Here is a 46,987-nt window from a genome sequence, read left to right on the forward strand (position 1 = left end):
CCCGCCGACGAGGCCGAGGTCGCCTTCCTCGTCCAGGACGCCCACCAGGGCCGCGGGGTCGCCTCCGCCCTGCTGGAGCACATCGCCGCCGTCGCGCGCGAGCGCGGCATCCGCCGGTTCGCGGCCGAGGTGCTGCCCGCCAACTCCAAGATGATCAAGGTGTTCACGGACGCCGGCTACACCCAGCAGCGCAGCTTCGAGGACGGTGTCGTCCGCCTGGAGTTCGACCTGGAGCCCACGGACCGCTCCGTCGCCGTCCAGCGGGCGCGCGAGCAGCGCGCGGAGGCCCGTTCGGTACGACGGCTGCTGGCACCCGGCTCCGTGGCGGTGATCGGCGTCGGCCGCGCGCCCGGCGGGGTCGGCCGCAGCGTCCTCGGCAACCTCCGGGACGCCGGCTTCACCGGCCGCCTGCACGCCGTGAACCAGGCCTTCCCGGACGACCTCAAGGAGGTCGACGGGGTGTCCGCGCACCGCTCCGTACGGGACATCGAAGGACCGGTCGACCTCGCCGTGGTCGCCGTACCCGCCGAGCACGTCCCCGGCGTCGTCACCGACTGCGGCGAACACGGCGTCCAGGGCCTGGTGGTGCTGGCCTCCGGATACGCGGAGAGCGGCCAGGACGGCCGCGCGCGCCAGCGCGAACTCGTCCGGCACGCGCGCACGTACGGCATGCGGATCATCGGCCCCAACGCCTTCGGGATCATCAACACCGCGGACGACGTCCGGCTGAACGCCTCCCTCGCGCCCGAGATGCCCCGCCCCGGCCGGATCGGCCTGTTCGCCCAGTCCGGCGCCATCGGCATCGCCCTGCTCTCCCGGCTGCACCGGCGCGGCGGAGGCGTCACCGGGACCACGGGCGTCTCCACCTTCGTCTCCTCCGGCAACCGCGCGGACGTCTCCGGCAACGACGTCATCCAGTACTGGTACGACGACCCCGACACCGACGTCGTCCTCATGTACCTGGAGTCCATCGGCAACCCGCGCAAGTTCACCCGCCTCGCGCGGCGGACCGCGGCGGCGAAGCCGCTGGTCGTGGTCCAGGGGGCCGGGTCCGCCCCGCAGGGGCACGCGGTACGGGCGACCCGGCTGCCGCACGCCACGGTGTCCGCGCTGCTGAGGCAGGCCGGGGTGATCCGCGTCGACACGATCACGGAGCTGGTCGACGCGGGGCTGCTGCTCGCGCGCCAGCCGCTGCCGGCCGGGCCCCGGGTGGCGATCGTCGGGAACTCGGAGTCGCTGGGGCTGCTCACGTACGACCGCTGCCTGGCCGAGGGGCTGCGCCCCGCGCGGCCGCTCGATCTGACGACCGGGGCGACGGCGGCGGACTTCCACCGGGCGCTCGCCGGAGCGCTGGCGGACGACTCGTGCGACGCGGTCGTGGTGACCGCCATCCCCACGATCGGGGAGGGGACGGTCGGGGACGCGGAGCTGGCGGAGGCGCTGCGCTCGGCGGCCGAGGGGGTTCCGGGCAAGCCGGTCCTCGTGGTGCACGTGGAGCTCGGCGGGCTCGCGGAGGCGTTGTCGGCCGCGGGCCGCACCGCGCCGCAGGCGCCGCAGGCATCACAGGCATCGCAGGCCTCGGCTCCGCCGGAAAGGGGGGATCTCCAGCGCCCCGCGGAACGCCCGCCCACCGCGGAAGCGGCGGCCGACAGGACACCGGCGCCTCCCACCCCCCACCCCTGCTCCCGCCTCATCCCCGCCTACCCCGCCGCCGAACGCGCCGTACGCGCCCTCGCCGAGGCCGTGAAGTACGCGCAGTGGCGGCGGGAGGCCGCCGAGCCCGGAAAGGTGCCCGAGTACGAGGACATCGACGAGAAGGGGACCGCCGAGCTGATCGGGGCGCTGCTGGAGCGGGGCGAAGGGCTCACCCTCGGCGTCGAGGAGACCTGCGCGCTGCTCGGCGGGTACGGCATCGACGTGCACCGCGCCCTGCCCGCCCCCACCCCCGAGGCCGCCGCCGGGGCCGCCCGCGACCTGGGCTACCCCGTCGCGCTCAAGGCCACCGCCCCGCACCTGCGCCACCGCGCGGACCTCGGCGGGGTGCGGCTGGATCTCGCGGACGAGGAGCAACTGCGCCGGGCGTACACCGAGTTGACCGAGCTGTTCGGGCCGCCGGAGGAGCTGCGCCCGGTGGTGCAGCGGATGGCGCCCCGGGGCGTCGACACCGTCGTACGGGCCGTGATCGACCCGGCCGCCGGGGCCGTACTGTCGTTCGGGCTCGCGGGGGCCGCGTCCCAGCTGCTGGGGGACATGGCGCACCGGCTGGTTCCGGTCACCGACCGGGACGCGACCTCACTGGTGCGGTCGATCCGGACCGCCCCCCTGCTGTTCGGCTGGCGCGGCTCGACCCCGGTCGACACGCCCGCCCTGGAGGAGCTGCTGCTCAGGGTGTCCCGGCTGGTCGACGACCACCCCGAGGTGGTCGCGGTCACCCTGGAACCGGTCGTGGTCGCCCGGCACGGCCTCAGCGTCCTCGGCGCCACCGTCCGCCTCGCACCCCCGCCCGCCCGCGACGATCTCGGCCCGCGCACCCTGCCCGCGTACTGAGCGGAGCGAACGCCCGCCTCCGCCGACGGCGTTCGAAGCGGGCCTCCCGACTGGCCCGGGCCCCCTTGCCCACGGATTAAGATGGACGCCATGGCCAAGACCAGTACGACGACCCAGGGGCTGCGCGTCGCGATCGAGCGCAGCGGCTACTACCCGGCCCTCGTGGCCGAGGCGGTGGAGGCCGCCGTGGGCGGCGAGCCGATCCGGTCGTACCTGGTCCACCAGGAGACGACGTTCGACCAGAACGAGGTCCGGCGGCATGTGACCGTGCTCGTCCTCACCGGCAACCGCTTCATCGTCAGCCACACCGACGAGCAGGCCGCCGACAGCACCTCCCCGACCCCGTACGCCACCACCTCGACGGAGTCGGTCAAGCTCGGCCGGATCTCGTCGGTCGTGGTCAGCCGGGTCGTGGCCAACCCGGAGCAGTACACGCCGGGCACCCTGCCCCGCGAGATCGTGCTGACCATCGGCTGGGGCGCGGTCTCCCGCATCGACCTGGAGCCGGCCGCCTGCGGCGACCCCAACTGCGAGGCCGACCACGGGTACACGGGCAACTCCACCGCCGACGACCTCAGCCTGCGCGTCAGCGAGGCGGGGGACGGCCCGGAGACGGTGCGCCAGGCGCTCGCCTTCGCCCAGGCCATCTCCGAGGCGACCGCGGACGTCACGCGCTGATGGCGTACGCCGCCTGGGACCACCCGGAACCGCTCGCCCTGGACTCCGCGCCGCTGCCCGAGTACGGCAGCGGCTCCCTCGCCGACCTGCTGCCCACCCTGGCCGCCGGCATGGCCGTCCCCGGAATGACCGCGTCGATCACGGAGCTGTCCGCGGCCGACCGCAACTGCGTCTTCCTGATCGACGGACTGGGCTGGGAGCAGATCAAGGCCCACCCGGGCGAGGCGCCCCTGCTGACCTCGCTGCTCGGCAGCTCGCGCGGCGGGACGGGACGGCCGATCACCGCCGGTTACCCCGCGACCACCGCGACCTCCCTGGCCTCCGTCGGCACCGGCCTGCCGCCGGGCGCGCACGGCCTGCCCGGCTACACCGTCCGCAACCCGGCCACCCGTGAGCTGATGAACCAGCTCCGCTGGCAGCCCTGGACCGACCCGGCCGCCTGGCAGCCGTACCCCACCGTCTTCCAGCTCGCCCAGGACGCCGGGGTGCACGCCGCCCAGGTCTCCTCCCCGCACTTTCAGCACACCCCGCTCACCAAGGTCGCGCTCAGCGGCGGAACGTTTCACGGGCGGCTGACCGGCGAGGAGCGGATGGACCTCGCGGCGGAGCAGCTGGCCGCCGCCGACCGCGCCCTGGTGTACACGTACTACGCCGAACTGGACGGCGCCGGGCACCGCTACGGCGTCGACTCCGACACCTGGCGCGGTCAGCTCATGCACGTCGACCGGCTCGTCCAGCGGCTCGCCGAGCAGCTCCCGCCGCGCAGCGCGCTGTACGTCACCGCCGACCACGGCATGGTCGACATCCCGTTCGACGAGCAGCACCGCATCGACTTCGACGAGGACTGGGAGCTGCGGGCCGGGGTCGCCCTGCTCGGCGGCGAGGGCCGGGCCCGGCACGTCTACGCGGTGCCGGGCGCCGAGGACGACGTGCTGACCTGCTGGCGCGAGGTGCTCGGGGAGCAGTTCTGGGTGGCCTCGCGGGACGAGGCGATCGCGGCCGGCTGGTTCGGCCCGCCGGACCGGTTCGACCGGCGGGTCCGCGAACGGATCGGCGACGTGGTCGCGGCCGCGCACGACGACGTTCTTATCATCGCCTCCGAGCGGGAGCCCAAGGAGTCGGCCATGGTCGGCAACCACGGTTCGATGACCCCCGCCGAGCAGCTCGTCCCGCTGCTCGAAGTACGCTCCTGACACCCTCGTCCCCCACCGCCCCACCGCAACCGAAAGGTGCTCAACTCCCCATGCCCGAGCTGGTGTTCTTCTCCGGAACGATGGACTGCGGGAAGTCGACCCTGGCTCTGCAGATCGAGCACAACCGGTCGGCCCGCGGCCTGGTCGGCATGATCTTCAGCCGTGACGATCGCGCGGGCCACGGCAAGCTGTCCTCCCGGCTGGGCCTGGTCACGGACGCCGTCGAGGTCGAGGACGGCCAGGACCTGTACGCCTACCTGGTCGACCACCTCTCCCAGGGCGGCCGCGCGGACTACGTCATCGCCGACGAGGCGCAGTTCCTCGCGCCCGAGCAGATCGACCAGCTCGCGCGCGTGGTCGACGATCTGGGCCTGGACGTCTACGCGTTCGGCATCACCACCGACTTCCGCTCCAAGCTGTTCCCCGGCTCCCAGCGGCTGGTGGAGCTGGCCGACCGGGTCGAGGTGCTCCAGGTGGAGGCCCTGTGCTGGTGCGGCGCCCGCGCCACCCACAACGCCCGCACGGTCGACGGCGAGATGGTCGTCGAGGGCGCCCAGGTGGTCGTCGGAGACGTCAACGGCTCGGCCGGGAAGGTCGGTTACGAGGTGCTGTGCCGACGCCACCACCGCAAGCGGATGACGAGCGCGACGGCCCGGGCGGCGGCCCTCTCGCCCGACGTCCTGCCGGTCCCGTAGGGCCACCCGAACCACCCCGCTGTTTCCTGGATTTAACCCAAGAGCCCTTGGCGATCCCGTCTCTACGCGCGTAACTTGAGCCGACTCCCCCCACACGACCGGTCCAAGCGCCGTCGGTCGGCGGCGTGTTGAAGCATCCGACGTCCGAGGAGACCGCCAGCGTGTCCAGACCCGCAGGGAGCAGATCCCGCATGCGCCGCGCCGCCTACCCGCTGATTTCCGTGAGCGCGGCGAGCGCCTTCGCGATCACCGCCCTCCCCGTCGCGTACGCCGCTCCGTCCGCCACGGCGGTGATCGCCGAGGTGTACGGCGGAGGCGGCAACTCCGGCGCGACCCTGACCCGGGACTTCGTCGAGCTCGGCAACGCCGGGTCCGCCGCGTACGACCTGGCCGGCTACAGCGTGCAGTACCTGCCCGGTTCACCGTCCTCGTCCTCGCAGTGGCAGGTGACCCAGCTGACCGGCTCGGTCGCCCCCGGCGGCCGCTTCCTGGTCGCCGAGGCGCAGGGCACCGGCGGCACCACGGCCCTGCCGACCGCGGACGCGACCGGCTCGATCGCGATGAGCGCGACCACCGGCACCATCGCCCTCGTCTCCGGCACCACCGCGCTCACCTGCAAGACGGCCGCCGACTGCGCGGCCGACAGCCGGATTGTCGACCTGGTCGGCTACGGCACCGCCGTCGTCCGCGAGGGCAGCGGCCCGGCCACCGGCGCCTCCAACACCGCCTCCGTGGCGCGGGCCGCCACCCTGGCCGACACCGACGACAACGCGGCGGACCTCGCCTCGGGCACCCCCTCGCCCGTCAACTCGGCCGGTCAGACGCCGGGTTCGGGCGACGGCGACGGCGGAGGCGACGACGACCCGACCCAGCCGGGCACCGTCCGCGTCCACGACATCCAGGGCACCACCCGGCTCTCCCCGCTCGCCGGGCAGACCGTCGCCAAGGTGCCGGGCATCGTCACGGGTGTCCGTACCTCCGGCTCGAAGGGCTTCTGGATCCAGGACCCGACGCCCGACGCCGACCCGCGCACCAGCGAGGGCGTCTTCGTGTACACCGGCTCGGCCGTCCCCGCCGTGGCCGTCGGCGACTCGGTGCTGGTCAGCGGCAAGGTCAGCGAGTACTACCCGAGCAGCACCAGCCAGTCGGTCACCGAGATCGGCAGCCCGACCACCACCGTGCTCTCCAGCGGCAACGCGCTGCCCGCGGCCGTCACCCTGGACGCGGCCTCCGTACCGGCCGCGTACATCCCCACCGCCGACGGCGCGAGCATCGAGTCGCTCGCCCTCCAGCCGACCGTCTACGCCCAGGACTTCTACGAGTCCCTGGAGGGCATGCGGACCACGTTCTCCGACGCCCGCGTGGTCGGCGCCTCCGACGCGTACGGCGAGCTGTGGGTGACGGTCAAGCCCGACGAGAACCCGACCCCGCGCGGCGGCACCCTCTACTCCTCGTACGACCAGCCCAACACCGGCCGTATCGAGGTGATGTCCCTCGACACCACCACCGCCTTCCCGGCGGCGAACGTCGGCGACGAGCTGTCCGGCGCCACCACCGGCCCGCTCGACTACTCCACGTACGGCGGCTACAACGTCCAGGCCACCCAGCTGGGCAGCCTGGTCGACAACGGCCTCAAGCGCGAGGTGACCCGCCGCCAGAAGGGCGACGAGCTGGCGGTCGCCACGTACAACGTGGAGAACCTGGACGCGCTGGACGACCAGGAGAAGTTCGACCGGCTCGCCGAGGGCGTCGCGGTCAACCTCAACTCGCCCGACGTCGTGGCCCTGGAGGAGATCCAGGACGACAACGGCGCCACGGACGACGGCACCGTCACCGCCGAGGCGACCCTGAAGCGGTTCACCGACGCCATCCGCGCGGCCGGCGGCCCCCGCTACTCCTGGCGCTACATCTCGCCGGAGAACGACCAGGACGGCGGCGAGCCCGGCGGCAACATCCGCCAGGTCTTCCTCTTCAACCCCAAGCGGGTCTCCTTCACCGACCGCGCCGGCGGCGACGCCACCACGGGCACCAGCGTGGTCAAGACCCGCAAGGGCGCGCAGCTGACGTACTCCCCGGGCCGCATCGACCCGACCAGCGACGCCTGGGACAGCAGCCGCAAGCCGCTGGTGGGCGAGTTCGTCTTCCACGGCGAGACCGTGTTCGTCGTCGCCAACCACTTCACGTCCAAGGGCGGCGACCAGCCCCTGCACGGCCGCTACCAGCCGCCGGCCCGCAGCTCGGAGACCCAGCGCGCGGCCCAGGCCGCCGAGGTCAACACGTTCGTCAAGTCCCTGCTCGCGGCCGACAAGAACGCCAAGGCCGTGGTGCTCGGCGACCTGAACGACTACGAGTTCTCCCGGACGGTGACCACCCTCACCGACGGCGGCGTCCTCAAGCCGCTGATCACCACCCTGCCGGCCGATCAGCGCTACACCTATGTGTACGACGGCAACTCGCAGACCCTGGACCACATCCTGACCAGCCCGGCGGTGACCCACTTCGACTACGACGTGGTGCACATCAACGCCGAGTTCGCGGACCAGGCCAGCGACCACGACCCGCAGATCGTGCGGATCGACGTCAACAAGTGCGGCAAGCACTGACCGGTGCGAGTGAGGCGTGGGGCGGCGCGGTCCGTGCCGTCCCACGCCGGACCGGCCGTCGGTGAACCGGCCGGAGGCGCGGGCTCAGCGCGGGCTCTGGATCACCGAGAAGACCGCGCCCTCCGGGTCGGCCACCGTGGCCACCCTCCCGTGCGCGCTGTCCCGGGCCGGTTTCAGCACCCGGCCGCCCAGCGCGGTCACCCCGCGCAGGGTGGCGTCCACCTCGGCCACCTCGAAGTACGTCAGCCAGTGCGGCCCCCGGTCCCGGGGCAGCGAGAGGCCGACGCCGTGGATGCCGGCCACCGGCCGGCCCTCGACGTGCAGGGTGACGTAGTCGAAGCCGGCGGAGACCACCGGCTCCTCCTCGTAACCGAACACCGTCTCGTAGAACTTGGCGACGCTTCCGGTCTCGAAGGTGAGCAGTTCGTTCCAGGCGGGTGTGCCGGGGACGCCGGTGACGGCCGTGCCGAGGTGGGCCGTGGCCTGCCAGATGCCGAACACCGCGCCGGAGGGGTCGGAGCCGATGGCCATCCGCCCGGCCTCGGCCGCGTCCAGCGGGCCGACGCCCAGGGTGCCGCCGCACAGCCGTACCGTCTCGGCCGTCAGGTCCACGTCGTCGGAGGCGAAGTACGGCGTCCAGGCGATCGGCAGACGCAGGTCCGGCGGCAGCTGCCCGATCCCCGCGACCTCCCGGCCGTCGAGCAGGGCCCGCACGTAGGGGCCGAGCTGCTGGGGCCCGGGCTGGAACTCCCAGCCGAACAGCGCTCCGTAGAACTCCTCGGTCGTGGTCAAGCCGTGCACCATCAGACTCACCCAGCAGGGGGTGCCGGGCGCGCGCCGGGCGTGTGTGCCGCCGTTCGCGCCCGCCGATCCCCGTACCTCGGTCATCGTCACTCTCTCCTCGGCCCCTCGCGGTGGCCGTGTCGCTTCCGCTCCCCGGACCGGTCCTGCCGCGGCCCCGGGCACGCCCTGTGCCGGTTCCCGCACCCTCCGTGGCGTCGGGTGTCCACGCCCGTGCGGGCGGTTTCGCCGCGAGGATGCCTGGTCTGCCGCTTCTCGCCCGTTTCCGGTCGATTGCCGTCGGGTGTCCATCAGCTGTACAGCATGTGCCCGATCCCGTACGCCCGGTGATCGAGGCTGTCCGGCCGAGCAGAGTAGTCGTACCTGGACGTTGCGGCCACCCCTGGCGTAAGGATGGGGCCATGGAAGCCATCATCACCGCAACCGAACTCGCCGACGACCTGACCGGGCCGAACCCGCCCGTACTGCTCGACGTCCGCTGGCAGCTGACCCCGCCCGGCACACCGGCCTTCGACGGCCGGGCCGCGTACGCGGCCGGGCATCTGCCGGGCGCCGTCTTCGTGGAGCTGGACGGGGAACTGGCCTCGGCGCCCGGCGAGCGCGGCCGGCATCCGCTGCCCGACCTGGCCGTCTTCGGTGCGGCGATGCGCCGCGCGGGCGTGTCGGCGGACCGGCCGGTCGTCGTCTACGACGGCGGGCAGGGCTGGGCGGCGGCCCGCGCCTGGTGGCTGCTGCGCTGGACGGGTCACCCGGATGTGCGGGTGCTCGACGGCGGGTTGCCGTCCTGGGAGGGCGCTCTTTCGACTGACCTGATCGAGCCGGTCCGGGGCGACTTCGAACCGGCGCCGGGCGCCGTGCCGTTGCTCGACGTGGACGGGGCGGCCGGGCTGGCTCGTTCGGGTGTGCTGTTCGACGCCCGCGCGGGGGAGCGGTACCGGGGTGACGTGGAGCCGATCGACCGGGTCGGCGGCCACATCCCGGGTGCCGTGTCGGCGCCGACCACCGAGAACGTCGGCCCCGACGGGCGCCTCCTGCCCGCCGCCGAACTCCAGGGCCGCTTCAAGGGCCTGGGCGCCTCGGAGGGGGCCGAGGTGGGCGTCTACTGCGGTTCGGGCGTCTCCGGTGCCCACGAGGTGCTGGCGCTGGCCGTCGCGGGCATCCCGGCGGCGCTGTACGTCGGTTCGTGGTCGGAGTGGTCGTCCGATCCGTCCCGCCCGGTCGCGGTCGGTCCCGACCCGCAGTAGCGCACGACGAGGGCGGGAGGCGCGCTCGCGTGCCTCCCGCCCTCGTACGGTCGTACGACCTGTTCCTACTCCTGCTTCTTGCGCCGCGTGCCGAAGACGATCTCGTCCCAGCTCGGCACGGCGGCCCGGCGGCCGGGGCGGACACCGTCGGCCTCGGCCTGGCGGTCGGTGGCGCCGATCAGGCGGTCGCGGTGGCTGCCGACCGAACGGGGCATCAGGACGTCCGCGTAGGCGGAGCCGGCCGAGGCCGCCGGGGCGGGGGGCTCCTCCTCCGCCGGTTCCGTGACGGGCTCCTCCGGCTGGGGTTCCGCCGGGCGCTCCGGGACCACCATGTCGCCCCGGAAGCTCGGCACCGCCTCCAACAGGCTGGTCAGCGAGTCGCGTTCGCCGGTCGTCTCCTCGACCGGTTCGGACGACTGCGCGGGCAGACTCGGCCGCTCGCGGTCCCGGTCGCCGGTGCGATCCAGCGGCCGGTCGCGCGGCAGCCGCGCGATCCGCGGCACGAACGGAAAGCTGGGCTCCGGTACGGCGAGGTCGTCGGACTCGCCGATCAGCGAGCGCGCCTCGTCGTCGACCGCCTGGACGAGCCGCCGGGGCGGGTCGTAGGTCCAGCTCGCCGAGTGCGGTTCGCTCGCGACCCGGTAGACCAGCAGGACCTCCCAGGTGCCGTCGTCACGGCGCCAGGAGTCCCACTGGACGGTGTCCTTCTCGGCGCCGCGCAGCACCAGTCGCTCCTGCACGGCCTCGCCGAGCAGCGGACCGGAGTTCTCGCCGGGCCTGCGGACGGGTGTCTTGCGGGCTCGTTCGGCCATGAAGGCGCGCTCGGCCAGTACCGGACCCTCGAAGCGCCGCACCCGGTCGACGGGGATCCCGGCGAGCTGCGCGACCTCTTCCGCGCTGGCGCCCGCCCGTATCCGCGCCTGGATGTCTCGGGGCCGGAGATGGCTCTCGACCTCGATCTCGATCTGCCCGAGCCGGGGCCGGTCGCCGCGCACGGCGGCACGGAGCCGTTCGTCGATCGGAAGGGTGTACTCCGTTGAGTCGGCAGCCTTGAGCACCAGCCGTGTGCCGTCATTGGAGACGGCCACGACACGCAGTTCGGGCATGGGGACCTCCCGGGTGGTGCCTGCCGACGTCACGTGCGTCGCTGCTTCCGCTAGTCGAGTGTGGCCTGCCCGGGTGCAGCCTGCCACAACCTTGCCGAGTTGCCCGGCGTGTCGGGCACGGGCCCGGGAACGCCGTTATGGCACGGTTACCTATTCGCAACGCTAAGTGACCAACTCCGTCACCCTGTGCAACTAGCCCCCTCCCGGCGGTCCTGCAAGGCTCCGGACGCCCAGGCGGGAGACCGGACCCAGGGCTCGAAACAGTACTCCATTCGGGCCACGTGCGTGGATTGGCGCGCCGCCCAACTTCTGGCAACAACCGCTCTTCGGCCGCCGGTTGCCCGCTTCTCGGGATCTTGAACGTGGCGTACTTCACGCAATCCACCGAAACGGAACTAATGGCTTTCGTCCGTACGTCCCCTCCCGGAACCGGTACGGGGGAGGGGGCGAAGGGAAGTTCGAAGGGGGGCCGGCGGACGCCGGGAGCAAGCGCCCCCGGCGCCGGGCGAGTTCACTGACCCAGGACCCGCCGCAGGTAGTCGTTCTGGAACAGCCGGTCCGGGTCGAGCCGGTCCCGCAGTGCGGTGAACTCGCCGAAGCGCGGATAGACCTCGGCGAAGTACTCCGCGTCCCGGGTGTGCACCTTGCCCCAGTGCGGGCGCCCCTCGTGGGCGGTGAAGATGCGCTCGGCGGCGGTGAAGTACGCCTGGTACGGAGTGCCGCGGAACATGTGCACGGCGACATAGGCGCTGTCCCGGGCGGAGGCGGTGGACAGCGCGATGTCGTCGGCCGGGGCGGTGCGGACCTCGACCGGGAAGTTCACCCTGAGACCTGAACGGTCGACCATCGCCTTCAGTTCCCGCAGCGTGTCCACCAGCGCCTCGCGCGGAACCGCGTACTCCATCTCCACGAAGCGCACCCGGCGCGGGGATGTGAAGACCTTGTACGGGATGTCCGTGTAACTCCGCGCGGACAGCGCCGTGCTGGAGATCCGGGCGATCGTCGGTACGACGGCGGGCGCCGCGCGGCCGAGCAACTGGGCCGCGTGGAAGACTCCGTTGGAGAGGAACTCGTCCTCGAACCAGCCGGCCAGCTGACTCACCGGCTGCGCCGGCCCCGCGCTGCGGTTGTTGCGCTTGGTGTTGGTGTTGCCGGTGTGCGGGAACCAGTAGAACTCGAAGTGCTCGTTCTCGGCGCGGAGCTGGTCGAACTCGGCGAGCACCCGGTCCAGCGGCATCGGCTCCTCGCGCGCGGCGAGCAGGAAGAGCGGCTCCACCGCGAAGGTGATCGCGGTGACGATGCCCAGGGCGCCGAGGCCGACCCGGGCCGCCGCGAACACCTCGGGGTTGTCCTTCTCCGAACAGGTGAGCACCGAGCCGTCGGCGGTGACCAGTTCGAGCGCCTTGATCTGGGCGGCGAGCGAGGCGGACTCACGGCCGGTGCCGTGGGTGCCGGTGCTGGTGGCACCGGAGACCGTCTGCTCCATGATGTCGCCCATGTTGGTCAGCGACAGGCCCTCGCGGGCCAGGGCCATGTTGAGTCTCTTGAGCGGGGTGCCCGACTCGACCGTGACGGTCATGGCCTGGTGGTCGATGCCGCGGATGCCGGTCAACAGTTGAGGGCGGATCGAGACACCGTCGGTGGCGGCGATCGAGGTGAAGGAGTGGCCGCTGCCGACCGCCTTCACCTTCAGGCCGTCCTCGGCCGCCTGCCGTACGGCCGCGGCGAGCTCGTCCACGGAGGCGGGCGTGACCTCCCGCGCGGGGCGGACGGTGACATTCCCTCCCCAGTTACGCCACGTGCCGCTCTTCCCGCTCGCTGTGCTGCCCAACGATGCCTCCCCGACCCGTGGCCGGCCTGCTGAGCCGGCGGTACCCGAGGAAACCGACCGCGACCGCGACGGCCCCGGACACGGCCGGGACCCCGTACCCGGCACGGGCCCCGGCAGCGTCGATCACCCAGCCGGCGACCGAGGAGCCGAGCGCCACCCCGACCGCGAGGCCGGTACTCACCCAGGTCATGCCCTCGGTGAGTTTCGCGCGAGGTACGTGCTCTTCGATGAGGGACATCGTCGTGATCATCGTCGGCGCGATGGACAGACCCGCAACGAACAGCGCCACGGCCAGAAGCGGCAAGTTTCCGACCAGTAGGAGGGGGATCATACTCACGGCCATCGCGCATATGCCCAGCAGCCACCGGCGTTCCGGCTTCCCCGCGAACCGCAACAGGCCGAAGACCACCCCGGCGAGGCAGGAGCCCGCCGCGTAGAGCGCCAGGACCACGCTGGCGGCACCCTTGTGACCGCGTTCGTCGGCGAAGGCGACGGTCACCACGTCGACCGCCCCGAAGATCGCTCCGGTGGCCACGAAGGTCGCCACCAGTACCTGGAGGCCGGGGGCGCGCAGCGCCGAACCGCGGCCGTGGTGCTCGCGCGGGTGCGGCTTCGGCTCGGTGGCCCGCTGGGCGGTCAGCCAGAAGACCCCGGCGGCGAGGAAGCAGGCGGCCAGCAGCGGGCCCGCCTCCGGGAACCAGGCCGTGGACAGGCCGATGGAGATGATCGGCCCGAAGATGAAGCACACCTCGTCGACGACGGACTCGAACGAGTAGGCGATGTGCAGCTGCGGGGTGCCCCGGTAGAGGGCGGCCCAGCGGGCCCGGATCATCGCGCCCAGGCTCGGCACCGCGCCGATCCCGGCGGAGCACACGAACAGCACCCAGTCCGGTCCTCCGTACCGGGCGGCGAACAGCAGCCCGGCCGCCGCCGTGAGCGCGAGCAGGGTCGCGGGGCGCAGGACGCGGCGCTGGCCGTGCCGGTCGACCAGCCGGGACACCTGCGGGCCCAGCGCGGCGGCGGAGAGCGCGATGGTGGCCGAGAGCGCGCCCGCGAGCCCGTACCGCCCGCTGATCTGGGAGATCATCGTGACGACCCCGATGCCCATCATCGACAGCGGCATCCGGCCGACGAAGCCCGCGGCGGAGAAGCCCTTGGTGCCGGGTGCGGCGAACAGGGCGCGGTAGGGGCTGGGCACGGGGGTCTCCGACGGCTCGGTACTCGGTAAGGCGTGATTGCGGCTGATACAGCTTACGAGTAAGGGGACCCTCATGCACCCGCTGGGCACTGGGGATAAACCTCCCGAATCCGACTCTTCACGCTCCTGTTTCCGGGCGGTCAGCGCCGGGTGGCAGGATCGGCACATGTCAGACGCGCTCGATGCCACCCCCTACGACGCCCTGCTCCTGCTCTCCTTCGGCGGCCCGGAAGGCCCGGACGACGTGGTCCCGTTCCTGGAGAACGTGACGCGCGGGCGCGGTATCCCGAAGGAACGTCTCAAGGAGGTCGGGCAGCACTACTTCCTGTTCGGCGGGGTCAGCCCGATCAACGACCAGAACCGCGCCCTGCTGGACACCCTGCGCAAGGACTTCGCCGAGCACGGCCTGGACCTGCCCGTCTACTGGGGCAACCGCAACTGGGCGCCCTATCTGACGGACACCCTGCGCGAGATGGTCGCCGACGGCCGCCGCCGCGTCCTGGTGCTCGCCACCAGTGCCTACGCCTCCTACTCGGGCTGCCGCCAGTACCGCGAGAACCTCGCGGACTCGCTGGCCGCGCTGGCGGCCGAGGGCCTCGACCTGCCGCAGGTCGACAAGCTGCGGCACTACTTCAACCACCCAGGCTTCGTCGAGCCGATGATCGACGGGGTGCTGGCGTCCCTCGCCGACCTCCCCGAGGACGTCCGCGCGGGCGCCCACATCGCCTTCACCACCCACTCCGTCCCGACCGCGTCCGCCGACACCTCCGGCCCGGTCGGGACGCACGGCGAGGGCGGCGCGTACGTCGAGGAGCACCTGGACGTGGCCGAGCTGATCGCCGACGCGGTCCGCGAGCGCACCGGCGTCGACCACCCCTGGCGGCTCGTCTACCAGTCCCGCTCCGGCGCCCCGCACATCCCGTGGCTGGAGCCCGACATCTGCGACCACCTGGAGACCCTGCACGGCGCCGGGGTCCCGGCCGTCGTCATGGCCCCCATCGGCTTCGTCTCCGACCACATGGAGGTCCTCTACGACCTCGACACGGAGGCCACGGCCAAGGCCGAGGAACTGGGGCTGCCGGTACGGCGGTCCGCGACCGTCGGGGACGACCCCAGGTTCGCCGCCGCCATCCGCGACCTGGTCCTGGAGCGGGCCGCCGCGGAGAGCGGACGGGAGGTCACGCCGTGCGCCCTGGGCGCGCTCGGCGCGAGCCACGACGTGTGCCCGGTCGGCTGCTGCCCGGCCCGTGCCCCCCGCCCGGCCGCGGCCGGCGCCGACAGCCCCTACGCGTGAGGAGCCCCGTGACCGACGCCCCGTACCAGGATCTGCTGGACCTCGCCCTCGAAGCGGCCGCCCGCGCGGGCGCGCTGCTGCGGGACGGCCGCCCCGCCGACCTCGCGGTCGCCCGGACCAAGTCCAGCCCGATCGACGTCGTGACCGAGATGGACATCGCGGCGGAGAAGCTGATCACCGACCTGATCTCCGGGCACCGCCCCGACGACGGCTTCCTCGGCGAGGAGGGCGCCTCGTCGGAGGGCACCAGCGGGATCCGCTGGGTGATCGACCCGCTCGACGGCACGGTCAACTACCTCTACGGGCTGCCGACCTGGGCGGTCTCCATCGCGGCCGAGCAGGACGGGGAGACCCTGGTGGGCGTCGTGGCGGCGCCGATGCGCGGCGAGACGTACCACGCGGTGCGCGGCGGCGGGGCCCGGGCCACGGGGGCGTGGGAGGGCGAGCGCGAGCTGCGCTGCCGGCCCGCCCCGCCGCTGGACCAGGCGCTGGTCTCCACGGGCTTCAACTACGTCGCCGCGGTCCGCACCCACCAGGCCGAGGTCGCCGCCCGGCTGATCCCGCTGCTGCGCGACATCCGGCGCAGCGGCTCGGCGGCGGTCGACCTGTGCGACGTGGCCTGCGGCCGGCTGGACGGCTACTTCGAGCGCGGACTCAACGCGTGGGACTGGGGAGCGGGGGACCTCATCGCCCGTGAGGCGGGCGCCCTGACCGGTGGCCGCCCCGGAGGGCCCCCGTCCCGCGATCTGACCGTCGCCGGTACACCGGGCGTCTTCGAGCCCCTCCAGGGCCTGCTGGAGGACTTCGGGGCCTGGCACGACTGAGGAACCGCCGCAACCGCCGCCGGAGACCGGCGTTCGGCGTTCGGCGTTCGGCGTTCGGCGTTCGGCAGGAATCGAACGCGGTCGCGGCGGGCAGGGATCAGGTACGGGCAGGGCCCCGGCGCTGGATTCGCCGGGGCCCTGTTCGTGCGTTGCGGGCTGGATCAGACGCTGGTCGCGCCGACTTCCACACCGTGTTCGGCGGCGAGGCGGCGCAGGTCGTCGAGCTCGGCCTGTTCCACTTCGACGAGGAAGTCGTCGCCCTCGTCACGAGCCCGGGTGATGTCGGACTCGGTCGCCTTTATGCGCTGCAGAAGTCCCGTCGTGAATGCGTCCATGCTGCGCCCCCTCGTCCAGGGTCGTGGGTCGGTGGCACGGGGGTGTGCCGTTCGAAAGGGGCGATCACGTCTCTCGCGGGTGCCCAGCGCTGCCCTGCTGGGCGGCGACGGTGCCGGACACCCCCATCGTCCACTCTGCTGTAGCGGCGGTGTACGTACCGCATGGTGTTGCGGCACATGCAGAGCGTGATCGCGGGGTGTACATGCCGTCCTCCCCCCGCTCCCTTCCGTGGAAACCTCAACCGCAGGAGAAAATCTCGCATTCCCGCCCGGCCGCCTCCGATCCGGCCGTCCCCGCCCCCGTCTTACTGCCGACTTATGGCCGAAAAGGGCAGGATGGAGGTCACACATCCCGTGGAGAACCCTGCCCGTGTGCGCCGGTGCGCGCTACGCGGGTGGACAGAGGAAGGACAAGCGACGTGCGCGTACTCGTCGTCGAGGACGAGCAACTGCTCGCCGATGCGGTGGCCACCGGACTGCGCCGGGAGGCCATGGCCGTCGACGTCGTGTACGACGGTGCGGCCGCCCTGGAGCGCATCGGCGTCAACGACTACGACGTGGTCGTCCTCGACCGCGACCTCCCGCTCGTGCACGGCGACGACGTCTGCCGCAAGATCGTCGAGCTGGGCATGCCCACGCGCGTCCTCATGCTGACCGCGTCCGGCGACGTCAGCGACCGCGTCGAGGGCCTGGAGATCGGCGCCGACGACTACCTCCCCAAGCCCTTCGCCTTCAGCGAGCTCATCGCGCGCGTGCGGGCCCTCGGCCGCCGTACCAGCGTGCCGCTGCCCCCCGTCCTGGAGCGTGCCGGCATCAAGCTCGACCCCAACCGCCGCGAGGTCTTCCGCGACGGCAAGGAGGTCCAGCTCGCGCCCAAGGAGTTCGCCGTCCTGGAGGTGCTGATGCGCAGCGAGGGCGCGGTGGTCTCCGCCGAGCAGCTCCTGGAGAAGGCCTGGGACGAGAACACCGACCCGTTCACCAACGTCGTACGCGTGACCGTGATGACCCTGCGCCGCAAACTCGGCGAGCCCCCCGTCATCGTCACCGTCCCCGGTTCGGGATACCGGATCTGATGACTGTGGCGACCACTCCCGCACCCCCGCAGGCGCCCCCGAAGCCGACCTGGGACCCGAGGCGGCCGCAGCCGGTCTTCCCGTGGCTGCGCCCCACCATCCGCATACGGCTGACGCTGTTGTACGGCGGCATGTTCCTGATCGCCGGCATCCTGCTGCTGTCGATCATCTATCTGCTGGCCGCGCAGGCGATCAGCACCGGGAACCAGCCGTTCTTCAAGATCGTCAGCGGCTCCGAGATCAAGGTCTCCAGCGACAAGTGCGCGGCGATCACCGGCATGCCCAACGTGCCGATCACGGACTTCAACTCCGCGATCGCCCAGTGCGTGGACCACCAGCGCCAGGCGGCCCTGGACAACCTGCTCAGCCGCTCGCTGCTGGCCCTCCTCGGCCTCGCCGTGATCGCCTTCGCGTTCGGCTACGCGATGGCCGGCCGGGTGCTCTCCCCGCTCGGCCGGATCACCCGCACCGCCCGCGCGGTGGCCGGCTCGGACCTCTCCCGCCGGATCGAGCTGGACGGCCCGGACGACGAGCTCAAGGAGCTCGCGGACACCTTCGACGACATGCTGGAGCGGCTGCAGCGGGCCTTCACCGCCCAGCAGCGCTTCGTCGGCAACGCCTCCCACGAGCTGCGCACGCCCCTGGCGATCAACCGCACGCTCCTGGAGGTGCACCTCTCGGACCCGGGCGCGCCCATGGAGCTCCAGCAGCTCGGCAAGACCCTGCTGGCCACCAACGAGCGCAGCGAGCAGCTCGTGGAGGGTCTGCTGCTGCTCGCCCGCAGTGACAACCAGATCATCGAGCGCAAGCCGGTCGACCTGGCCGAGGTGGCCTCCCAGGCCGTCGACCAGGTGCACGCCGAGGCGGAGGCCAAGGGCGTGACCATCAGAGGGCAGCGGAAACCGGCGGTCGTCCAGGGCAACGGTGTGCTGCTGGAGCGGATCGCGCTCAACCTGCTGCAGAACGCGGTGCGCTACAACGTGCCCGAGGACGGGTGGGTCGAGGTCAGCACCGAGATCCAGCACGGCCAGGCGGTACTGTCCGTCGCGAACACCGGACCGGTGGTGCCGGCGTACGAGATCGACAACCTCTTCGAGCCCTTCAGACGGCTCCGTACCGAGCGCACGGGCAGCGACAAGGGCGTCGGCCTCGGCCTGTCCATCGTCCGGTCCGTGGCCCGGGCGCACGGCGGCCACATCGCGGCCCAGCCCCGTGAGGGCGGCGGGCTCGTGATGCGGGTCACCCTGCCGGTCTGAGCCAGTTACAAGATCGGGACACACGCGGGGGATGTTCGCTTTGCGCGGAATTTTCGGGCGGCGTGGCGCGCACCCCCGTGTGTGATCGATCACATGGGCGGAATTCCGGCCATCTACTCTCCGTGATCATGGCTAGGGGAATAAAGCCGGGAAAATCCCTGTTTTCAGGGGTCTTGATCACGGGAAGTACAGGATGAGGCGCCTTTGAAGTGCCTCGACAGGACCGTGTACGGTCCCCATCGCCATTCAACCCGATCACTCTCGAGGGGTCCGGTTGGGTGTCGATTGAGTAACAGACCTTGATGTGAGGCAAAATCTCCGCCTCGGGTCGGGCACAAGTCCGGCCTCTCACGCGTTACGTGCGCTGGAGACACCGCAGACACCCAGAGGGGGAGAGCGACATGGCAACCGATTACGACACTCCACGCAAGACCGACGACGACGTCGACTCGGACAGTCTTGAAGAGCTGAAGGCCCGGCGGAACGACAAGTCCACGTCCGCCGTGGACGTCGACGAGTTCGAGGCCGCGGAGGGCTTGGAGCTGCCCGGCGCCGACCTCTCGAACGAGGAACTGGCCGTCCGGGTGCTGCCCAAGCAGCAGGACGAGTTCACCTGCATGAGCTGCTTCCTGGTGCACCACCGCAGCCAGCTGGCCCGGGAGAAGAACGGTCAGCCGATCTGCCGCGACTGCGACTGAGGGCGGGTCGGGCATGACTGGCTCGACCCCACCTCGGAAGCGCCGTTTCCCCTCGCGGGGAGCGGACTCCGGGCCGTCCGACGGCCCGCGCGCGCGTGACGCCGAGCGAGGCTCGCCCGATCCGGGAGCCTCGCTCGAACCCGCCGCCGACCGGGGTGACCTCCCGGTGCCGGCGGACCTGGCCGCGCCCGTCGTCAGGCGGCGGGTCGCGGTCATCCGTGACAAGGCCGTGGACTTGGCCCGGGAAGGCGCCCGTATGGGCGGCAGCCGGGCGAAAGCGGGGCTCGGCTACCTCGCGGACCGGATCATCGAGATCGCCCCGCGTGTCCCCGTACGTGACCTCGCGGCCCTGCGCCGGCAGTTCCCGGGTCTCGGGCCCGAGCAGCTCGCCGACAAACTGGTGGCGGGCGCCGCGGGCGCGACCTCGGCGGTCGGGGCCGGGGTCGGTGCGGCGGCGATGCTGCCGGTGCCGCCGGCCATGCCGACCGAGCTGGCCGCCGAGATCACCGGGGTCGCGGCGATCGAGCTGAAGCTGATCGCCGAACTGCACGAGGTGTACGGCGTGCGGCCGCCGGGGAACCTCAAGGCCCGCAGCACCGCGTACCTGGCCTCCTGGTCGGGGGAGCGCGGCATCGACGTGATGAAGCCGTCGACGATCAACAACGCCCTCGGCGGGCACATGAAGCGCGAGCTCCGGCAGCAGATCATGAAGCGCATGGTGCGGGACCTGCCCAACCTGATGCCGTTCATGGTGGGCGCCGCGGTGGGGGCGGTCATGAACCGCCGGGACACCAAGAGGCTGGCGGCGCGGATCCGGACGGACCTGAGAAAGATCCAGGTGCCGTGGGACGAGCTCCCGGAACTGCCGCCGCTCGAGAAGCCCGCGGAGCCCCTGCCGATCGCCGAGCTCCCGGAGGACTTCGGCGCCTGACCGCCGCCGCGGCCGAGACCGGGCCGAGCCGGGCGGCGGAGCGGGGAACGCCGGTCGGCGTGCTAAGGCTTCGCGGTCGCGGTCTTCGCCGACGCGATGGCCGTCGCCAGGGCCTCCGGCTCGCGCGTGGAGAGGTACAGGTAGGGCGTCGGGTCCTGCGGGTCCGTGACCTCCACGCGCAGCGCGGTGGGGATGTAGGAGCGCAGCAGCAGGAAGGCGCGGACGTCGGCCTTGTACGTGCGCCAGGCGCGCGCCTCCTCGGGGTCGAGGATGTGCGACTCACCCAGGGCCGACACCGGGATCTTCGCCTCGCCCGCGATCAGCGAGTCGCCCACGACCCGGATGCGCGGGGAGCCGTACGAGCTGGCCACCACCGCTGCCGCCGCCGTGCCGCCGGCCAGGCCGCCGAGCATCGGCAGGGTGCCGAAGGGCAGCAGGATCAGGGCGAACGAGACGCCGACCAGGAAGCTGACGAACCACCACGACCGGGGGGCGGTGAGGCGTTCTTCGTACGGGGTGGCGGAGAGCTGCATGGGGCCAAGCTTGGCACGGTGTCCGGATTCACCGGACGCGCGGGTAAGGTCTGCGCCTGTGAGTGGTAGTTCCGCAGCTCTTCAGCCCCCCGCCTACGCCGAGAAACCGGTGCGGCACCCCGATGCTCCCGCGCCCGGTGAGTTCATCGGTGCCCACTACGAACACTGTTTCGGGTGTGGCCATGGGCAGTCGCACGGGCTGCATCTGGAGGTGCGGGCGGGCGAGGGAGTCTCCCTCACCGCCGAGTTCACCGTGCGCCCCGCCCACCAGGGCGCCCCGGGCCTCGCCCACGGCGGAGTGCTGGCCAGCGCCCTCGACGAGACGCTCGGCTCGCTGAACTGGCTGCTGCGGAAGATCGCGGTCACCGGACGGCTGGAGACCGACTTCGTGCGGCCGGTGCCCGTCGGCACCACGCTCCATCTGGAGGCCGAGGTCGTCGCCGTGGCCGGCCGGAAGATCTACTCGACCGCCACCGGACGCGTGGACGGCCCCGAGGGCCCGGTCGCGGTCCGGGCCGACGCCCTCTTCATCGAGGTCCCGGTCGAGCACTTCGTCGACCACGGCCGGCAGACGGAGATCCAGGCCGCCATGAGCGACCCGGACCAGGTCCGCCGCGCCCGTGCCTTCGAGGTGAACCCGTGACCCCCGCGAGCCCCTCGCACCCCGCAGCCCCGCCGCACCCCGAAAGTCCTCCGTATCCCGTGAGCCCCGCCCGTACCGTGAGCCCTCTCGACGTCCTCATCCGCCGTGTCGACCCCGACGTACCGCTTCCGGCGTACGAGCACCCCGGTGACGCGGGAGCCGATCTGCGCACCACCGAGGCGTGCGAGCTGAAGCCCGGCGAGCGGGCCGTCCTGCCCACGGGGGTGTCGATCGCCCTCCCGGACGGGTACGCGGCCTTCGTGCACCCTCGTTCGGGGCTCGCCGCCCGGTGCGGTGTGGCCCTCGTGAATGCCCCGGGGACGATTGATGCCGGGTACCGTGGGGAGATCAAGGTGATCGTGGTGAATCTCGACCCGCGCGAGGCCGTGCGGTTCGAGCGCTTCGACCGGATTGCCCAACTGGTCGTCCAGCAGGTCGAGAGGGTCCGCTTCCAGGAGGTCGCGGAGCTTCCCGATTCGGCGCGGGCCGAGGGGGGCTTCGGGTCCACCGGCGGGCACGCCGCGGTGGGCGACGTGAGCGGCACAAGCGGTCAGGCCGCCGAGGGCGGTCGGACGGGTGGGAATCGATACGCTTCGGTCGTATCCGACCGGGAAGGACAGTGACGTGTTCGGACGTCGCAACAAGAAGGGTGCCGCCGAGGACGCGGCCGGCGAGGCCGAGCAGGTCGTCGACAGCGTCGACACCGAGGCGGACGAGGAAGAGGGCGTGCGCGAGCGCGTACGCCTGGAACCGGAGCCCCGGCCCGACGGGCCGTGGGACGCCACCGAGGTGCGCGAGCCCGGCGAGGGCCGGGTGGACCTCGGCGGTCTGTTCGTGCCCGGCGTGGACGGCATGGAGCTCCGGGTCGAGGTCGCGGGCGACGCGATCGTCGCGGCGACCGTCGTGCTGCGCGACAGCGCGGTCCAGCTCCAGGCCTTCGCCGCGCCCAAGCGTGAGGGCATCTGGGGCGAGGTGCGCGAGGAGATCGGCTCCGGCATCACCCAGCAGGGCGGCATCGTCGACGAGGTCGAGGGTCCGCTGGGCTGGGAGCTGCGCGCCCAGGTGCCGGTGCAGTTGCCGGACGGCACCGGCGGCTTCCAGGTCGTCAGGTTCGTGGGTGTGGACGGCCCGCGCTGGTTCCTGCGCGGGGTGATCTCCGGGCAGGGCGCGGTGCAGCCGCAGGCCGCCGGTCTGCTGGAGCAGATCTTCCGGGACACCGTCGTGGTCCGCGGTGAGGGCCCGATGGCGCCCCGCGACCCGATCGTCCTGAAGCTGCCGAACGACGCCCAGATGGTGCCCGAAGGCGTCCAGCAGGAGGAGTCCTCGCGCTTCTCCGGCGGCATGGGCCAGCTCCAGCGCGGACCGGAGATCACCGAGGTCCGGTAGGCGCTCCACGGGAGAACGTTCGAGAGCCGCACCCTTCGGGGTGCGGCTCTTCTGCGTGCGCGACCCCTTGACGGCACATTGGTCTGTACCTACGGTCACGGCTCACGCGCCGTTCATAAAGGCGCCTCACGTTCACTCACATGAACGAAAGGCCTTCAGGTATGCGCAGAACCGGACTCCTCGTGGCCGTCGTCGCCCTTCTCGCCGGAGCCCTCTCCTGGCCGGCGCGGGCCGCCCCCAGCACCTTCGCGCACCCCGGAGTCACCGTCTCCAGGGCCCAGCTGGACTTCGCCCGCACCGAGGTGCTGGCCGGCGCCCAGCCCTGGAAAGCGGCCTACGACCAGATGATGGCGAGCAAGTACGCCGACCTGAACCGCACGCCCGCGCCCCGGGCGACGGTCGAGTGCGGGTCGTACTCGAACCCGAACTACGGCTGCACCGACGAGCGCGAGGACGCGATCGCCGCGTACACCGACGCCCTCGCCTGGTACATCACCAAGGACGCCCGGTACGCCCAGAAGGCCATCCAGATCATGGACGCCTGGTCGGCCACCATCACCAGCCACACCAACAGCAACGCGCCCCTGCAGACCGGCTGGGCCGGCTCCTCCTGGCCCAAGGCCGCCGAGATCATCAAGTACACGTACACCGGCACCTGGGCCAACCAGGCCCGCTTCGCCACCATGCTGCGCAACGTCTACCTCCCCACCGTCATCAAGGGCTCCAACTCCAACGGCAACTGGGAGCTGACGATGATGGAGGCCGCCGTCGGCATCTCCGTCTTCCTGGAGGACAAGACGTCGTACGACACGGCCATGGCCAAGTTCCGCACCCGCGCGGCCGCCTATGTCTACCTGGCCTCCGACGGGTCGGTGCCGAAGACCGTGCCCAGCCAGAACCTCGACACCACCGCCAAGATCGTCTCCTACTGGCAGGGCCAGTCCACCTTCGTCACCGGCCTCACCCAGGAGACCTGCCGGGACCTCACGCACACCGGGTACGGCATCTCCTCCATCTCGCACATCGCCGAGACCAGCCGGATCCAGGGCGAGGACCTGTACGGCACGGACGTCGGCGAGCGGCTGCGCCAGGCGCTCGGCTTCCAGGCCAAGTACCAGCTGGGCACCGCCGTCCCCGGCTGGCTCTGCGGCGGCTCCCTCACCCTCGGCCTCGGACCCGTCACCGAGGTCGGCTACAACGCCCTCCACAACCGGCTGGGCATCGCCATGACCAACACCCAGACACTCACCCGGAACAACCGCCCCGCGGGCACCAACAACCTCTTCGTCGCCTGGGAGACCCTCACCCACGGTGACAACCCCAACTGAGCCACCGGCAGGGCGCCGGACCTGCGGCACCGGCGCCCATCAGGGTTGTGTCAAAGATGCCCGCCACCCGGCTCCCCGCCCCGTCCACCGGGATTGTTGGCCGTAAGGTCGACGCTGCGTATACGGCAGTCACGGGAAGACAATGGGGCCATGGCACGCGGCAAGCTTCGGATCTACCTCGGCGCGGCACCGGGCGTGGGCAAGACCTACGCCATGCTGTCCGAGGCGCACCGGCGCGTGGAACGGGGCACCGACTGCGTGGTCGCCTTCGTGGAGCACCACGACCGGCCGCGCACCGAGGTGATGCTGCACGGCCTGGAACAGGTCACGCGCCGGGAACTGGAGTACCGGGGCGCCGCCTTCACCGAGATGGACGTGGACGCCGTACTGCGCCGCGCCCCCGCCGTCGCCCTGGTGGACGAACTCGCGCACACCAACATCCCGGGCTCCCGCAACGCCAAGCGCTGGCAGGACGTCGAGGAACTGCTCGCCGCCGGGATCGACGTGGTCTCGACCGTCAACATCCAGCACCTGGAGTCCCTCGGCGACGTGGTGGAGTCCATCACCGGCGTGCGCCAGCGCGAGACCGTGCCCGACGAGGTGGTCCGGCGCGCGGACCAGATCGAGCTGGTCGACATGTCGCCCCAGGCGCTGCGCCGGCGCATGGCGCACGGCAACATCTACACGTCCGACAAGGTCGACGCGGCCCTGTCCAACTACTTCCGCCCCGGCAACCTCACCGCCCTGCGCGAACTGGCCCTGCTCTGGGTCGCCGACCGGGTCGACGAGTACCTGAAGCAGTACCGCAGCGAACACCGGGTGTCCGCGATCTGGGGCTCACGGGAGCGGATCGTCGTCGGCCTGACCGGCGGTCCCGAGGGGCGGACGCTGATACGACGGGCCGCGCGGCTCGCCGAGAAGGGCGCCGGCGGCGAGGTGCTCGCCGTCTACATCTCCCGCAGCGACGGCCTGACCTCCGCCTCCCCGAAGGAACTCGCCGTCCAGCGCACCCTGGTCGAGGACCTCGGCGGCACCTTCCACCACGTCGTCGGCGAGGACATACCGGCGGCCCTGCTCGACTTCGCGCGCGGGGTCAACGCCACCCAGATCGTGCTCGGCTCCTCGCGCCGCAAGGCCTGGCAGTACGTCCTCGGGCCCGGCGTCGGCGCCACCGTCGCCCGCGAGTCGGGGCCGGACCTGGACGTCCACATCGTCACCCACGACGAGGCCGGGAAGGGGCGCGGGCTGCCCGTGACGCGGGGCGCACGGCTGGGGCGCGGCCGGATCATCGCGGGCTGGATCGTCGGCCTGGCCGGCCCGGCCGCCATGGCGGTGCTGCTGAACACCGTCGCCCTCGGCCTCGCCAACGACATGCTGCTGTTCCTGACCTTCACGGTCGCGGCCGCGCTGCTCGGCGGGCTCTTCCCGGCGCTGGCCTCGGCGGCCTTCGGGTCGCTGCTGCTGAACTACTTCTACACCCCGCCCCTGCACCGGCTGACCGTCGCCGACCCGAAGAACATCGTCGCCATCGTGATCTTCTTCGGGGTCGCGCTGTCCGTCGCCTCGGTCGTGGACCTCGCCGCCCGCCGCACCCACCAGGCGGCCCGGCTGCGCGCCGAGTCGGAGATCCTCTCCTTCCTCGCCGGCAACGTGCTCAGAGGCGAGACCAGCCTGGACGCGCTCCTCGAACGGGTCCGGGAGACCTTCGGCATGGAGTCCGCCGCCCTGCTGGAACGGGCGAGCGACGTGGACCCCTGGACCTGCGCGGGCCGGGCCGGCTTCGGACCCGCCCTCGGCCGGCCCGAGGACGCCGACGTCGACATGCCCGTCGGCGACCACATGGCCCTCGCGCTGACCGGCCGGGTGCTGCCCGCCGAGGACCGCAGGGTGCTCGCCGCCTTCGCCGCCCAGGCCGCCGTCGTACTGGACCGCAGACGCCTGCGGGAGGAGGCCGAGCAGGCCCGCGCCCTCGCCGAGGGCAACCGGATCCGCACGGCGCTGCTGGCCGCCGTCAGCCACGACCTGCGCACCCCGCTGGCCGGCATCAAGGCGGCCGTCACCTCGCTCCGCTCGGACGACGTGGACTGGTCCGAGGAGGACCGGGCGGAACTCCTGGAGGGCATCGAGGAGGGCGCCGACCGGCTCGACCACCTCGTGGGCAACCTCCTCGACATGTCCCGGCTGCAGACCGGCACCGTCGTCCCGATCGTCCGCGAGTTCGACCTCGACGAGGTGGTCCCGATGGCGCTGGTCGGGGTGCCGGACGGCAGCGTGGACCTCGACGTCCCCGAGAGCCTGCCGATGGTCGAGGCCGACGCCGGGCTCCTGGAGCGGGCGGTGGCCAACCTGGTCGAGAACGCCGTCAAGTACAGCCCGTCCGACCGGCCCGTGCTCGTCTCCGCGAGCGCCATCGCCGACCGGGTGGAGGTGCGGATCGTGGACCGCGGGCCCGGCGTGCCCGACGACGCCAAAGACCGCATATTCGAACCCTTCCAGCGCTACGGTGACGCTCCGCGCGGCGCCGGGGTCGGACTCGGGCTCGCGGTCGCCCGGGGCTTCGCGGAGGCGATGGGCGGCACCCTCAACGCCGAGGACACGCCCGGCGGCGGGCTCACCATGGTCCTCAGCCTCCGCGCGGCAGGATCGGTCACCGCGCCGCAGGCAACAGCAGAACCGGAAAGGCAGGCCTCATGACCCGGGTGCTCGTGGTCGACGACGAGCCGCAGATCGTGCGCGCCCTCGTGATCAACCTCAAGGCGCGCAAGTACGAGGTCGACGCGGCCCCCGACGGCCGTACCGCCCTCGAACTGGCCGCCTCCCGCCACCCCGACGTGGTCGTCCTCGACCTCGGCCTGCCCGACATGGACGGCGTCGAGGTGATCAGGGGGCTGCGCGGCTGGACCCGGGTGCCGATCCTGGTGCTGTCCGCCCGGCACTCCTCGGACGAGAAGGTCGAGGCGCTCGACGCGGGCGCCGACGACTACGTCACCAAGCCCTTCGGCATGGACGAGCTGCTGGCCCGGCTGCGGGCCTCCGTACGCCGTGCCGAGCCCGTCGCCGGGGGCGGCGAGGACGACGTCCTGGTGGAGACCGACGGGTTCACCGTCGACCTGGCCGCCAAGAAGGTCAACCGGGCCGGCAAGGACGTCCGGCTCACCCCGACCGAGTGGCACCTGCTGGAGGTGCTGGTCCGCAACACCGGCCGGCTGGTCAGCCAGAAACAGCTGCTGCAGGAGGTCTGGGGGCCGTCGTACGGGACGGAGACCAACTACCTGCGCGTGTACATGGCCCAGCTGCGCCGGAAGCTGGAGGCCGACCCTTCGCACCCGAAGCACTTCATCACCGAACCGGGTATGGGATACCGGTTCGAGAAGTGAGCCGGGTCGCGAAGTGAGCTTGACTACGGCGGTGTCGGCGGGTCCCGGTACGCTTCAGACATGAGTGCTGTTCCTCGTTCCGAAAAGCCGGCCGGCCGGTTCCGGCGCATGCTCGACCGGCTCTCCACCTCCCAGGAGGACCTGGAGTCGGAGGAGCTGCGCGAGGACGCCGACACGGCGGGCTGCACCAGGATCGGCGACTGCCACGACCGGCAGATCGTCACCGTTACTGGTACCTTGCGCACGGTCACCCTGCGGCCGCGTGCCGGAGTCCCGGCCCTGGAGGCCGAGCTGTTCGACGGCTCCGCCGCGCTGGACGTGGTGTGGCTCGGCAGGCGCTCCATCGTGGGCATAGAACCGGGGCGCAGGCTGATCGCATCTGGCCGGATCTCGATGAGCCGGGGCCGCCGGGTGCTGTTCAATCCCAAGTACGAACTGAGACCCCTCGGTAGGGAGTAGCCGGTGACGTCGCTCGACAAGCCGACCGAAGACACGCAGGCGCGGGACGATGCGCGGGCGGTGACCGAGGCCGCGCTGTTCGAGGCCTTCGGCGGCGTGCGCGGCATGGTCGAGACCGTCCTGCCGGGCCTGCTGTTCGTCACGATCTTCACCATCAACAAGGACCTGCACTGGTCGGCGATCGCCGCCCTCGCGGTCTCCGTGGTGCTGGTCGTGGTGCGCCTCGTCATGAGGGACACCGTGAAGCACGCCTTCAGCGGTGTCTTCGGCGTCGCCTTCGGTGTCGTGTTCGCGATGATGACCGGCAACGCCAAGGACTTCTACCTGCCCGGCATGCTCTACACGCTGGGCCTGGCGCTGGCGTACATCATCACGACCCTGTGCGGGGTGCCGCTGATCGGCCTGATCCTCGGCCCGGTCTTCAAGGAGAACCTCTCCTGGCGCACCCGCAACCCCGGCCGCAAGAAGGCCTACGCCAAGGCCAGCTGGGCGTGGGGCCTGATCCTGCTCGCCAAGTGCGCGATCCTCTTCCCGCTGTACTGGTGGGCCAACACCGCGCAGCTCGGCTGGGTGCTGGTCGCCCTGAAGATCCCGCCGTTCCTGCTCGCCGTCTGGCTCACCTGGGTCTTCCTGGCGAAGGCGCCGGCTCCGATCGACGTGTTCGCGGAGATGGAGGAGGCCGAGAAGGCCGAGGAGGAGCGCAAGGCGGCGCTGGCCACCGAGGGCGGCGAGGCCGCCGGCGGCCGCCACCGCAAGTAGCCACCGATACGACGGAAGGGGCGCTCTCCGCGCGGAGAGCGCCCCCTTTTGCACGCGCGGTACGTCAGACGTCTTCCCGCCGGACCGACAGCAGGTCCTCCAGCTGCTCCTCGCGGGCCTGGGCGGCGACGAAGAGCAGCTCGTCGCCCGCCTCCAGGGAGTCCTCGCGGGACGGGGTCAGGACCCGGGTGCCGCGGATGATCGTGACCAGCGAGGTGTCCTCGGGCCACTCCACGTCGCCGACCTGGGTGCCGGCCAGCGCCGACTCCTCGGGCAGGGTGAGCTCGACGAGGTTGGCGTCGCCGTGGCTGAAGCGGAGCAGCCGGACCAGGTCGCCGACGCTCACCGCCTCCTCGACCAGCGCCGACATCAGACGCGGGGTGGACACGGCCACGTCCACGCCCCAGGCCTCGTTGAACAGCCACTCGTTCTTGGGGTTGTTGACCCGGGCGACGACGCGCGGAACGCCGTACTCCGTCTTCGCGAGGAGCGAGACGACCAGGTTCACCTTGTCGTCGCCCGTCGCGGCGATCACGACGTTGCAGCGCTGCAGCGCCGCCTCGTCGAGGGAGGTGATCTCACAGGCGTCGGCGAGCAGCCACTCCGCCTGGGGGACCCGCTCCACCGAGATGGCGGTCGGGGCCTTGTCGATCAGCAGCACCTCGTGGCCGTTCTCCAGCAGCTCGCCCGCGATCGAGCGGCCGACGGCGCCGGCACCGGCAATGGCGACCCTCATCAGTGACCGCCCTCCTCTTCCGGACCCCCGGCGAAGGCGGCCTCGACCTTGTCGACGTCGTCCGTCCGCATCATCACGTGCACCAGATCGCCCTCCTGCAGCACCGTCTGCGAGGTGGGCAGCATCGCCTCGCCGAGCCGGGTGAGGAACGCGACCCGGACGCCGGTCTCCTCCTGCAGCTTGCTGATCTTGTGGCCGACCCACTTCGGGGAGACATGTACCTCGGCGAGCTGGACCCCGCCGGTGGGGTCGCGCCACAGCGGCTCCGCGCCCGAGGGCAGCAGCCGGCGCAGCATCTGGTCGGCGGTCCAGCGGACCGTGGCGACGGTCGGGATGCCGAGGCGCTGGTAGACCTCGGCGCGCCGCGGGTCGTAGATCCGGGCCGCGACGTTCTCCACGCCGAACATCTCGCGGGCCACCCGTGCGGAGATGATGTTCGAGTTGTCACCGCTGGAGACGGCGGCGAAGGCGCCCGCCTCCTCGATGCCGGCCTCGCGCAGGGTGTCCTGGTCGAAGCCGACCCCGGTGACCCGGCGGCCGCCGAACCCGGGGCCCAGCCTGCGGAAGGCGGTGGGGTCCTGGTCGATCACGGCGACCGTGTGCCCCTGTTGCTCCAGGGTCTGGGCGAGAGCGGAACCCACTCTGCCGCAGCCCATGATGACGATGTGCACGACCGTCCTTCCGGTGTCCAAAAGTTACTGCTCAGCCCCATCAGGGTCTCAGACCGAGCCCCAAGCTACACACGCACCGTCCCGGCCGGGCACCCCCTGGCGACGCTCATCGCCGAGTGATGCTGCGCACGCTCCAGGCAGTGAGGATTCCGAGGCCGACAAGGGCTACCGCTCCACCGATCAGCTCTGCGGTTGCGGGCACGGGACCTCCGAAGTGCGACGACAGGCGGGGTCTGCCATCTAGGCACGGATCGGGCGTAAGCTGCGGAATCCGCAGTTCCATACGTCATCTTTTTCACCCGTGAGGCAGATCCCGCACTGCGGCTGGAGACCTGCCAGGTGGAAGGCCTACGATCCTCTCTCGTGTCCAAACTGACCGACGTGCCCAAACGGATCCTGATCGGGCGCGCACTGCGCAGTGACCGGCTGGGCGAAACGCTCCTGCCGAAGCGCATCGCCCTCCCCGTCTTCGCCTCCGACCCGCTGTCCTCCGTCGCGTACGCGCCGGGGGAGGTCCTGCTGGTCCTGTCCATCGCGGGCGTGTCGGCCTACCACTTCAGCCCCTGGATCGCGGTCGCGGTCGTGGTGCTGATGTTCACGGTGGTCGCCTCCTACCGGCAGAACGTGCACGCCTACCCGAGCGGCGGCGGCGACTACGAGGTCGCCACCACCAACCTCGGCGCCAAGGCCGGCCTCACCGTCGCCAGCGCCCTGCTCGTCGACTACGTCCTGACCGTCGCCGTCTCCATCGCCTCCGGCATCGAGAACCTCGGCTCCGCGATCCCCTTCGTCGTCGAGCACAAGGTCCTCTGCGCGGTCACCGTGATCGTGCTGCTCACGCTGATGAACCTGCGCGGCGTGAAGGAGTCCGGCAAGCTCTTCGCGATCCCGACGTACGTGTTCGTCGGCGGCGTCTTCATCATGATCGCGTGGGGCGCGTTCCGGGGCCTGGTCCTCGGGGACACGATGCGCGCCCCGACCGCGGACTACCACATCAAGGCCGAGCACCAGGGCCTGGCGGGCTTCGCCCTGGTCTTCCTCCTGCTGCGCGCCTTCTCCTCCGGCTGTGCCGCGCTCACCGGTGTCGAGGCCATCTCCAACGGCGTGCCGGCCTTCCGCAAGCCGAAGTCCAAGAACGCGGCGACCACGCTGGCCATGATGGGTCTGCTGGCGGTCACGATGTTCTGCGGCATCATCGCGCTCGCCGCCGTCACCAAGGTCCGCATGGCCGAGAACCCGGCCAGCGACCTGCTCCGGGGCGGCGTCCCGATCGGCTCCGGCTACGTCCAGAACCCGGTGATCTCCCAGGTCGCCGAGGCCGTCTTCGGCAAGGGCAGCTTCCTGTTCGTGCTGCTCGCCGCCGCCACCGCCCTGGTCCTCTTCCTGGCCGCCAACACGGCCTACAACGGCTTCCCGCTCCTCGGCTCGATCCTCGCCCAGGACCGCTACCTGCCCCGCCAGCTGCACACCCGCGGCGACCGGCTCGCCTTCTCCAACGGCATCGTGCTGCTGGCCGGGGCCGCCGCCCTGCTGGTGGTCATCTACGGCGCCGACTCGACCCGGCTGATCCAGCTCTACATCGTCGGCGTGTTCGTGTCCTTCACGCTCAGCCAGACCGGCATGGTCCGGCACTGGAACCGCCACCTGGCGGTGGAGAAGGACCCGGCCAAGCGCAGCCACATGATCCGCTCCCGCGCGATCAACGCCTTCGGCGCCTTCTTCACCGGCCTGGTGCTGGTCGTCGTCCTGGTCACGAAGTTCACCCACGGCGCCTGGGTGGCGCTGCTCGGCATGTGCATCTTCTACGCCACGATGACCGCGATCCGTAAGCACTACGACCGCGTCTCCGAGGAGATCTCGGCCCCCGAGGAACCGGACGACGACCTCGTCCGCCCCTCCCGCGTCCACTCGGTCGTGCTGATCTCCAAGATCCACCGCCCCACCCTGCGCGCCCTGGCCTACGCCAAGCTGATGCGCTCGGACACCCTGGAGGCGCTCACCGTCAACGTCGACCCGGCCGAGACGAAGGCGCTGCGCGAGGAGTGGGAGCGGCGCGGGATAGACGTGCCGCTGAAGGTCCTCGACTCGCCCTACCGCGAGATCACCCGGCCGATCATCGAGTACGTGAAGGGCCTGCGCGCCCAGTCGCCGCGCGACGCGGTCTCCGTGATCATCCCCGAGTACGTCGTCGGCCGCTGGTACGAGCACATCCTGCACAACCAGAGCGCGCTGCGGCTGAAGGGCCGCCTGCTCTTCACCCCCGGCGTCATGGTGACCTCCGTGCCCTACCAGCTGGCCTCCTCCGAGGCGGCCAAGATCCGGGCCCGCAAGCGGCAGGACTGGAACGCGCCGGGTGCGGTACGGCGTGGTCCGGCGGAGGCGAGGCCGAAGGAGCCCAGCGGCAGCTGAGCGGGACGGGGGCGCCGGGAACCCGATGGGCGACGAAGGACGCCGGGAACGACGTAGACTGGTGGGCTGTCGTCGGCCCCCGCCCGGGCCGTTCCCCTCCCCTCTCTCTGGAGTCACCCCACTCATGCAGGCAGAACCGAAGAAATCGCTGGTGGGGACGGAGTACGAGGTCGAGGTCGGCCCGGTCGCGCACGGCGGGCACTGCATCGCCCGCACCGCCGAGGGCCAGGTGCTGTTCGTCCGGCACGCGCTGCCCGGCGAGCGGGTCGTGGCCCGGGTGACCGAGGGCGAGGAAGGGGCCCGCTTCCTGCGCGCCGACGCGGTCGACATCCTCGACGCGTCCAAGGACCGGGTCGAGGCCCCCTGCCCCTACGCCGGCCCCGGCCGCTGCGGCGGCTGCGACTGGCAGCACGCCAAGCCGGGTGTCCAGCGCCGGCTCAAGGGCGAGGTGATCGCCGAACAGCTGCGGCGGCTCGCGGGCCTCACGCCCGAGGAGGCCGGCTGGGACGGCACGGTGATGCCCGCCGAGGGCGACAAGCTGCCGGCCGGCGAGGTGCCGCAGTGGCGCACGCGCGTGCAGTACGCGGTCGACGCCGACGGCAACGCCGGACTGCGCCGGCACCGCTCGCACGAGGTGGAGCCGATCGAGCACTGCATGATCGCGGCGCCGGGCATCAGCGAGCTGGGCATCGAGGAGCGCGACTGGTCGGGCATGGTCTCGGTCGACGCGATCGCCGCGACGGGCTCCCAGGACCGCATGGTCATCCTGGAACCGCGCCCCGGCGCCCGCCTCCCCCTCGTCGAACTCGACCGGCCCGTCTCGGTCATGCGTGTCGACGAGCACGACGGCGGTATCCACCGCGTCCACGGCCGCGCCTTCGTCCGCGAGCGCGCCGACGGCCGCACCCACCGCGTCGGCAGCGGCGGCTTCTGGCAGGTCCACCCGAAGGCGGCGGACACCCTGGTCACGGCGGTCATGCAGGGCCTCCTCCCGCGCAAGGGCGAGATGGCCCTGGACCTCTACTGCGGCGTCGGCCTCTTCGCCGGCGCCCTCGCCGACCGCCTCGGCGAGAAGGGCGCGGTCCTCGGCATCGAGTCCGGCAAGCGCGCGGTGGAGGACGCCCGGCACAACCTCGCCGACTTCCCCCGCGTCCGTATCGAACAGGGCAAGGTCGAGTCCGTCCTCCCGCGCACCGGCATCACCGAGGTCGACCTCATCGTCCTCGACCCGCCCCGCGCGGGCGCCGGCCGCCAGACGGTCGCCCACCTGTCGTCCCTCGGCGCCCGCCGCATCGCCTACGTCGCCTGCGACCCGGCCGCCCTCGCCCGCGACCTGGCGTACTTCCGGGACGGGGGGTACCGGGTGCGGACACTGAGGGCGTTCGATCTGTTTCCGATGACTTCGCACGTGGAATGCGTGGCGATTTTGGAGCCTGCTGCAAAGGGGCTCTGACCTGCGACTTTCTTGGGTTTTTCAGGTGTAGCCGGAAGTGCTCGACCTGTTTCCGAAGTCCACCGCGTGGAGCAAGCTGCAGGTTCCCGACACGGGTTTCACGTGCGGTTTCGCAGCGGGGGCCTGGTCGAGAACGCTCTGCCTCAACTTCGTGAGGACGGGTTCGGGAAATGTCTTGACGCTCGTTCGACGCTCTTTCTGACGGAGCGTGAGGTGGTTGTCCTGAACCAGGCAGAATGCCGAGGGATTGTACGGGGACTCGCTCGTCGACCGCGGGACGCTCAAGATAGCAGCGGGTGACGGCAGAGCCGCTGACATACAGCTCGCCCCGGTTCAGGGCCTCAGGCCGATGGCCGATCGGTGAGCAGTTCCTGCCAGCGTTCTTTGAGGGTGTTGCGCAGGAGGTCGTGGAAGAGCCGGTAGACCGTGGTGCCCTCACTGCGGTCGGTCACCAGGTAGGCGCTCAGCCGTGTGCCGAGCAGCCACGCGATGTCGCTGTCACCGTAGTAGTCGCCGTCGTCGTCAACCGCATGCGCCATCAGCGGCCATATCCCGCGCCACGGAATGCCCGACCCGAAGGCGAACGCGACCGCTCATGGTGATCGCGTCGCGCACGTGGGTGCCGTCGGCGGTGTATCGATTGCCACGGGCTGTCCACTCGGGGCTCGGCAACCGCGCTGGCCGTGGAGGCAGCCGTCCGTGGGACTGCTCGATGCGCGTCGGGTGTGGCCCTGCTGGTCGCCTTGCCTCGCCCGGCATGGTCCGTCTCTCCGCAGGGTGCTGCATGTGCTGGTCCTGTTGCCAGTGGGTGGCTGGCGCCGTCGTCCTGGCATTCTCGATCAGCGGCCACCTCGGACGAGTGGTGAGCTGGGGCCTCGCCGACTTAGGGGACGTGCACCTGTGCCGGACGCAGGACTGAGCACTGTGGTGCGGTTCGGTCGAGTTCGCTCTGCTGCATGCCGGTGTACTCGCTGCCGTGGCCTATGTGACTCGGCGCGGGACGCTCCTCTATCTGTGCCTCTCCTGTGAGAGGTGACTCGTTTCAAGCCATGATCTGTCCCTGCCAATTTCGCCTGCTTGAAAGTGTTGACTCGACACGGGTGCGGCGACTTAGATCTTCAAATTGTAAAGATCTCATAAAGGTGGGGTGGGGGCTATGGGGTGGGGTGTGTCGCGCCGTCATGCCGGTGCGCACGGGGGGCACAGCAGTTCCGCTGGACACAGCAGGTGGAGCGTGAGACGAGTCCTCTCAGGCGCGGTGGCAACGGCACTATTGGCAGGACTCCCCGTGGTGGTCGTGTCGGCGCCGACGGCTCACGCGGATGCGATGTCGGAGGCGCAGGCCGCCGCGGCGCAGGCAGCTGAGTCCGGCGAGCAGGTTGAGGTGGTGGGCCAGCGCACCGAGTACTCGACAACCTATGCGAATCCTGACGGCTTGACGTTCAAGCTGGTGCAGTCGGTGGTTCCCGTGCGGGCCAGGGTCGCTGACGGTTCGTGGGCGACGCCGGACGCGACGCTGGAGCGGCGAGCTGATGGTTCGATCGGGCCGAAGGCCGCGGTGTTGGGTATCTCGCTGTCGGACGGTGGCGATGGCGATGCTCTGGTGAAGCTGTCCGAGGGCGGGGCGTCGCTGTCCTTGGGCTGGCCGGGGGAGCTTCCGCAGCCGACGCTGGACGGTGCGTCCGCGCTGTACGCGGACGTGCTGCCGGGTGTGGACCTGCGGATGACGGCTACCGTGGAGGGCGTTCGGCAGGTGCTGGTGGTCAAGAGCGCCCAGGCGGCTGCCAACCCGGAGTTGAAGAAGCTCGACTTCTCCATGCGGGCCGATGGACTCACTGTGCGGGACGGGGGTGGTGGCCTGTCGGCGGTGGACGCCGACGGCAACACGGTCTTCCGTGCCCCGGCTGCGCAGATGTGGGATTCCGCGGGTGATGCGACCGCCTCATCGGGGACCACCTCAACGGTGACCGCGTCGCAGGCTTCGTTCGGGTCGACGTCGGTGAGTGATGCATCGGGGTCAGCTCAGGATGCGCCGGCCGAGGACGGCTCCGGCGAGACATCGGCGGACCCCACGGCGGGCCCGAGCGACGGTGACACTTCTGTGGTGCTGCCCGTGTCGGCCGACACGGATTCGGTCACGGTGGTGCCGGACGCGAATCTGCTGACCGGCGCGGACACGGTGTACCCGCTGTACATCGACCCGGAGGTGTCGTGGGGCGAGTCGGAGCGCACCCTGCTGTCGTCCGACGGGGACACGTTCTACAACTTCTCCGGCGGTGACGACGGCAAGGGCGTCGGCTACTGCGGCACTTATGTGAGCGGCGGCTACGCCTACCCCTGCGGTTCGGGTTACAAGAACCGGATGTACTTCGAGTTCTCGCCGAGCAAGCTGGCAGGCAAGCAGGTGCTGGATGCCACCTTCAAGGTCACGGAGCGGTTCTCGATGTCGTGCGAGCCGTCCTGGGTGGATCTGGTGCGTACGGGGAACATCACTTCGTCCACCACCTGGCCCGGCCCGACGAAGAACTGGGACCTGATGGTCGACCGGTACGTCTCGGCCGGCCGGGGTTCCGCGTGCGAGCCCAGTCAGCCGGACAAGGCCATCGAGTTCAACGACAGCTCCACCGAGACCAATGAGAACCTCACCTCGACTGTGAAGAAGTTCGCTGCTGGTGATTTCTCCCGTCTCACTTTGATGTTGAAGGCTCACGACGAGTCCGATCCCAATGGCTGGAAGCGGTTCGACGACGACGCGGTGCTGGTCGTGGATTTCGTCGGTATCCCGGCCAAGCCGACCTCGATCGGTCTGGTGACGGGTGATGGCACTCAGTGCGAGACGAAGCAGAGTGACCCGCTGATCGTCTCGGACCCGACCCCGCAGCTGACCGCCACTGTGCAGACGGCCAAGGGCGGCGAGGACGACGCCCTTCTGCGCGCGGCTTTTGACCTCGACAAGTACACCGCCAGTAGCGACTCCTGGTCCCAGGCTGTCGATGAGATGGAGCGGCCCACCAGCGGCCATGCCTCCGACAACGACAAGCTCTACGCGACCACACCGACACTGACCGACGGCACCCTGTACCGATACCGCTCCTGGACCCGTTCCTACTACAACAGCTACGCCAGCCACCTCTCCTCTGCGTCCAACGCCTCCACCACCGGATGGTGCTACTTCAAAGTCGACTCAACACGTCCGAAGGCTCCGGGTATCGCGGTGGCCAGCCCGTATTCCCGGTGCACGGCCAACGCGTGCGAACCGGGGGGCGGCCCTGGTGTGAAGGCGACCTTCACCTTCACCCCTCACTCGGGGGACACCAACACTGCCTACCAGTACAAGCTCTCCACAGAGAGTTCCTGGTCCTCCGCGATCTCCGGCGCAACGGTGACCAGGGACATCACTCCGAGCACCTCAGGCACGTACACCATCTACGTGCGCGCCAAGGACACCATCGGCTGGGGTGCCCAGAACGCGATCGACTTCGTGGTCGCCGAGGGCGAAGGCCCCGTCGGGCAGTGGCATTTCGACGAGACCAGCGGCGCCGCGATCGACACCTCGACGACGGTGACGGCCGATCAGGACAACGCCGCTCTCTCCGCTTCGGGTGCCTCCCGCGACGCACGTGGTCGGCGCGGTGTCATCACCAAGGACGCCAGTGGCAACGACCTCGCCACCCCGGTCACCGACACCGGGCTGAGCCTGGACGGCTCCGCCGGCTATGCGGCTACCTCCGGCGCGGTACTGGAGACACGGGCCTCTTACACGGTGTCGGCCTGGGCCCGCATCGCTTCGGCTCCGGCACACAACTATGCCGTTGTGTCGCAGGTGGGTACGGATGCCACCGCGTCGGGGTTCTCGCTCTACTACTCGACCTCCTACAAGGGCTGGATCTTCAACTGGCACTGGCGTGACTCGGCCGGAACCTCGCACATCATCCGGTCGTACGCCAACCAGACGTCGATTCCGTTCGGGGTATGGACGCACCTAGCCGGCGTCTACGACTCGGACGCCAACACCATCCAGCTGTATGTCAACGGAAAGCCCCAGGGTTCCCCCGTCGCGCTGGACGCCGGGCAGCCCGCGGCCGCCAACGGCAGTTTCCTGATCGGCCGGACCCTCTACACGGCAGGGTCTCCCACCGATTACTTCGGCGGCCAGATCGACGAGGTCCGGGCCTGGCAGACCAAACTCAGCGACGACCTGGTCTCCCAGGACGCACGGCTGCTGAATTCCACCGGCTACGCGGGGGCCGAACTGGTGGCTTCCTGGAATCCGGCCGACGCCGCCGGCACCACCCTCGCGGACACCGACTCCGGCTACGGCCGCTCGCTCACCCTGTCGGGCGGCGCGTCCCTCGACGGTGAGGGGATCGTGCTCGACGGAACGGACGACGCAGCCACGGCCTCCGGACCACTGGTGGACGAGACCGGCTCTTTCACCGTGACCACCGCCGTACAGCTGGACAGCGATGCGCTCCTGACCAAGAGCGTGGGCTACACGGCTCAGGTGATCGGACAGCGTAGTGCCGACGGTTCCGCCTGGGGCTTCTGGTACGAGCTGAAGAGCATCGAGGACGACCCGGAGACGGAGACGACGGTGCCTGTCGGCGTGTGGCACTTCGGGCGCCTCAACGCGGACGGCACCTTCACCGGTGTCACGTCCAACGACGCCGCCACGCTGGGCAGTCCGGTGCGTATGACCGGTGTCTACGACGCTCAGTCCGGCACGATCAGCCTCTATCTCGGGCTCAACCAGAACGGTGACGACACTGCCTACACGGCTGTCGTCGGATCCGGTGACTTCGCGGTCGGCAAGGGCTTCGTGAGCTCCTCCTGGGGCCACTACCTCCCCGGATCCATCACCGACATCCGTGTCTGGGCCGGTGCCATGGCCAGCCAGGACCAGATCGCCAACACCGTCGGGGACTGATCCCGCCGCCAAACCGCTGGGGCGGGCGGCGACAGGCAACGCCCCCCGCCTCGCTTCACCATCACACGGCTTGCGGCTCGCGCCACCACCGACCCTGTCACGCCGAGGCGTTGACGTCCGTCGCAGCCTGTCCGCCCCGCTCTCGGACTTTCCGATCCTTCTTCACCTGGGGGTTTCGTGCGTTCCCGAATACCAACCCGCTGGGCGCCGCTAGTGGTGACCCTGTCCCTGGCCCTGACCGTCCCGGCCGCCCTGACACCGGTTGCGGCTGCCGCCACGAGCGGCCTCGGTAAGCCCGCGGTGGCCGATCAGCGCGTGAGCAAGGTCCGGACGGTGGCTGGGCTGGGAGCCAAGAAGGCCCGCGCCACGGTCGCCAAGGCCAAGGCAGCCAACGCAGCCCAAGCCAAGCGGGCAGCGGCAGAGCAGAAGACGACCTGGCCCACGGCAGCCGAGGACACAGCACAGATCCCGGCACACGGGAGAGCGAAGCTCACCGCCGGCGGACTGCCGGTGACGATCACCTGGGACGGCGGCAAGGACGCTGTCGGCGGCCAGGCGCGGGTGCGCGTCCTGAGTCACAAGGCCGCCGAGGCGGCCGGCATCAAGGGGATCCTGCTCACCGCGACCGCCGCCAGTCCCGGCAAAGCCGAAGTGAGCGTGGACTACTCAGCGTTCGCGTCCGCGTACGGTGGTGGCTGGTCGGGCCGCCTGAAACTGGTCCGGTTGCCCGCTTGCGCCCTGACCACGCCGAAGAAGGCGGCGTGCCGGGTGCAGACTCCGCTCGCTTCGCGCAATGACATCTCCGGCCAGGCCGTCTCGGCACGGGTGGGCCTTGCCTCCACTTCGGCTGCCACCACCAGCCTGAAGAGCGCTTCCGCGGTGTCGGCTGTCACCGCCTCGGCCACCGTCCTCGCGGTGACCGCTTCCGCGGGCGAGTCCGCCTCCGGCTCGGGCAACTACTCCGCCTCACCCCTGTCGTCCTCGTCCAGTTGGGAAGCAGGCGGCTCTTCCGGCGCCTTCACCTGGTCCTACCCGCTGAGCGCGCCCCCGGCCGCGGCCGGCCCCTCCCCGACGCTGTCGCTGTCCTACGACTCCGGCAGTTCGGACGGCAAGACGGCGTCCTCGAACAACCAGGCCACGCAGATCGGCGAAGGTTTCGACCTCACGTCCTCCTACGTCGAACGCTCCTACGGCTCCTGTGACGACGACGGCCAGGACACCACATACGACCAGTGCTGGAAGTACGACAACGCCTCGCTCGTCCTCAACGGCAAGTCCAGCGAACTGGTCAAGGACGACACCACCGGCGTGTGGCGGCTCAGCGACGACGACGCGTCCACCGTCACCCACTCCACCGGCGCCGACAACGGCGACAACGACGGCGAGTACTGGACGGTCATCACAGGTGACGGCACGAAATACGTCTTCGGCCTCAACAAGCTGAGCGGTGCCGACACCGAGCGGACCAACTCCGTATGGACGGTACCGGTCTACGGCGACGACTCCGGCGAGCCCGGCTACGACAACGGCGACTCCTTCTCCGGCCGCTCCCTCACCCAAGCCTGGCGCTGGAACCTGGACTACGTCCAGGACCCGGTCGGCAACGCGATGACCTACTGGTACACCGCCGAAACCAACTACTACGCCAAGAACGGCGCCGACACCGCCACCACCGCGTACACCCGGGGCGGCTACCTCACCAAGATCCTTTACGGGCAGAACAAGGACACCCTGTTCAGCGGGGTCACCTCGGACAAGGTCACCTTCTCCTACGACGAGCGCTGCACCGCCGCCGACTGCTCCTCGCTGACCGACTCCACCGCCGACAACTGGCCGGACGTCCCCTACGACTCCATCTGCGCCAAGGACGCCGACTGCGACGCCAAGAGCCCCGCGTTCTTCACCCGCAAGCGCCTGACCGGCATCGACACCTATGCATGGTCGGCCGCCTCCAGCGCCTTCACCGCCGTCGACGCCTGGGCCCTGACCCAGGCGTTCCTGGACGGCGGCGACATCGGTGACACCTCCGACCAGACCCTCGTGCTGAAGTCCATCAAACACACGGGCAAGAACGGCACCGACATCGCCCTGGACCCGGTCACCTTCGGCTACCAGATGCGGGCCAACCGGGTCGACTCCAACTCCGACGACATCCTCCCGCTGACCCGCCCGCGCATCGAGACGGTGACGTCCGAGACCGGCGCGATCACCACCGTCACCCTGTCCGACCCGGAATGCGTACGCGGCTCCAATATGCCGGCCGCCGAGGACAACGACACCAAGAGTTGCTACCCGAGCTACTGGCACATCAACGGCGCCAGCGAATCGTCGATCGACTGGTTCCACAAATACCGCGTGACGGCGGTCCTCTCCTCCGACCCGACCGGCCAGAACCTCGCGGTCGAGCATGCCTACAGCTACTCCGCCCCGGCCTGGCACTACAACGACGACCCGATCACCCCGGCCGACGAGCGCACCTGGTCCATCTGGCGCGGCTACGGCAAGGTCACCGACACCACAGGCGAATCCGACGGCACCCAGTCCAAGACGGTCTCGCTCTACCTGCAGGGCATGAACGGCGACAAGCAGAAGGACGGCACGACGCGCTCCGTCTCCGTCGCCGGAATCGACTTCACCGGCCTGGACGTGGCCGACCAGACCGACAGCGACCCCTACGTCGGCCAGCTACGCGAGCAGATCACCTACAACGGCTCGACGCCCGTGACGGTCAAGGTCAACGACCCCTGGCTGAAGAAGACGGCCACCCAGCACAAGTCGTACGCCGACACCGAGGCGTACTACGTCCGCACCGCGAAGACCTACACCCACACCTATCTCACCGCCACGGCGAAGTGGCGTACCAGCGCCACCTCGACCACCGACTTCGACGACTACGGCATGCCCACCAAGGTCTACGACGAAGGCGACACCGCCGTCACCGGCGACGAAACCTGCACCCGCACCTGGTACGCACGCAACGACACCCTGGGCATCAACTCCCTGGTCTCCCGCACCCGCAAGGTCGGAAAGGCGTGCTCGGTCGCCGAGACCTCCCTGTCGCTGCCGACCTCCTCCGCCACCCGCGGCGATGTCCTCTCCGACACGGCCACCGTCTACGACAACGCCATGGCCACCGCCTGGACCACCTCCCAGACACCAACCAAGGGCGAGATCACCTGGACCGGCCGCGCCTCCGCCTACCCGGCCACGGCCACCAGCGGCGAGCGCGCCCCGAGCACCTGGCAGACGCTCTCCAAGCTGACCTACGACACCCTCGGCCGCGTCCTCACCTCCACAGACGCCGGCAGCAACACCACGACCACGACCTACACCCCCACCGCAGCCGGCCCTCTGACCAGGACCAAGGTCACCAACCCCAAGTCCCAGAACATCTATACCTACGCCGACTACGCCCGGGGCACCCCCACCAAGGCTTACGACGTCAATAACAAGATCACCGAGAGCACGTACGACGCCCTCGGCCGTAAGACCGCCACATGGCTGCCCAACCGCTCACACTCGCTGTCACAGAGCGCCAACTACACCTACGACTACTCGGTCTCCAATGACGCACCGTCCTGGACGTCGGTGTCGACCCTCAAAGCCGATGGCACCACGTACAACACCACCTACACCCTCTACGACTCCCTGCTGCGTACCCTGCAGACGCAGTCGCCGACCGCGGTCGGGGGCAGGCTGCTGACGGACACCCGGTACGACAGCCGCGGCCTGGCCTACGAGACGTACGCCGACATCTTCGACTCCACGGCGGCCCCGTCCGGGACCTACACGCGGGCGGAGTACGGAGAAGCGCCCAAGCAGACCGAGGTCGTCTTCGACGGAGCCGAGCGCCCCACGTCGAACACCCTGCTCGTCTACGGCGTGCAGAAATGGTCCACGTCCAGCACCTACACGGGTGACTCCACTGCCACTACCGCTGTCGCCGGCGGTTCGGCGGTCCGCACCATCACCGACGCCCAGGGCCGGACGGTGGAACGCCGCGAGTACGCCGGCACCTCCCCGGCCGACACCGCCTACGGGGCCACCACCGGCGCCGCCTACACCTCCACCGCATACGCCTACACCCGCGACGGCAAGCAGTCCGCGATCACCGGCCCTGACGGCAACTGGTCCTACGTCTACGACCTCTTCGGCCGTCAGACCTCCGCCACCGACCCCGACAAGGGCACTGCTACCACCGGTTACACCACCCTCGACCAGACCTCCTGGACCAAGGACGGCGCGGGACGCGTCACTGTCTACGCCTACGACGTCCTCGGCCGCACCACCGACACCTGGAGCGCCGCCTCCAACGCCGACCTCGCCTCCACGCTGGAGGAACAGGTCGACGCCAACAAGCTCACCCACTACGCCTACGACACCCTGTACAAGGGCCAACTGGACTCCTCCACCCGCTACATCGGCGGAGTCTCCGGCAGTGCCTACACCAAGCAGGTCACGGCGTACGACAACCTCTACCGTGCCACAACCACGCAACTGACGCTGCCCGCAGCCGACAGCCTGGTCACCTCCGGCGCGATCTCGTCCTCGACGCTGACCTTCTCCACCAACTACAACCTCGACGGAACCCAGCAGTACACCTCCGAACCCGCAGCCGGCGGACTCAGCTCCGAAACCATCAACACCGACTACAGCAGCCTGGGCCTGCCCACGGCTGTCACCGGCTCCACCGGCTACCTCCTCGGCGCCAGCTACTCCGCTCTCGGCCAGACCGAACAGCTCACCCTGGGAACGTCGTCCGCGTCCGGCACCAAGAAGGCGTACATCACCAACAAGTACGAGGAAGGCACCGACCGGCTGAAGGAGTCCGCGGTCACCGACCAGACCCACAGCTACCAACTGCAGGACCTCAACTACACCTACGACGACGCCGGCAACGTCACCGCGATCAGTGACCCCACCACCCTGGGCGGCACGAGCGCGGCCGACTACCAGTGCTTCACCTACGACGGCTACCGCCGCCTGACCAACGCCTGGACCCCGTCCACCGCCGACTGCACCACCAGTAACCGAACCACCGCCAACCTCGGCGGCGCCAGCCCGTACTGGACCTCGTACACGTACACGGACTCAGGTCTGCGCAAGACCGAGACCACCCACACCACCAGCGTCACCACCACGAAGACCTACTGCTACAGCGCCACCAAGCCCCACCAACTCGCCGCCACCACCACAGGCAGCACCTGCACCGGAGTCACCGCCACCTACGGCTACGACGACACCGGCAACACCACCACCCGCCTCGATGGCACCTCCTCCCAGTCCCTGGCCTGGGACAACGAAAGCCGCCTGAGCAAACTGGTGGAGGGCACCAGCACCACCGGATACGTCTACGACGCCGAAGGCAACCTGCTCATCCGCCGCAACACCGCAGGTGAGACCGTCCTCTACCTCGGCGCCACCGAAGTCCACCTGGACACCAGCACCTCCACCACCAAGTACTGGGCCCAGCGCTACTACTCCGCCGGATCCACCACCATCGCGGTCCGCACCAACAAATCCGGCACCGCCACCCTCTCCTACCTCGCAGCGGACCAGCACGGCACCGCGACCCTGTCCCTGGACGCCACCACCCAGGCCGTGACCAAGCGCTACACCACCCCCTTCGGTACATCCCGCACTGGCGGCACCGGAACCTGGCCGGACGACAAGACCTTCCTCGGCAAGTCCGCCGACTCCTCCTCCGGCCTCGTCCACATCGGAGCCCGCGACTACGACCCGGTCATCGGGCGCTTCATCAGCGTCGACCCTCTCCTCAGCCTCGACCAGCACCAGTCCCTCAACGGTTACACCTACGGCAACAACAACCCCACCACCTTCGCCGACCCCACCGGCACGGAAGTCGGCTCCCGCCCCAACTCCTGCCAGTACGACCTCAAGTACTGCGACAAGCAGACGCAGAAAGAGGTCGGATACGACCCCTCCACCGGCCGCGCCAACGGCGGCACCGCCGCCACGAGCAACACCGGCAGCACAAAGAAGAGCAGTAACAGCAGCGGCGGAGGTGGTGGCGGGCTCCTGCACTGGGTGTCCAGCGCCGTGGACACCACCATCAACTACGGCACCGCCATCCTCACCAACACCGACATCCTGACCGGCGGCTTCGAGACAGCCCTCAGCATCTTCGCCATGAATTTCGGCGGCGATATAGCTGTCGGCGGAGCCCTGCTCTGCACCACCGTCGCCGGCTGCGTCATCGGCGCCCCCGCAGCAGCAGGCGGCGTCGCCCTCGCAGGCGCCGGCGCGATGGGCGCAGCGGACGGCATCAACCGCATCGACAGCGGGCTCAACAAGGCTCTGTCGGAAGCCAGCGGTGAATCGTCCTCCTCGGCCTCTGCCACGAACGGCGGAATGGGTAACCTGGTCAAGGTCAACAAGCCGGATGCCTCGGCTGACGCATTGGCAGATCGTCTCGGCGGTGAATCAAGAGTAAGGTTCGAGAACGACCCAGCGGGCAGAGAATTCGATGCCGTGAGTGATACATACGTGGCTCAGGCGAAGCCTGCGAATTTTGTTCTGGGGAAGGCATTCCGAAAGCAGGCCGCAGCCACGTTCCAGATGGCGAAAGACACCGGGCGGGTGCCGTACTTCCAGTTCGATGGCCCTCCTGGGTCGGGAGTTACCGACGCCATCAGGAGATATACTCAGCGTTACCAGATGCCGGCAGTGATCGACACCGAACCTCTGGTCGTTCCGTAAGGCGAGAATGGTATCGAAGGGTGGCGGAATCGTGGCCGTTTATGTGGCAGTGCGAGGTTGGCTGGAATGTGATCAAGCTCAGCTTTCCATGGTGAAGGAAATCATCGCGAAGCATGCTGGTGATCACTATTCCGGCGGGTGGGGGTTTCCGGCCCATCCGTTCAATTGGACGTCGTATGTTTTTTACGGCGGTGACATTCAAGAAGGGGACGTACCCTGGCTGCGCGACCAGTTGACGGAAATGGCTGTCCTGCCGCCCGCCGATGAGGCGGACTCCGAGGTGCAAGGACTGTTCATGCTCACGCATGAGGTCGAAGGGCTGACCGAGTGGCAGATTCGAGACAAGGGCGTCCATGGGTTCCCCGGTGACGAACGACATCAGTACTTGGGCCCCTCGTAGGAATTGTCCGTGAACTCATTGATCGCGTACCTGATACGAGGCCATCGAAGCGCTCGCGGTGAGCTGAGTGCATAGACGTCGTGGGGGCGAGTCGGGTGAACTCGCCCCCCCTGCGGAGAGGCTAAACGAGAAAAGGATCGCTCTTTAATAGGTGACGGTGCCCATTCCGTGGAAGCCGTGAGGTTGCAGGGATGGATTTCAGCCGGTTGCTTAGGGGCGTGCAAAAGAGTCCAGACGCCTACGGGCTCAACGGATGATATCGGGAGTTTGTCGCGTTCGTGATCGGCTGCAACTCGGCAACCGGTGGCCAGTTGCTGGACGGATTCTCCGTCTACCTGGCGCAGAGCCTCGGTAGCGGCGGAAATCTCTCCTGGGCGCTTCTAGTTGCCAAACTGGGAGTTGCTCCGAACGAGATCCGTCACGTGGATGATATCTCCGGAGCGGCTGAGATGCAGGTAGTGGCGCGGCTTTTCGTGGAGCTGCTCAAAATCCTAGAAAATCGCGAGGCGGTGGACATAGCGTCGAACTGATGGCCTGCGCCGGGCGGCTGTGCTAGCTGCCCGGCGCAGGTGATACCGCCGATTCAGGATTTCCGGATCGGCTTCATCAATCGATTGGGCTCTTCACCATCTTCGAGGCGATCAGTTCTGGCTGCCTGATACTGGCAACGCCAGCTGGCGGTCCAGGACCGGTGTTTCACCGGAGAAGTCAAGATCGAGGGCGGCGGGCGCCGCGTTCATCCGGTGTTCGTCGGTGGATGTCTTTGCGGCAAGTGGTGTGCATCCGGTGGCGGTAGGCGTGATGGTCGAGGCGCGGGACGTACGTCTCACCGTCTGATTACTCCAAGGACGACGACAGCGGCGGCGATGGATCGCGCAG

Annotated in this window: 36 protein-coding genes (1 of these 36 running past the window's edge); 26 read left to right on the top strand and 10 right to left on the bottom strand. The window is 70.1% G+C overall.

Annotated features, from left to right (window positions below; genetic code table 11):
* The 5 genes from ACGFZS_RS46100 to ACGFZS_RS46120 form a co-directional block, all read left to right on the top strand.
* A protein-coding gene (locus tag ACGFZS_RS46100; RefSeq protein WP_393800216.1) for a GNAT family N-acetyltransferase crosses the window boundary here: on the top strand, nt 1-2,547 show its 3' portion. The gene continues 330 nt to the left of window position 1, outside the view; only the last 2,547 of its 2,877 coding nucleotides appear in the window; its start codon lies beyond the left edge, outside the window; its stop codon occupies nt 2,545-2,547.
* A gap of 81 nt (nt 2,548-2,628) precedes the next feature.
* Nucleotides 2,629-3,225, top strand: coding sequence for a DUF5998 family protein (locus ACGFZS_RS46105; protein WP_123973540.1), 597 nt, complete (start codon nt 2,629-2,631; stop codon nt 3,223-3,225).
* Nucleotides 3,225-4,418, top strand: coding sequence for an alkaline phosphatase family protein (locus tag ACGFZS_RS46110; protein ID WP_393800217.1), 1,194 nt, complete (start codon nt 3,225-3,227; stop codon nt 4,416-4,418). Before ACGFZS_RS46105 ends, ACGFZS_RS46110 begins: the two co-directional genes overlap by 1 nt.
* Before the next feature lie 50 nt (nt 4,419-4,468).
* Complete coding sequence (locus tag ACGFZS_RS46115; RefSeq protein WP_355709943.1) at nt 4,469-5,113, top strand: thymidine kinase; 645 nt, start codon at nt 4,469-4,471, stop codon at nt 5,111-5,113.
* Nucleotides 5,114-5,304: 191 nt separating this feature from the next.
* The gene (locus tag ACGFZS_RS46120; protein WP_393800218.1) at nt 5,305-7,716 is read left to right on the top strand and encodes an endonuclease/exonuclease/phosphatase family protein; all 2,412 of its coding nucleotides are present in this window, start codon (nt 5,305-5,307) and stop codon (nt 7,714-7,716) included.
* An 84-nt stretch (nt 7,717-7,800) separates the two neighbouring features.
* On the opposite strand, the gene ACGFZS_RS46125 is transcribed toward ACGFZS_RS46120, so the two are convergent.
* Nucleotides 7,801-8,604 carry a VOC family protein gene (locus ACGFZS_RS46125; protein ID WP_393800219.1) on the bottom strand — a complete coding sequence of 268 codons (804 nt, stop codon included), beginning with the start codon at nt 8,602-8,604 and terminating at the stop codon, nt 7,801-7,803.
* A gap of 314 nt (nt 8,605-8,918) precedes the next feature.
* Between ACGFZS_RS46125 and ACGFZS_RS46130 the strand changes: the two genes are divergently transcribed.
* The gene (locus ACGFZS_RS46130) at nt 8,919-9,761 is read left to right on the top strand and encodes a sulfurtransferase (protein ID WP_393800220.1); all 843 of its coding nucleotides are present in this window, start codon (nt 8,919-8,921) and stop codon (nt 9,759-9,761) included.
* Between the two features lie 65 nt (nt 9,762-9,826).
* On the opposite strand, the gene sepH is transcribed toward ACGFZS_RS46130, so the two are convergent.
* The 3 genes from sepH to ACGFZS_RS46145 form a co-directional block, all read right to left on the bottom strand.
* Nucleotides 9,827-10,867 carry a septation protein SepH gene (sepH, locus tag ACGFZS_RS46135; RefSeq protein WP_393654711.1) on the bottom strand — a complete coding sequence of 347 codons (1,041 nt, stop codon included), beginning with the start codon at nt 10,865-10,867 and terminating at the stop codon, nt 9,827-9,829.
* 511 nt (nt 10,868-11,378) lie between these two features.
* The gene (locus tag ACGFZS_RS46140; RefSeq protein ID WP_393800221.1) at nt 11,379-12,698 is read right to left on the bottom strand and encodes a D-arabinono-1,4-lactone oxidase; all 1,320 of its coding nucleotides are present in this window, start codon (nt 12,696-12,698) and stop codon (nt 11,379-11,381) included.
* Entirely contained in the window at nt 12,658-13,896 is a 1,239-nt protein-coding gene (locus ACGFZS_RS46145; protein WP_393800222.1) for an MFS transporter, read from the bottom strand. The genes ACGFZS_RS46140 and ACGFZS_RS46145 overlap by 41 nt, the downstream gene beginning before the upstream one ends.
* Nucleotides 13,897-14,062: 166 nt before the next feature.
* Between ACGFZS_RS46145 and ACGFZS_RS46150 the strand changes: the two genes are divergently transcribed.
* Nucleotides 14,063-15,190, top strand: a complete 1,128-nt coding sequence (locus ACGFZS_RS46150; RefSeq protein ID WP_393800223.1) for a ferrochelatase — start codon at nt 14,063-14,065, stop codon at nt 15,188-15,190.
* Between the two features lie 8 nt (nt 15,191-15,198).
* Nucleotides 15,199-16,014, top strand: coding sequence for an inositol monophosphatase family protein (locus ACGFZS_RS46155; protein ID WP_393800224.1), 816 nt, complete (start codon nt 15,199-15,201; stop codon nt 16,012-16,014).
* A 161-nt stretch (nt 16,015-16,175) separates the two neighbouring features.
* Here ACGFZS_RS46155 and ACGFZS_RS46160 read toward each other — a convergent pair whose 3' ends face one another.
* The gene (locus ACGFZS_RS46160) at nt 16,176-16,349 is read right to left on the bottom strand and encodes a hypothetical protein (protein ID WP_165939545.1); all 174 of its coding nucleotides are present in this window, start codon (nt 16,347-16,349) and stop codon (nt 16,176-16,178) included.
* A gap of 419 nt (nt 16,350-16,768) precedes the next feature.
* Here ACGFZS_RS46160 and ACGFZS_RS46165 point away from each other — a divergent pair, with 419 nt between their 5' ends.
* The 4 genes from ACGFZS_RS46165 (at nt 16,769) to ACGFZS_RS46180 (ending at nt 20,307) form a co-directional block, all read left to right on the top strand.
* Nucleotides 16,769-17,422 (top strand): response regulator transcription factor, encoded by a 654-nt coding sequence (locus ACGFZS_RS46165; protein WP_003993508.1) that lies wholly within the window; start codon nt 16,769-16,771, stop codon nt 17,420-17,422.
* 5 nt (nt 17,423-17,427) lie between these two features.
* A complete protein-coding gene (locus tag ACGFZS_RS46170; protein ID WP_393800236.1) occupies nt 17,428-18,678 on the top strand; it encodes a sensor histidine kinase in 1,251 nt (416 codons plus the stop codon).
* A gap of 401 nt (nt 18,679-19,079) precedes the next feature.
* The gene (locus ACGFZS_RS46175; protein ID WP_005481602.1) at nt 19,080-19,376 is read left to right on the top strand and encodes a DUF4193 domain-containing protein; all 297 of its coding nucleotides are present in this window, start codon (nt 19,080-19,082) and stop codon (nt 19,374-19,376) included.
* Between the two features lie 13 nt (nt 19,377-19,389).
* Nucleotides 19,390-20,307, top strand: coding sequence for a hypothetical protein (locus ACGFZS_RS46180; protein ID WP_393800225.1), 918 nt, complete (start codon nt 19,390-19,392; stop codon nt 20,305-20,307).
* A gap of 62 nt (nt 20,308-20,369) precedes the next feature.
* Here the strand turns inward: ACGFZS_RS46180 and ACGFZS_RS46185 are convergent, their stop codons facing one another.
* Nucleotides 20,370-20,840 (bottom strand): DUF3093 domain-containing protein, encoded by a 471-nt coding sequence (locus ACGFZS_RS46185; protein ID WP_355709960.1) that lies wholly within the window; start codon nt 20,838-20,840, stop codon nt 20,370-20,372.
* Between the two features lie 58 nt (nt 20,841-20,898).
* Between ACGFZS_RS46185 and ACGFZS_RS46190 the strand changes: the two genes are divergently transcribed.
* From ACGFZS_RS46190 to ACGFZS_RS46225, 8 genes are all read left to right on the top strand, one after another.
* Nucleotides 20,899-21,483, top strand: a complete 585-nt coding sequence (locus ACGFZS_RS46190) for a PaaI family thioesterase (RefSeq protein WP_355709962.1) — start codon at nt 20,899-20,901, stop codon at nt 21,481-21,483.
* A 77-nt stretch (nt 21,484-21,560) separates the two neighbouring features.
* On the top strand, nt 21,561-22,106 hold the full coding sequence (gene dut, locus ACGFZS_RS46195; RefSeq protein WP_355709964.1) for a dUTP diphosphatase: 546 nt from the start codon (nt 21,561-21,563) through the stop codon (nt 22,104-22,106).
* A gap of 1 nt (nt 22,107) precedes the next feature.
* A complete protein-coding gene (locus ACGFZS_RS46200; RefSeq protein ID WP_365686126.1) occupies nt 22,108-22,869 on the top strand; it encodes a DUF3710 domain-containing protein in 762 nt (253 codons plus the stop codon).
* Nucleotides 22,870-23,030: 161 nt separating this feature from the next.
* Complete coding sequence (locus tag ACGFZS_RS46205; RefSeq protein WP_393800226.1) at nt 23,031-24,197, top strand: alginate lyase family protein; 1,167 nt, start codon at nt 23,031-23,033, stop codon at nt 24,195-24,197.
* A gap of 150 nt (nt 24,198-24,347) precedes the next feature.
* Nucleotides 24,348-26,891: an ATP-binding protein gene (locus ACGFZS_RS46210; protein ID WP_393800227.1), complete on the top strand. Its 2,544-nt coding sequence runs from the start codon at nt 24,348-24,350 to the stop codon at nt 26,889-26,891.
* Nucleotides 26,888-27,574: a response regulator gene (locus ACGFZS_RS46215; RefSeq protein ID WP_359210871.1), complete on the top strand. Its 687-nt coding sequence runs from the start codon at nt 26,888-26,890 to the stop codon at nt 27,572-27,574. The genes ACGFZS_RS46210 and ACGFZS_RS46215 overlap by 4 nt, the downstream gene beginning before the upstream one ends.
* 60 nt (nt 27,575-27,634) lie before the next feature.
* Nucleotides 27,635-28,033 carry an OB-fold nucleic acid binding domain-containing protein gene (locus ACGFZS_RS46220; RefSeq protein WP_355709974.1) on the top strand — a complete coding sequence of 133 codons (399 nt, stop codon included), beginning with the start codon at nt 27,635-27,637 and terminating at the stop codon, nt 28,031-28,033.
* 3 nt (nt 28,034-28,036) lie between these two features.
* Nucleotides 28,037-28,792 (top strand): DUF3159 domain-containing protein, encoded by a 756-nt coding sequence (locus ACGFZS_RS46225; RefSeq protein ID WP_393800228.1) that lies wholly within the window; start codon nt 28,037-28,039, stop codon nt 28,790-28,792.
* A gap of 64 nt (nt 28,793-28,856) precedes the next feature.
* Here ACGFZS_RS46225 and ACGFZS_RS46230 read toward each other — a convergent pair whose 3' ends face one another.
* Complete coding sequence (locus tag ACGFZS_RS46230; protein WP_351710019.1) at nt 28,857-29,528, bottom strand: TrkA family potassium uptake protein; 672 nt, start codon at nt 29,526-29,528, stop codon at nt 28,857-28,859.
* Nucleotides 29,528-30,199 (bottom strand): TrkA family potassium uptake protein, encoded by a 672-nt coding sequence (locus ACGFZS_RS46235; protein ID WP_355709980.1) that lies wholly within the window; start codon nt 30,197-30,199, stop codon nt 29,528-29,530. Before ACGFZS_RS46235 ends, ACGFZS_RS46230 begins: the two co-directional genes overlap by 1 nt.
* Before the next feature lie 363 nt (nt 30,200-30,562).
* Here ACGFZS_RS46235 and ACGFZS_RS46240 point away from each other — a divergent pair, with 363 nt between their 5' ends.
* Nucleotides 30,563-32,608, top strand: a complete 2,046-nt coding sequence (locus ACGFZS_RS46240; RefSeq protein WP_393800229.1) for an APC family permease — start codon at nt 30,563-30,565, stop codon at nt 32,606-32,608.
* 124 nt (nt 32,609-32,732) lie between these two features.
* On the top strand, nt 32,733-34,061 hold the full coding sequence (locus tag ACGFZS_RS46245) for a class I SAM-dependent RNA methyltransferase (protein ID WP_393800230.1): 1,329 nt from the start codon (nt 32,733-32,735) through the stop codon (nt 34,059-34,061).
* A gap of 341 nt (nt 34,062-34,402) precedes the next feature.
* Here ACGFZS_RS46245 and ACGFZS_RS46250 read toward each other — a convergent pair whose 3' ends face one another.
* Nucleotides 34,403-34,600, bottom strand: coding sequence for a hypothetical protein (locus tag ACGFZS_RS46250; RefSeq protein ID WP_393800231.1), 198 nt, complete (start codon nt 34,598-34,600; stop codon nt 34,403-34,405).
* A gap of 788 nt (nt 34,601-35,388) precedes the next feature.
* Between ACGFZS_RS46250 and ACGFZS_RS46255 the strand changes: the two genes are divergently transcribed.
* The 4 genes from ACGFZS_RS46255 (at nt 35,389) to ACGFZS_RS46270 (ending at nt 46,638) form a co-directional block, all read left to right on the top strand.
* Complete coding sequence (locus tag ACGFZS_RS46255; protein WP_393800237.1) at nt 35,389-38,988, top strand: LamG domain-containing protein; 3,600 nt, start codon at nt 35,389-35,391, stop codon at nt 38,986-38,988.
* Nucleotides 38,989-39,201: 213 nt separating this feature from the next.
* Nucleotides 39,202-45,708, top strand: a complete 6,507-nt coding sequence (locus ACGFZS_RS46260; RefSeq protein WP_393800232.1) for a restriction endonuclease fold toxin — start codon at nt 39,202-39,204, stop codon at nt 45,706-45,708.
* Nucleotides 45,709-45,739: 31 nt separating this feature from the next.
* Nucleotides 45,740-46,108: a hypothetical protein gene (locus tag ACGFZS_RS46265; RefSeq protein WP_393800233.1), complete on the top strand. Its 369-nt coding sequence runs from the start codon at nt 45,740-45,742 to the stop codon at nt 46,106-46,108.
* Nucleotides 46,109-46,386: 278 nt separating this feature from the next.
* Nucleotides 46,387-46,638 carry a hypothetical protein gene (locus ACGFZS_RS46270; protein WP_393800234.1) on the top strand — a complete coding sequence of 84 codons (252 nt, stop codon included), beginning with the start codon at nt 46,387-46,389 and terminating at the stop codon, nt 46,636-46,638.
* A gap of 111 nt (nt 46,639-46,749) precedes the next feature.
* On the opposite strand, the gene ACGFZS_RS46275 is transcribed toward ACGFZS_RS46270, so the two are convergent.
* Nucleotides 46,750-46,987, bottom strand: a 238-nt coding sequence (locus ACGFZS_RS46275) for a hypothetical protein (protein ID WP_393800235.1), incomplete at its 5' end; no start/stop codon positions are given.

This window comes from Streptomyces sp. NPDC048288 (genome assembly GCF_043201555.1).
Classification (GTDB): domain Bacteria; phylum Actinomycetota; class Actinomycetes; order Streptomycetales; family Streptomycetaceae; genus Streptomyces.

Coding starts and splice junctions, on each gene's coding strand:
- sepH (WP_393654711.1), bottom strand. CDS start 10,867: ATGCCCGAACTGCGTGTCGTGGCCGTCTCCAATGACGGCACACGGCTG.
- ACGFZS_RS46175 (WP_005481602.1), top strand. CDS start 19,080: ATGGCAACCGATTACGACACTCCACGCAAGACCGACGACGACGTCGAC.
- ACGFZS_RS46125 (WP_393800219.1), bottom strand. CDS start 8,604: ATGACCGAGGTACGGGGATCGGCGGGCGCGAACGGCGGCACACACGCC.
- ACGFZS_RS46180 (WP_393800225.1), top strand. CDS start 19,390: ATGACTGGCTCGACCCCACCTCGGAAGCGCCGTTTCCCCTCGCGGGGA.
- ACGFZS_RS46210 (WP_393800227.1), top strand. CDS start 24,348: ATGGCACGCGGCAAGCTTCGGATCTACCTCGGCGCGGCACCGGGCGTG.
- ACGFZS_RS46255 (WP_393800237.1), top strand. CDS start 35,389: ATGTCGGAGGCGCAGGCCGCCGCGGCGCAGGCAGCTGAGTCCGGCGAG.
- ACGFZS_RS46245 (WP_393800230.1), top strand. CDS start 32,733: ATGCAGGCAGAACCGAAGAAATCGCTGGTGGGGACGGAGTACGAGGTC.
- ACGFZS_RS46150 (WP_393800223.1), top strand. CDS start 14,063: ATGTCAGACGCGCTCGATGCCACCCCCTACGACGCCCTGCTCCTGCTC.
- ACGFZS_RS46250 (WP_393800231.1), bottom strand. CDS start 34,600: ATGGCGCATGCGGTTGACGACGACGGCGACTACTACGGTGACAGCGAC.
- ACGFZS_RS46220 (WP_355709974.1), top strand. CDS start 27,635: ATGAGTGCTGTTCCTCGTTCCGAAAAGCCGGCCGGCCGGTTCCGGCGC.
- ACGFZS_RS46130 (WP_393800220.1), top strand. CDS start 8,919: ATGGAAGCCATCATCACCGCAACCGAACTCGCCGACGACCTGACCGGG.
- ACGFZS_RS46105 (WP_123973540.1), top strand. CDS start 2,629: ATGGACGCCATGGCCAAGACCAGTACGACGACCCAGGGGCTGCGCGTC.
- ACGFZS_RS46185 (WP_355709960.1), bottom strand. CDS start 20,840: ATGCAGCTCTCCGCCACCCCGTACGAAGAACGCCTCACCGCCCCCCGG.
- ACGFZS_RS46215 (WP_359210871.1), top strand. CDS start 26,888: ATGACCCGGGTGCTCGTGGTCGACGACGAGCCGCAGATCGTGCGCGCC.
- ACGFZS_RS46115 (WP_355709943.1), top strand. CDS start 4,469: ATGCCCGAGCTGGTGTTCTTCTCCGGAACGATGGACTGCGGGAAGTCG.
- ACGFZS_RS46110 (WP_393800217.1), top strand. CDS start 3,225: ATGGCGTACGCCGCCTGGGACCACCCGGAACCGCTCGCCCTGGACTCC.
- ACGFZS_RS46230 (WP_351710019.1), bottom strand. CDS start 29,528: ATGAGGGTCGCCATTGCCGGTGCCGGCGCCGTCGGCCGCTCGATCGCG.
- ACGFZS_RS46160 (WP_165939545.1), bottom strand. CDS start 16,349: ATGGACGCATTCACGACGGGACTTCTGCAGCGCATAAAGGCGACCGAG.
- ACGFZS_RS46120 (WP_393800218.1), top strand. CDS start 5,305: ATGCGCCGCGCCGCCTACCCGCTGATTTCCGTGAGCGCGGCGAGCGCC.
- ACGFZS_RS46205 (WP_393800226.1), top strand. CDS start 23,031: ATGCGCAGAACCGGACTCCTCGTGGCCGTCGTCGCCCTTCTCGCCGGA.